The 50,333-nt window shown below is 62.9% G+C and carries 41 protein-coding genes and 7 pseudogenes (1 of these 48 only partly in view); 18 read left to right on the forward strand and 30 right to left on the reverse strand.

What is annotated here, in order from left to right; genetic code table 11:
* Together C8J45_RS07130 and C8J45_RS07135 are read left to right on the forward strand one after the other, a co-directional pair.
* On the forward strand, positions 1 to 365 hold the 3' portion of the coding sequence (locus tag C8J45_RS07130) for an 8-oxoguanine deaminase (RefSeq protein WP_107962566.1). 997 nt of this gene lie to the left of the window's left edge; 365 of the gene's 1,362 nt are visible here — the last part of the coding sequence; its start codon lies off the left edge, out of view; its stop codon occupies positions 363 to 365.
* 173 nt (positions 366 to 538) lie between these two features.
* Positions 539 to 1,876, forward strand: coding sequence for a nucleobase:cation symporter-2 family protein (locus tag C8J45_RS07135; RefSeq protein ID WP_107962567.1), 1,338 nt, complete (start codon positions 539 to 541; stop codon positions 1,874 to 1,876).
* 4 nt (positions 1,877 to 1,880) lie between these two features.
* On the opposite strand, the gene C8J45_RS07140 is transcribed toward C8J45_RS07135, so the two are convergent.
* Both C8J45_RS07140 and C8J45_RS19540 read right to left on the reverse strand, forming a co-directional pair.
* The gene (locus C8J45_RS07140; RefSeq protein WP_258191342.1) at positions 1,881 to 3,386 is read right to left on the reverse strand and encodes an adenosine deaminase; all 1,506 of its coding nucleotides are present in this window, start codon (positions 3,384 to 3,386) and stop codon (positions 1,881 to 1,883) included.
* A 562-nt stretch (positions 3,387 to 3,948) separates the two neighbouring features.
* The gene (locus C8J45_RS19540; protein ID WP_258191353.1) at positions 3,949 to 4,074 is read right to left on the reverse strand and encodes a hypothetical protein; all 126 of its coding nucleotides are present in this window, start codon (positions 4,072 to 4,074) and stop codon (positions 3,949 to 3,951) included.
* A gap of 412 nt (positions 4,075 to 4,486) precedes the next feature.
* Here C8J45_RS19540 and C8J45_RS19110 point away from each other — a divergent pair, with 412 nt between their 5' ends.
* Positions 4,487 to 4,651 carry a hypothetical protein gene (locus C8J45_RS19110; protein WP_181321138.1) on the forward strand — a complete coding sequence of 55 codons (165 nt, stop codon included), beginning with the start codon at positions 4,487 to 4,489 and terminating at the stop codon, positions 4,649 to 4,651.
* Here C8J45_RS19110 and C8J45_RS07155 read toward each other — a convergent pair.
* From C8J45_RS07155 to C8J45_RS07185, 7 genes are all read right to left on the reverse strand, one after another.
* Positions 4,648 to 4,998 (reverse strand): alpha/beta fold hydrolase, encoded by a 351-nt coding sequence (locus tag C8J45_RS07155; protein ID WP_107962571.1) that lies wholly within the window; start codon positions 4,996 to 4,998, stop codon positions 4,648 to 4,650. The genes C8J45_RS19110 and C8J45_RS07155 overlap by 4 nt on opposite strands.
* 203 nt (positions 4,999 to 5,201) lie before the next feature.
* On the reverse strand, positions 5,202 to 7,715 hold the full coding sequence (locus tag C8J45_RS07160; protein ID WP_258191343.1) for a TonB-dependent receptor domain-containing protein: 2,514 nt from the start codon (positions 7,713 to 7,715) through the stop codon (positions 5,202 to 5,204).
* Between the two features lie 230 nt (positions 7,716 to 7,945).
* Positions 7,946 to 8,380 (reverse strand): hypothetical protein, encoded by a 435-nt coding sequence (locus C8J45_RS07165; RefSeq protein WP_107962572.1) that lies wholly within the window; start codon positions 8,378 to 8,380, stop codon positions 7,946 to 7,948.
* Positions 8,381 to 8,634: 254 nt separating this feature from the next.
* Positions 8,635 to 11,022: an FtsX-like permease family protein gene (locus C8J45_RS07170; RefSeq protein ID WP_107962643.1), complete on the reverse strand. Its 2,388-nt coding sequence runs from the start codon at positions 11,020 to 11,022 to the stop codon at positions 8,635 to 8,637.
* Positions 11,023 to 11,032: 10 nt separating this feature from the next.
* Positions 11,033 to 13,450 (reverse strand): ABC transporter permease, encoded by a 2,418-nt coding sequence (locus C8J45_RS07175; protein WP_107962573.1) that lies wholly within the window; start codon positions 13,448 to 13,450, stop codon positions 11,033 to 11,035.
* Positions 13,451 to 13,576: 126 nt separating this feature from the next.
* Positions 13,577 to 14,257, reverse strand: a complete 681-nt coding sequence (locus tag C8J45_RS07180) for an ABC transporter ATP-binding protein (RefSeq protein WP_107962574.1) — start codon at positions 14,255 to 14,257, stop codon at positions 13,577 to 13,579.
* Positions 14,258 to 14,266: 9 nt separating this feature from the next.
* The gene (locus C8J45_RS07185) at positions 14,267 to 15,550 is read right to left on the reverse strand and encodes an efflux RND transporter periplasmic adaptor subunit (protein ID WP_258191344.1); all 1,284 of its coding nucleotides are present in this window, start codon (positions 15,548 to 15,550) and stop codon (positions 14,267 to 14,269) included.
* Positions 15,551 to 15,676: 126 nt separating this feature from the next.
* Here C8J45_RS07185 and C8J45_RS07190 point away from each other — a divergent pair, with 126 nt between their 5' ends.
* From C8J45_RS07190 to C8J45_RS19550, 3 genes are read left to right on the forward strand one after another with little or no spacing between them, the layout of a single operon-like run.
* Positions 15,677 to 16,891, forward strand: a complete 1,215-nt coding sequence (locus tag C8J45_RS07190; protein ID WP_107962645.1) for a sigma-54 dependent transcriptional regulator — start codon at positions 15,677 to 15,679, stop codon at positions 16,889 to 16,891.
* The gene (locus C8J45_RS19545) at positions 16,881 to 17,378 is read left to right on the forward strand and encodes a PAS domain-containing protein (RefSeq protein ID WP_258191345.1); all 498 of its coding nucleotides are present in this window, start codon (positions 16,881 to 16,883) and stop codon (positions 17,376 to 17,378) included. The genes C8J45_RS07190 and C8J45_RS19545 overlap by 11 nt, the downstream gene beginning before the upstream one ends.
* Positions 17,353 to 18,090, forward strand: a complete 738-nt coding sequence (locus tag C8J45_RS19550) for a PAS domain-containing sensor histidine kinase (RefSeq protein WP_258191346.1) — start codon at positions 17,353 to 17,355, stop codon at positions 18,088 to 18,090. Before C8J45_RS19545 ends, C8J45_RS19550 begins: the two co-directional genes overlap by 26 nt.
* A 48-nt stretch (positions 18,091 to 18,138) precedes the next feature.
* On the opposite strand, the gene C8J45_RS07200 is transcribed toward C8J45_RS19550, so the two are convergent.
* On the reverse strand, positions 18,139 to 18,633 hold the full coding sequence (locus C8J45_RS07200; RefSeq protein WP_107962575.1) for a hypothetical protein: 495 nt from the start codon (positions 18,631 to 18,633) through the stop codon (positions 18,139 to 18,141).
* A 142-nt stretch (positions 18,634 to 18,775) separates the two neighbouring features.
* Between C8J45_RS07200 and C8J45_RS07205 the strand changes: the two genes are divergently transcribed.
* Positions 18,776 to 19,867, forward strand: coding sequence for a hypothetical protein (locus C8J45_RS07205; RefSeq protein WP_146168574.1), 1,092 nt, complete (start codon positions 18,776 to 18,778; stop codon positions 19,865 to 19,867).
* A 97-nt stretch (positions 19,868 to 19,964) separates the two neighbouring features.
* On the opposite strand, the gene C8J45_RS07210 is transcribed toward C8J45_RS07205, so the two are convergent.
* The 3 genes from C8J45_RS07210 to C8J45_RS18855 form a co-directional block, all read right to left on the reverse strand.
* Entirely contained in the window at positions 19,965 to 21,536 is a 1,572-nt protein-coding gene (locus tag C8J45_RS07210) for a PQQ-binding-like beta-propeller repeat protein (RefSeq protein ID WP_107962577.1), read from the reverse strand.
* A gap of 185 nt (positions 21,537 to 21,721) precedes the next feature.
* Complete coding sequence (locus tag C8J45_RS18850) at positions 21,722 to 22,099, reverse strand: hypothetical protein (protein ID WP_146168575.1); 378 nt, start codon at positions 22,097 to 22,099, stop codon at positions 21,722 to 21,724.
* 129 nt (positions 22,100 to 22,228) lie between these two features.
* Positions 22,229 to 22,504, reverse strand: a complete 276-nt coding sequence (locus C8J45_RS18855) for a hypothetical protein (RefSeq protein ID WP_146168576.1) — start codon at positions 22,502 to 22,504, stop codon at positions 22,229 to 22,231.
* 1,106 nt (positions 22,505 to 23,610) lie between these two features.
* On the opposite strand from C8J45_RS18855, the gene C8J45_RS07225 reads away from it, so the two are divergent.
* Positions 23,611 to 24,420, forward strand: coding sequence for a SirB1 family protein (locus tag C8J45_RS07225; RefSeq protein ID WP_107962579.1), 810 nt, complete (start codon positions 23,611 to 23,613; stop codon positions 24,418 to 24,420).
* Between the two features lie 33 nt (positions 24,421 to 24,453).
* Here the strand turns inward: C8J45_RS07225 and C8J45_RS07230 are convergent, their stop codons facing one another.
* From C8J45_RS07230 to C8J45_RS07240, 3 genes and pseudogenes are all read right to left on the reverse strand, one after another.
* Entirely contained in the window at positions 24,454 to 24,900 is a 447-nt protein-coding gene (locus C8J45_RS07230; RefSeq protein ID WP_146168577.1) for a hypothetical protein, read from the reverse strand.
* A complete protein-coding gene (locus tag C8J45_RS07235; protein WP_107962581.1) occupies positions 24,897 to 25,184 on the reverse strand; it encodes a hypothetical protein in 288 nt (95 codons plus the stop codon). Before C8J45_RS07235 ends, C8J45_RS07230 begins: the two co-directional genes overlap by 4 nt.
* Positions 25,184 to 26,365, reverse strand: a pseudogene (locus C8J45_RS07240) (OB-fold nucleic acid binding domain-containing protein); the annotation flags it as partial. The pseudogene C8J45_RS07240 and the gene C8J45_RS07235, both read right to left, overlap by 1 nt.
* A gap of 109 nt (positions 26,366 to 26,474) precedes the next feature.
* Here C8J45_RS07240 and C8J45_RS19555 point away from each other — a divergent pair.
* Positions 26,475 to 26,678, forward strand: a pseudogene (locus tag C8J45_RS19555) (transposase); the annotation flags it as partial.
* 8 nt (positions 26,679 to 26,686) lie between these two features.
* Here the strand turns inward: C8J45_RS19555 and C8J45_RS07250 are convergent.
* The 6 genes from C8J45_RS07250 to C8J45_RS19120 all read right to left on the reverse strand — a co-directional run bounded on the left by C8J45_RS07250 (position 26,687) and on the right by C8J45_RS19120 (position 36,024).
* A complete protein-coding gene (locus tag C8J45_RS07250; RefSeq protein WP_107962583.1) occupies positions 26,687 to 27,541 on the reverse strand; it encodes a hypothetical protein in 855 nt (284 codons plus the stop codon).
* Positions 27,538 to 27,861, reverse strand: a complete 324-nt coding sequence (locus C8J45_RS07255; protein WP_146168578.1) for a co-chaperone YbbN — start codon at positions 27,859 to 27,861, stop codon at positions 27,538 to 27,540. Before C8J45_RS07255 ends, C8J45_RS07250 begins: the two co-directional genes overlap by 4 nt.
* 86 nt (positions 27,862 to 27,947) lie before the next feature.
* Entirely contained in the window at positions 27,948 to 29,738 is a 1,791-nt protein-coding gene (locus C8J45_RS07260) for an ABC transporter ATP-binding protein/permease (RefSeq protein WP_258191347.1), read from the reverse strand.
* Positions 29,739 to 29,757: 19 nt separating this feature from the next.
* The gene (locus C8J45_RS07265; RefSeq protein ID WP_181321140.1) at positions 29,758 to 32,061 is read right to left on the reverse strand and encodes a TonB-dependent siderophore receptor; all 2,304 of its coding nucleotides are present in this window, start codon (positions 32,059 to 32,061) and stop codon (positions 29,758 to 29,760) included.
* Between the two features lie 222 nt (positions 32,062 to 32,283).
* Complete coding sequence (locus C8J45_RS07270; RefSeq protein ID WP_107962586.1) at positions 32,284 to 33,216, reverse strand: LysR family transcriptional regulator; 933 nt, start codon at positions 33,214 to 33,216, stop codon at positions 32,284 to 32,286.
* Between the two features lie 72 nt (positions 33,217 to 33,288).
* Complete coding sequence (locus tag C8J45_RS19120) at positions 33,289 to 36,024, reverse strand: pitrilysin family protein (RefSeq protein WP_258191352.1); 2,736 nt, start codon at positions 36,022 to 36,024, stop codon at positions 33,289 to 33,291.
* 677 nt (positions 36,025 to 36,701) lie between these two features.
* On the opposite strand from C8J45_RS19120, the pseudogene C8J45_RS19565 reads away from it, so the two are divergent.
* A pseudogene (locus C8J45_RS19565) lies at positions 36,702 to 37,510 on the forward strand (IS3 family transposase); the annotation flags it as partial.
* Positions 37,511 to 37,756: 246 nt separating this feature from the next.
* Here the strand turns inward: C8J45_RS19565 and C8J45_RS07300 are convergent.
* Positions 37,757 to 39,017: pseudogene (locus C8J45_RS07300) on the reverse strand (IS110 family transposase).
* A 154-nt stretch (positions 39,018 to 39,171) separates the two neighbouring features.
* Here C8J45_RS07300 and C8J45_RS19125 point away from each other — a divergent pair.
* Positions 39,172 to 39,483, forward strand: a pseudogene (locus C8J45_RS19125) (transposase); the annotation flags it as partial.
* A gap of 287 nt (positions 39,484 to 39,770) precedes the next feature.
* Here the strand turns inward: C8J45_RS19125 and C8J45_RS07310 are convergent.
* The 4 genes and pseudogenes from C8J45_RS07310 to C8J45_RS07325 form a co-directional block, all read right to left on the reverse strand.
* Positions 39,771 to 40,271: a hypothetical protein gene (locus tag C8J45_RS07310; protein WP_107962589.1), complete on the reverse strand. Its 501-nt coding sequence runs from the start codon at positions 40,269 to 40,271 to the stop codon at positions 39,771 to 39,773.
* A 100-nt stretch (positions 40,272 to 40,371) separates the two neighbouring features.
* Positions 40,372 to 41,016 (reverse strand): annotated as a pseudogene (locus C8J45_RS07315) (tyrosine-type recombinase/integrase); the annotation flags it as partial.
* A 186-nt stretch (positions 41,017 to 41,202) separates the two neighbouring features.
* Positions 41,203 to 41,589, reverse strand: a complete 387-nt coding sequence (locus C8J45_RS07320; RefSeq protein ID WP_107962590.1) for a type II toxin-antitoxin system VapC family toxin — start codon at positions 41,587 to 41,589, stop codon at positions 41,203 to 41,205.
* Positions 41,586 to 41,831 (reverse strand): AbrB/MazE/SpoVT family DNA-binding domain-containing protein, encoded by a 246-nt coding sequence (locus C8J45_RS07325; protein WP_107962591.1) that lies wholly within the window; start codon positions 41,829 to 41,831, stop codon positions 41,586 to 41,588. Before C8J45_RS07325 ends, C8J45_RS07320 begins: the two co-directional genes overlap by 4 nt.
* A gap of 268 nt (positions 41,832 to 42,099) precedes the next feature.
* Here C8J45_RS07325 and C8J45_RS07330 point away from each other — a divergent pair, with 268 nt between their 5' ends.
* From C8J45_RS07330 to C8J45_RS18865, 6 genes are all read left to right on the forward strand, one after another.
* Complete coding sequence (locus C8J45_RS07330; RefSeq protein ID WP_107962592.1) at positions 42,100 to 42,762, forward strand: recombinase family protein; 663 nt, start codon at positions 42,100 to 42,102, stop codon at positions 42,760 to 42,762.
* Positions 42,763 to 42,981: 219 nt separating this feature from the next.
* On the forward strand, positions 42,982 to 43,275 hold the full coding sequence (locus C8J45_RS07335; protein WP_093396655.1) for an AbrB/MazE/SpoVT family DNA-binding domain-containing protein: 294 nt from the start codon (positions 42,982 to 42,984) through the stop codon (positions 43,273 to 43,275).
* Entirely contained in the window at positions 43,272 to 43,658 is a 387-nt protein-coding gene (locus C8J45_RS07340; protein ID WP_107962593.1) for a type II toxin-antitoxin system VapC family toxin, read from the forward strand. Before C8J45_RS07335 ends, C8J45_RS07340 begins: the two co-directional genes overlap by 4 nt.
* Before the next feature lie 253 nt (positions 43,659 to 43,911).
* Entirely contained in the window at positions 43,912 to 44,400 is a 489-nt protein-coding gene (locus C8J45_RS07345; RefSeq protein WP_107962594.1) for a MarR family winged helix-turn-helix transcriptional regulator, read from the forward strand.
* 3 nt (positions 44,401 to 44,403) lie between these two features.
* Entirely contained in the window at positions 44,404 to 45,459 is a 1,056-nt protein-coding gene (locus tag C8J45_RS07350) for a S41 family peptidase (RefSeq protein WP_107962595.1), read from the forward strand.
* A gap of 134 nt (positions 45,460 to 45,593) precedes the next feature.
* Positions 45,594 to 45,935, forward strand: coding sequence for a hypothetical protein (locus C8J45_RS18865; RefSeq protein ID WP_146168581.1), 342 nt, complete (start codon positions 45,594 to 45,596; stop codon positions 45,933 to 45,935).
* A gap of 502 nt (positions 45,936 to 46,437) precedes the next feature.
* Here C8J45_RS18865 and C8J45_RS18870 read toward each other — a convergent pair.
* A complete protein-coding gene (locus tag C8J45_RS18870; protein WP_146168582.1) occupies positions 46,438 to 46,824 on the reverse strand; it encodes a hypothetical protein in 387 nt (128 codons plus the stop codon).
* Between the two features lie 240 nt (positions 46,825 to 47,064).
* Here C8J45_RS18870 and C8J45_RS19130 point away from each other — a divergent pair, with 240 nt between their 5' ends.
* Positions 47,065 to 47,214, forward strand: a complete 150-nt coding sequence (locus C8J45_RS19130) for a hypothetical protein (RefSeq protein ID WP_181321146.1) — start codon at positions 47,065 to 47,067, stop codon at positions 47,212 to 47,214.
* A 907-nt stretch (positions 47,215 to 48,121) separates the two neighbouring features.
* Here the strand turns inward: C8J45_RS19130 and C8J45_RS18875 are convergent.
* Together C8J45_RS18875 and C8J45_RS07360 are read right to left on the reverse strand one after the other, a co-directional pair.
* Positions 48,122 to 48,850, reverse strand: a complete 729-nt coding sequence (locus C8J45_RS18875; protein ID WP_146168583.1) for a hypothetical protein — start codon at positions 48,848 to 48,850, stop codon at positions 48,122 to 48,124.
* A 569-nt stretch (positions 48,851 to 49,419) separates the two neighbouring features.
* Positions 49,420 to 49,812: pseudogene (locus C8J45_RS07360) on the reverse strand (type VI secretion protein ImpB); the annotation flags it as partial.
* Positions 49,813 to 50,333 lie beyond the last annotated feature (521 nt).

The following is a 50,333-nucleotide window of genomic DNA, read 5'->3' on the forward strand; positions in this document are numbered from 1 at the left end:
TGCTGCTCGAAGCACGCCAGGCCCTCCTGCTGCAACGCGCCATCGGCGGTGCAGCGGCGTTCGACCCACGCGACGCGCTCTTTCTCGCAACACGCGGCGGTGCCGGGATCCTTGGCCGCGACGATTGCGGCAGTCTCGAACCCGGCAAGCGCGCCGACATCGCGGTGTGGGATATGAGCGAGATTCATTCGCTCGGCAGCTGGGATCCGGTCGCAGCCCTGATCCTCAGTCCACCCCCAGGCGCCCGCGACGTCTTCGTCGAAGGTCGCGCCGTCGTCCGCGACCATGATCTCGTCCAAGCCAGCCGCCGGGAGATTCTTCGCGCGGCGGACCGCTCGCTCGTTCGGCTGAAAGGCTTGGCATGATCAAGCTAAACGTAAATCCTCCCCCGCCAGGGGGAGGTGGCGCCGAAGGCGACGGAGGGGGAGGACACGGAGCAGAGGTTTCTCTTACCGCCCCCTCCGTCAGGCTGACGCCTGCCACCTCCCCCTGGCGGGGGAGGATTGCTCGGATCAGGACACGCCCCCGCCGCCCCAAGATGACCCCGGACCAAGCCCGCGACCCCGATCATTTCCCCGGCCTGGCCGTCGCGATCCCGCTCGGCATCCAGCACGTCCTCGCGATGTTCGTCAGCAATCTCACCCCCGCGATCATCGTGGCGGGCGCAGCCGGGTTCGGGTTCGGCTCGGCCGACCCGCGCGAGCTGATTTACCTGATCCAGATGTCGATGCTGTTCGCCGGCATCGCCACGTTGCTCCAGACGATCGGCTTCGGCCCGATCGGTGCGCGCCTGCCGATCGTCCAGGGCACCAGCTTCGCGTTCCTCCCGGTGATGATCCCGATCGTCACCGGTCACGGCGTCGCGGCGATGGCCGAACTCACCACGGCCGCGCTCGTCGGCGGCCTCTTTCACACCTGCCTCAGCTTCTTCGTCGGCCGCATCCGCTTCGCACTGCCACCGATGGTCACCGGCCTGGTCGTGCTGATGATCGGCGTGTCGCTGATGCGGATCGGCGTACAATATGCCGCCGGCGGCGTGCCCGCGATCGGCACGCCGGCCTATGGCGCGGGCGCGAGCTGGCTGCTTGCCGGCACCGTCGTGCTGACCACGCTCGGTCTCAGCTTCTTCGCACGCGGTATCTGGTCGAGCGCCGCGGTGCTGCTCGGCCTGATCGCCGGTTACGCGCTCGCGGTCGCGATGGGCCGCGTGTCGATGGCGCCTGTGACGCAGGCCGGCTGGGTGATGCTACCCTCGCCGTTCCACTTCGGCTTCGCACTGTCGGCGTCGGCGATCATCGGCTTCTGCCTGATGGGGTTCATCTCCGCGATCGAGTCGATCGGCGCAGTCTCGGCGATCTGCGAGGGCACCGCGCTGCGGCCCGCCACCGACCGCGAGCTGATCGGTGCGACCTCCGCGGACGGCGTCGGCACCGCGCTCGCCGGATTGTTCGGCGCGATGCCGAACACCTCGTTCAGCCAGAATGTCGGCCTCATCGCGATCACCGGCGTGATGAGCCGCCACGTCGTCACAGTCGGCGCGGTGTTCCTCATCCTGTGCGGCCTCGCGCCGAAGATCGGCGCGCTCGTCACCACCATCCCGATCGAGGTGCTGGGCGGCGGCGTCATCGTGATGTTCGGCATGGTCGCCTCCGCTGCGATCTCGATCCTCTCCGCGGTAGCCTGGACGCAGCGTACGATGATGATCTTCGGCGTCGCGCTGTCGCTCGGGATAGGCCTGGAACTGGAACCCGGCGCGGTCTCGCACTTGCCGGAGACGTTGCGGATATTGCTGACCTCGGGTGTGCTTCCGGCGGCGGTGATCGCGGTGGTGCTGAACCTGGCGGTACCCGGCCGCACCGCTACGCCGACCGACTAATCCCTCAGCGAGCCTCTGCCTCGAACGCCGCCAGATCCCGCTCCAACGCAACCTGACGCGCCGCCTTCACACTACCGGCAACGAACGCCTCGCAAGCCGCAGCCTCGACCACCCGACACACCACGACCTTTGCTCCACCAGCGCGGTCAACCCAAAGACTAGCCCCCGGCAGGAAGCTATACTGCAACCCATCGCGCACGATCTGCTTCAGATCCGCATAGCGCAGCCCCTGCTCGGTCACCGCGCGGACATACTCGTTAGTCATGTCACTCCGCGACACACCCTCGTCGTCGGTCGACAGCACCACGGGCACCCCGGCCTCGCGGTACAGCGACAACGGATGCGCCGCGCCCTTCACGCCGAGGATGACCGCGTTGCTGGTGAGATTGATCTCCACCGCCACCCGGTCCCGCGCCATCCGCTTCAGCAACCCGGCCGCGTCCGTCTCGTAGGAAATGTCGATGCCGTGTCCGATCCGCCGAGCCCCCGCGACCTCCACCGCATCGCGGATATGGAATGCCAGCTCGCGTGGCGGGACCAGCCCAAGCGTCAGTTCCCCCGCGTGCAGCGATAGCGCAACCTTCGGATACCGCGCCTTCAGGAACGCGATCATCCGCATGTGCAGCGCATAGTCGCGCACCGCCACCGGATCATGCTCGGGCGCCGCGATGTTCACGCCCACAAAGCGCGCATCCGCCGAGACAAGCGCAAACCCGAACGCGAGTTGCGCAAACACTTGTGCCGCCGGCACCGTCCGGATCGCCGTATAGAGATAGCGCATCTCCACCGCGCACCCGGGCTTCGGCGTCGCGGTCGCACACCCGTCGATCCGCGCCAGCTCGGTATCGAACCCGTCATATTCCGCGCGCGCCTGCGCCACCGCGGCGGGCAGCAACGGCGTCAACCGCGCGAGCATCCCCGCAAAGTCGTTCGCATCTACGTCGCGCGTGTCCCCCAGCCGCGCGGCGAGCGTCGCCATCGCGCCCGATCCGCTGCCAAGCTCGACATAGCTCACCCGGTCCGCCGCCGCCTGCGCGCGCGTCAGCGACAGCGACTTCGCTTCGTTGCCCATCGCCGCCGGCCAGAACGCCCCGAACGTCGCGAAGAACCGGTCGTACCCGGACGTCTCCGGATCGCCGACCCCGCTCTCGAACCCGCGCGTCGACAGCGCGTCGATCATCTGGCTGTACCGCGGATACTCCCGTTCCAGCCCAGCCGCGGGTATCCGGTTCGGCGCGTCGCACGCCTTCTGGTCCGCCGGCTTGGCCACGATCCGGTGCGTATCGGTCGCGATGCACAGCCCATCGTCACCCGCCCAACGCAGGAAATCCTCCGCATAGATCGCGCCCCCGCTGTGGTTGTGCAGGTCGCCCCCCTTCGGCATCCGCTGCAGGAACATCCGCAACCGTGGCGGGCTCCCCGCGATCGTATCGAGATACGCCGCGGTCCGCGCCTCGTCCGACACCGCGCGCTTTGGAGCAGCCTCTGCCGCCGACGCGCACAATGCCAAGCCAATGCAACTCGCAGTCCACAATGAACGCATGACCAAATCTCGCGATATCAGAGCAATAGGATGCGAACCGGACACGCTGTCTTACGTCGCGATATCACTATCCGACGAAGCCGCCCCCCGCAGGCTCAGCGATAACCGGGCAACTCCGCCGCGTTCAACAGCAAACAAAGCCACGATCCATTGCCGAAATGAGCGCATCCGGACCGTTCGACGATCCTTCCTCGCCAAGGGCAGGTGATGACGCAGGCGACGGAAGCGGCGGACACACAACGGAGATTATCCCAGCGTCCTCGTCCGTCGGGCGACGCCTGCCGCCTCCCCCCTCGCGAGGGGGATTTCCAGAGCCCAATCACGTGGGCGGCAACTCCAGCCAGGTCTCGGCGCTCGCTCCGATATCGAAGTCGGGACGGACGAATAACCGGGCCTCGAAAGGCGGCTCAACCCACTCTTCTTCGTGACCAAGAGCGGCGCTCCTGCTACGATCGAACCAAGATGCACCTTTGCCGTCGCGTTACCGGCTTATTGCGGAAATCCCCGACTGCAGCATCGAGTGGCCGGATCAGGATGAAGGCCGTCCGCCGACGGTCTCGCCCAGCGTGGTCGCGAGGATCTTGATGACCCAGAAGCCGAGCGTCACCGCCGGCACCTTGATAAGGGCAGCACGGGCGGGGTCTGACAGGAGCATCGCGCGATCTCCAACGAACGGCGCGACGTCTAGACCTCCGCTCGGACCGCGAAAATAGGCGCCCGCGAACATTGGGAAATGGTATCGTCGCGAGCGCAACGCGATTGGGGCCCCGGAGGTCGGGGCGAGTATGCGGCGACTGTTTAGACGCTTTGTGCAACCTGCCGCCTGCATTCAACCGACAGGCGGACGGGCGCGTCTTTTGGGTGCACCGACGCGACCCCCGACTTGATTCAGTTCGGTGCGTCTGGCCCGTGCACCCTAATACCACGCACGGACGCATTGTTTCCACGCGGCGACCAACGTGCGTACCGACGGCATCGTTGCATGGGTACGGATGCCGGGAGTGCCCGGCATGAAACTCGTCAGGACTGCGTGCCAGCGTTCCTGCCATGATCTGGAAAGACACACCATGCCCCTCCCCTCGAAATTGAGCGTCGCCCAGGCGATGATCGTCACCGCAGCGACTGCCTTCAGCACGACGTTGTGCCTGCTGGCGGTCGTCGGTCCCGTCTACGAACGATCTGCGCACATGGCCTTGAGCAGCCCGCACATGCGCCCCAGCGCGCTTGCCTAGCCCACCGTCAACGGTGCCGAAAGGAATTGCCGGACATGCGCCACGAACGCCAGCGATGCGGGCTCTCGTCCGAGCAAGAGGTGGTTGTCGCTGTCGAGCGTGACGAACTCGGCGCCCGGTATCTCCGCGGCCAGCTCGCCACCAGTCGCCAGCGGAATACGACGATCGCCCCGCGCGTGCATCACGAGCGTCGGCGCCTGCACGTTCTTCAGGATCGGGCGCACGTCTATGTCGGCGAACACTTCGAGGTAGCGCGCGGCGTTCTCGGCGGAGACCGTCTGGCGCTGAAAAAGGTTGAACCAGTCGAGTTCCTCGGTGGTCGCGCTCGGCATGAAGGTCGCCGTCACGACCTGTCGATAAGCGGCATCCGTACGGCCCCAACCCTGTCGGACGCGACAAACGGATCGAGCCACAGCACTTCCATTACGAAAAGTTCGCGCCGAGCTGAGCATACCGCCAACACCGTCCCCCTGATGCCTCAGGAACCGATCCGGTAAGTAAGCGCCGTTTCAAACACCCGCGGTTGTGCATCACTCCGCAGACCGCACGTCTAGAAGAGCTTGCGCAGACCGAGCCGGACGGAGCGACCTAACGGATCGATGTACGCGGCCTGGAAACGGTTTGGGACCCGCCCGAGCCGGTCGCGCACATCGATCCGATCGTTCAACAGGTTCTCGACCGTGAACTGCAGCATCATGGTTTTCGCCCAAGGACGTTTGACGATCTGGTCGACCTTGAGCGATGCGTAGGGCACGAGCCACGTCCGCCCCGAAAAGCGAAGGTCCGACGCCGCCAGGTCGCTGCGAATTCGGGTCGGCCCCTGCAACCGGCCGTACAGCCCGATGTTCGCGGCCCCGAGCGATCCGCTGAGGTTCAGTTCGGTTTCCCAGCGGGGCCGCCCGCCGGTGCCGGTCAGCGTGTCGCCATCCAGCAGGTCCAGCGCCGGTAGATCGCTCCGCAACGACAGGCGATCGTCGAGCCGCCAGGTCGTGGTCATCGACACATAGATTTGCGGCCTGGGCTTGGGCGCGGCTGGCGGCGGGCTGTCCTTCGCGGCGGTGCCGACGGGCGGCGTCGGCGGCCGGGGGGTACGACCGATCGGCGTCGACACGCTGAGCGTGACCTGCATCTTCTTTTCGCGTTCGCGCGCGATGTTGACCGGCCTCAGGTCGGCACTGACAAGTTGGCCTGCGGCATTGCGCTGAAACGCGTCGGCGAACGCGGTCTGGAATGCCGCGGTGGCGCTGCCCAACGTCGCCGTCTGATTGCCGATGCGCGTTTCGAGATAATTGGCGGTAAGCCGCAGATCCTTTGCCTTGATCGGCGATACGGCCACGCCCAGCGTGACGATCCGTCGGCGTTCCGGGGCCAAGGCAGGGTTGCCGCCGGCGATCGTCGTGACGAGCACGCTGGTGCCGGTGGTGAAGTCGAAAAAGGGCGTGTTCGGCGTGGTGACCGTCGAATTGGTCAACAGCGCGATCGCCGGTGGGGTCTGCGCGTCGTTGACCGATGCGATCAGCTGGATCGGTTGCACCGGGGACCATGTCAGGCCATAGTTGGAACTGACCAGCCGACCATAATCGGACACGTCCGAGACACCGATCATCCCGTTGACCGACAACTGCCCGAGGAACGCGAGGACGTTCTGGTTGGCGGAGGCGATCGGAATATCCGCGTTGACGCTTGCCCCCTTCGTCGTGCGCGTGAGATCCAGCGTCGATTGCTGCAAACCCGGCAGGCTGCCCGAGCTGCTCGATCGTGCGTAATCGCCCGACAGCGTGATCTGCGCGTCGCCGGCCGGCAGCTTGACCAGCGGACCGTTCGCGACCGCCTTCGTCAGCAATGTGCCCGTCACGGTGCGGCTTCGATAGTCCTGACGCAGCGCGGCCGCCGCGGGGCTAAGCATCGCCAGCGGATCGCCGCCCGCATCGACAGAGGCCTGCAAGTCGTCGATCGGGACGCCTTGTTGCGACCGTGCCAGCCCGCGCACCCGGTCGTAGCTGGTCGTGACGTTCCACCCCCAGCGCCGGATACTGCCCTGCACCAGGCCAGAACCGTGCAGGGTCAGGCTCGCATTCCGCTGCCGGAGCACCGCGTCCGGCAGATAGCGGTAGAGCAAGACATCGCTGGCAAAGGGCAGCGCGCCGCTCCCTCCCGGTACGGTCAGCAGGGCGGGCGCCAGGCCGTTCAAACCAGTGCTCCGCTGCGCTTCCATCGACAGGTTGAGCGACCCACTCATCGACTTGCCGATCGGCGCGGCGACGGTGCCGTCGACAGAGATCCTGTCGCTACGCTGCTGGAGCGAGCGATACCGCCCGATATCGGTAACCGCAGGCGCCCCTGCGCCGGCGACGTATCCCGCCAGCGTCCGCTGACCTGCCGGGTCGTTCGGCACTGCGGCGATCGTAACCGGATTACCGACCAGCGCATCCAGCGCGGGATCGATACTCCCCCCGCCTACCCCCGTAACGTTGCCGCCAAGCGCATACAGCATGTCCGGATCGGGGACGATCGCACGTTCGCTTTGCAGGACCGGATTGAGCCGCAGATGCGACATGGTCAGCGTTGCGCGGCGCGGGCCGTCGATACGGGCGGCGGTTACCTCGACATAGTTCGTCTCGCCTCCGCCTTCCGTCGTGGTGCCGGTGGCCTGCTGATACGTGACCGCGCGAAACGTCTTTTTGGTGATGAAGTTCATCACACGAACGGTGGCGGGGAAACCGAAGCGTGCAGCCTCGGACTCCGGCAAGACCTCGATCTTCTCCATCGCCTCCTGCGGCAGGCTGTAGAGTTCGTTCATGCTCGACATCCGTCGGCCGTTGAGCAGATAGACCGGATCCCCGCCGCTTGCCGACGTCGTGAGCGTTTTCAGGCGTTCGAGCAAAGTCTTCAGATCGGTCGCGCCCAGCGCCTGGATCGCCGCCTGATCCAGGGTCGCGGTCGGATCTACAACACCAACCGCGCTGCCGGCAGTCCGCTGACCCGTGATGACGATCTCGTCCTGGCTGGAAGACGGTGCCTCCAGAGGTATATCCTGAGCCGATCCAGCGCCTGGTAATGCCACGCCCCCCGCAAGGCAGGCGAGCATTGTTCGAAAGGGGCGAACCTCTAACCCATAACTCACGAGACGCAGATCACGGTGGCAGGGGTGTCGATCATCGTCACGGTCTCGCGAGTGGGTCGATCAGGAGTGGAGCGAGCTATCGTGTCCGGAATGCGGCGCTTTCTGGCAACAGGAGAGGCATGAGCCTAGTTTGGTTCGTTCTCGATGCATTCCCCGCGCAAAAAGCGACCTTAGAAACGCCATTTGAACGTCACGGCCGCAGCGGGGGTCGTAGCGACGGGGCTCTGGTGTTGAATGACGTGGATGGCGGTCTCGGCGTTCAGCGGCCCTTTGAAATCCGCATCCAAGGGCTTGGCGGCAAATCCGCGTACGTCACCCAACCAGATGTCCATGCCTTTTGGCGCGCACACGATGATCTCGTCCGACTGTCCTCGGTCCAGGCACGTCAATACTTTTGGTCGCACCTTCGCCAGATCGAAATTCACGACGTCGGGGACGACCGTCAACGGGCCGGTCTGTGACGCCAGGGCTGCGACGATTAGAACAACTTCCATCCGAATCTCCCTGTTCTGGAACGCCTGTCGCCAGAGGGGCCGCAGAGTAGACAGTCCGCACGTAGTACATCTCGAAACGAAGTAGGCTGATCGTACCAGAGCGCGGATCATGCGAGGTGTTTAGGGCGATAAGGTGGCAGTTCGGGTGAAGCTTCAGAACAAGACCTCGTGTCGACGGAAGACGCATCAACAGCTATCCGCTGAGTCCTTCGCGCCGGCCGAGTTCAAAAACTCATTCACGGTCACGCGCCGGTCATCTCGGCTCTACCGCCCCGCGCCGCGCCTAGGATCGGTCGATCCTAATCCGGGTTTCGCAATTCGGCACGCCATCGCGTTCCCGGCCTGAAACACACCTGCTTCATCTCCTAGAGCTGGCGCAGAGCGCACGCAGGTTCGGCCCGTGCGACCCGCCATGCCTGGGTCGCAACCGTCGCCACAGCGATGACGAGCCCGAGCGCGCTGGCGCAGACGAAATAGATCGGCGAGAGGGCGATCCTGTCGTCGAACCCGCCCAGCCAGCGCGACATCGCGAGCCACGCGATTGGCCAGGCGATCGCGTTCGCAAGGAGGACCGGCTTGAGGAACTGGACCAGCAACAGCCGCATCACGTCGCGGGTCGAGGCCCCCAGCACCTTGCGGATACCGATTTCCTGGAACCTCCGCATGGTATCGAACGCCGCCAGGCCGTAAAGCCCCAGGCATCCGATCGCGACCGTCAGCACCGCGCCGGTCGTGAACAGCCGCGACTGCTGGACGTCCTGGCGATAATAGGATTCGTACAGTTTCTGATCGACCGTGATTGCGCCCGACAGCACATTCGGAGCCAGGCGACGCCATACCGATTCGACCTGCGCAAGCACTCCTGCGACGTCGCTATTGGTGCGAATGACGAGGACCGGGGCTGCGCCGCCATCTGTTCGATAGCTGTACGAGACAGCGTTGAGCGGCTCGCGCGGCGTGGCGAAACGCATGTCGCCGACGACGCCGATGATCCGCGCCGTCCGGTCGCCTTGTGCAATGACCTGTCCGACGGCGGCGGCGGGAGTTGCAAAGCCCAGACGCTGGATCGCCGTGCGGTTGAGGATGACATTGTGATCGCGCGTCTCCTTGCCCTCATCGTCCTGCTCCTCGTCGATCGCGAAGCGGCCTGGGTCAAATCGGCGACCGGCGAGCAGCGCGACGCCGTAAGTTTCGAAAAAACGCTCGCCGACCGTCGCCTGGAGGATCATCGGCGGTTCGTCGGTGGCGCCGGCACGGTGCATGGCGCTGATCGAATAGCTACCTCCAGTGGGTGCGATGCCGCTGGTTGTGGTTGCGGCGACCCCCGGAGTGGCGCGGATCGCGGTTACAAGCGCCGTGCGTTGCGCGCGATCGACCGCCGCAGCACCATATCCCGGTACCATGATCAAACCGTGGCGTGCGAAACCGATATCGGCGTTCTGGACGTGCCGCGTCTGCGCGACGAGTATTCCGGTGCCGATCATCAGTGCGATTGCGATCCCGAACTGAAAAACGACCAGCGTCTTGCGTAACCGCGCGCCCGGACGATCGCCGCCTGGCGTCCGCGCCGCCGCCAGCACGGCCGCGGGTTGAAAGCGTGAAATCACGAAGGCAGGATGGAACCCGGCGAGAACCGACACCGTCATGATCACCAGCGCCAGCGGGACCAAGATCGAGTCCGATCCCCAATAGACGATCGTTAGGTCGGTGCCGCCGGTGGCGTTGACGAAGGGCAGCGCGATCTCGGCAAGCGCCAACCCGATCAGCGTCGCCAGCGTCACCGCGATCAACGCCTCGCCGAGCAACTGCACGACGAGTGCGCCACGGGTCGCGCCGACGACCTTGCGAAGCGCAATCTCACGCGCGCGAAGCCCGGCACACGCGGTTGCGAGATTGATGTAGTTGATCACCGCCAGCAGCAGCGTGACGGTGCCTACCGTGCCGAGTACGGTCACGACCGTCCCGACGGTGCCCGCAGCAAGATGCACGCTGGCGAGCGGCACGATGCCGGTCTTGGCTATATCGACCATGCCGGCCGGAAAATCGGGATCGGGGTGGCGTTTGACGAACGCCGCCAGTCCGCGCTTTACGCGTGCGGCGGCGGCATCGTCGGGAAATGCCAAGAAAGTCCGGAAGCCCTTGCCACGCTGTGCCGTCGCATCGGGTGGAACGGCCGTGAACAGGTCGCTGGCGTAGGATATGTTGCCCGGCAGCGGCTGCAACACGGCCCCGACCCGGTACAGATGGGGCGCACCATCGAACAGGACGGTCAGCGTTCGCCCGATCGAGGAGCCGTCGCCGAAATATGTCCGTGCGGCAGCGGTGGTGATGACGATGCCATCGGGCCGCGCGAGCGCGGCGACCGGATCGCCTTCGGCCGACGGAAACGGGAAGAGCTGGAAGTAGGCCGGGTCGACCTGTCCCATCGTTTGCGCAATGCTTACCGTACCGTTCTGCACCGCGACGTCGTACTGGAGCAATCGCGCACCGCTCGTGCCGGGATAGTCGGCCTTCATCTGCGCCAACATCGGCGGCAGCGAAGGGATGTCGACCTTCGGATTGCCGGGAAACTGGAGTGTCCGCTCGACCATCCAGACCCGCTCCCATCCCGGCAACACGCGATCGTACCCCGTCTCGAACCGGACGTAGAGGAACAGCACCAGGAACACCGCGATGCCGAGCGCAAGCCCGCCGATGTTGAGGATAGCGTACAGTCGATGCCGGGTCAGCGAGCGGTACAAGGCGAGCAACATCGACCGGCCCCTATTCGTGGCGCAGCGCGCGGGCTGGCTCGGCGCGCGCAACGCGCCATGCCTGGCCGAAGACGGTTGCGGCGGCGATCAGCACCGCGGCGAGCGAGGCGCCGACGAAGAACAGCGGCGACAGCGCGATCCGGTCGTCGAACCCACCGAGCCAGCGCTGCATCGCGACATAGGCTAGCGGCCACGCGACCAGGTTCGCGAGGATCACCGGCCGCATGAACTGACCGATCAACAGCCGCAGCACCTCCGCCGTCGACGCGCCGAGCGTCTTGCGGATGCCGATCTCCTTCACGCGCCGCGACGTGTCAAACGCCGCGAGCCCGTACAGCCCGATACACCCGATCAGGATCGCCAGCACCGCGCCGATCGTGAACAGCCGCGATCGCTGGGCATCCGCCTTGTAATAGCGCGCGAACAGGTTGTCTTCGACCGAGCGCGCCTGGAACGGAACACCGGGCACGACGCGCTTCCACGCCGCATCGAGCGCCGCCATCATCGTCTTCGCGTCGGCACCGGCATAGCGGACCGCTGCGAACGGCGAGAGAATGTCGACCGTGTTGTAGGTATAGGCGACCGGGTCGACCCGGTCGCGCGGACTCCTGAATCGCAGGTCGTCGACCACGCCGATGATCGTCGAGTCCCGCTCGCCGTCATTGATCGCCTGCCCCAGTGCCGCCGTCGGCGACGCGAAGCCCAGCGCGGTTACCGCCGTCCGGTTTATCACGACGTTGGGCCCCGCCCGCTTGCGTTCGGCGGCCGTCAGCAGACCGCGGTCATCGGCATGCGCGGCATCGAACAGGCGCCCCGCGACGAGGCGCGCACCGTACACGCGGAAATAGTCGCGGCCGGTACCGACGTCCATCAGCGATATCTTGCCGCCGGACGATCCTGCCCGGCTGTATCCTGAGAAATTGGTCGTACTCTGGTCACCCGGAGCGTTGTTGGCGACGGTGACTCCGGAGACGCCCGGTACCAACGCAAGACTGCGCAGGATCGCCGCGCGCTGCGGCACGTCGATCCCACCGGTCATCAGCGAGCGGACGATCATCAGTCCGTCGCGGCGGAAGCCAAGATCGGCGTCGCGCATATGCGCGGTCTGCCGGAGCATGATGCCGGTCGCGATGGCGAAGGCGATCGCGATCGCGAACTGCACGATCACCAGCGCGCTCCGCAGCCGCGTTCCACTACGCCCGCCACCGGGCGCACGGGTGGATGCGAGCACCGAGGCCGGGCGAAACCCGGACAGCACGAACGCCGGATAGATCCCAGCGACCAGCGCGATGCCCAATACGAGCGCGACCAGCGGCAGGACCACGCCATTCCATCCGACATAATGGATCGCCAGCGCCGTCCCGCCGAGCGCGTTGACGAACGGCAGCGCGACCTCGGCAAGTGCGAGCCCAATCAGCGCCGCCACCGCGACGGTCGCCAGCGCCTCGCCGAGGAACTGGCGCACCAGCGATCGTCGCGTGCCCCCCAGTACCTTGCGCATCGCCACTTCGCGCGCGCGCAGCCCTGCCCGTGCGGTCGCCAGATTGACGTAGTTCACGATCGCGATCAGCAGCGTCAACAGCCCGACCGCACCCAGCGTGGTGACGATCGCACGGTCGCCTGGACTGTACAGGTGCATCGCGGTCAGCGGCCGCAACGACTGGAAATACTCGCCTTTCTTCAGGTTCCCACCAGCATAGGCGTGACGATCGAGGAACGCGGGCAACTGCGCCTCAAACGTGCGTGCCGCAGCCGTATCGGGAAAGCGCAGCAGCGTGGCGAGCGAGGCGCTGCCCCAGTGATCCCACCATTCGTTGCCGAACCGCGCAGGCGCCAGTTGCGCGAACATCTCGTCCTTGAACGTGACGTCGTCAGGCATGTCGCGCAGCACCGCACCCACGCGGTAAGGATAGGTCTTGCCGTCGATCGCCAGCTGCAAGGTCTGGCCGATCGCCGGCTGGCTGCCGAAATACTTCCGCGCGGCGCGTTGCGTGACGACCAGCCCGTTAGGATCGGCGAGCGTCGCGGTGGGATCGCCCGCGATCGCGGGAAACCGCATCAGCTCGAAGAAGTTCGGATCGACCGTGCCGAGCTCCTCGGCGGTCGCCTGCCCGCCCTGTTGCACGGTCGCCGCCGTGCCGACGTAGCGCGTCCCGACGAGTTGCCGATAATCGGCGCGCAACTGCTTGAGCTCGTTGCCCATCGTGTTCGGACTGGTGTCCGCCGGATAGCCCGGCATCACATAGCGCTCCTCGATCACCCACAGCCTGTCCTGCTGCGGCAGCACCCGGTCGTACCCGGTCTCGAACCGCACGAAGAGGAACAGGACGAAGAACGTCGCGATCCCCAGCGCCAGCCCGCCGATGTTGAGGACCGCGAACAGCCGGTGATGCGCGAGCGAACGATAGAGACTGGTGAGCGCGGACATGGCGGTTCCTTCAGGCGTCGCTTGCGGGATTGGGGCCGGGCTTGAAGCCAGGTTTAGTCGCCGCGAGATGGCGGACGAGCACCATCACGAGCAGCAGCAGGACGAGCGTCTGGAGCGAGCGGCGCATCATGCCGCGCGCCTTGCGGACGAGAGGATCCTGCCGTCGAGCATGTGCACCGTCCGCTTGGCGATGTCGGCGTGTGACGGGCTGTGCGTGACCATCACGATCGTCGCGCCCTCCGCGTTCAGCCGGCCCAGGATGTCCATCACCTGCGCGCCGTTTTCGGTATCCAGATTGCCGGTCGGCTCGTCGGCGAGGATCAGGCGAGGCTCGCCGACAATCGCGCGGGCGATCGCCGCACGCTGTTGCTGGCCGCCCGACAATTGGTGCGGGTGGTGCCGCTGGCGGTGCGCGATGCCGACCCGGTCCATCGCCGCCGCCACGCGATCCTTCTTCTCGCGCGCGGGCATCGTCCGATAGGCCAGCCCGAGCGCGACGTTCTCGGCGATCGTCAGTTCGTCGATCAGGTTGAAACTCTGGAACACGAAGCCCAGCCGGTCTCGGCGCAGCTTGGCGAGCTCGGCTTCCGGCGCGCGCGCGATGTCCGCGCCCTCGAACAGATACCGTCCGCCCGTAGGCCGGTCGATCGTGCCGATGATGTTGAGCAAGGTCGATTTGCCACAACCCGACGGCCCCATGATCGCGACGAATTCGCCCGCCTCGACCGCGAGGTCGATGCCGCCGAGTGCGGTCGTCTCGATCTCGTCGGAGGCATAGGTGCGGCTGAGGTCCTGTAGCTGGATCATGATGGAATCCTATCGGATGAGGAGGGTCTGGAAGGGGGCGTAGGTGCCGAGCGCGGTCGTCACGATCCGCTCGCCGGGTGCGAGGCCCAAGACGATCTCGACCTGATCGGGATTGCGCCGGCCGGTGACGATCGCGCGCCTGACGGCCTTCTTGTCGCCATCGAGCACGAAGGCGGTGGTGCCGCCCGCGTCGAGCCAGCCGCCCGACGGTGCGACCACCGCAGGCCGGTCCGCGCCAAGCACGAGCCGCACGTCGAGCGTCTGGCCGCGGTTCAGTCCGGCCGGCACGGCTCCGCGAAAACCGAGCTCGACGCGGAACCGGCCTTCGGTAACCTGCGGCAGGATCTTGATGACCGACATCGGATAGCTGCGTCCGTCGATATCGGCGACTGCGGCGAGCCCCGCGCGGACGCGCCCGAGATAGAACTGGTCGACGTCCGCCGTGAGCTTCCACTGTCCCTCGGAGTCGATCTGCCCGACCGGATCGCCGCTCTTGAGCGTCTGGCCTGGTTGCAGCGCGAAGGCGGTCAGACGCCCCGCGACGGGCGCGCGCAGCACCAGCGCGGACAGGCTCGCACGCACCATCGCGAGGCTCTCGCGCAACTGCCGCGCGGTCGCGGCGATCCCCGAGGACTGGTCCGCCAGCGTCGCGCCGGCCTCCGCGGTCCCGCGATCGAGCGCCCCGACGCGCGCCTGCTGATACCCGACATCCTCGCGCACCGGATCGATCGCTGCGCGCGTGATGATCCCCTTGTCGAACAGCACCTGTTTCTGCGCGAGCAGCGTCCGCGCCTTGGACAGCGCGTTGCGTGCCTCCGCCAGGTCGCGCGCGCCGTCCTGCCGGGTGTTCTGCACCGACAGCCGCTGCCCGCTGATCGCGCTCAACTGTCCGACGATATCGGCGGACCGGCTTGCCACGTCCAGTTCGAGCGAAGGGTTGGAGAGACGCGCGAGCGGGGTACCGGCGGCGACCATCGCGCCGTCGCTCGCGGCGAGTTCGGCGACCTGCCCGCCAGAGATCGCGGTCACGAACACGGTCCTCAACGGCGCGACCTCGGCGCGCAGCGGCACGAAGTCGCGGAACGGCGCGCGCGTGACGTCGCCTGTTCGGACCGCGGCCGCATCGACGGTCAGCGCATTGGCACCCGGCATGAGCAGCCACAACAGCACCGCGGCCGCGACCAGCACGAATGCGATCGCACCGCGCACGATCCGCTTGCGGCGTTTCGCATGCGGGCGCTCGATACGCCGATCCATCGCGGCGCCGTTTCCGGCCAGGGTCGTCTCCGTCATGCGAACAGTGTACGGGATCGACTCCAGAGAACCTAAGCCACGGTAATATCGCGATAGTTATCCGCGCCAAGGTCGTGGCGAACACCTGACTGTACCGACTGTCCGTTTCCGGACACTATGCCGAGCATGTCAACCGAATCGCACATCCTGGTCATCGACGACGATCCCGACATCGCAAAGGCCGCGCGGCTGTTGCTCGAGCGGCACGAGATGCGCGTGTCGACCGCGGCAGATCCGGAGGCGGCCTGGGTGCTGCTCGCGGGCGACCCGATCGACGTCATCCTGCTCGACCTGAATTTCGCACGCGGGCGGACCACCGGCGAGGAGGGCTTCGCGATGCTCGACCGGCTGATCGCAGCGGACGCGCGTGCGGTCGTCATCGTCGTCACGGGGCATAGCGGGATCGCGGTGGCGGTCCGCGCGATGCGCAGCGGCGCGACCGATTTCGTGATCAAGCCGTGGAACAACGAACGCCTGCTGACCACGGTCGAGCGCGGGCTGGCGCTGCGCCGCGCGAAGCTGGAGACCGCCGCGACACCGCCGGTCGCGGGCGGCGTCCTGCTCGGCGAGAGCGCTGGGATGGCGCGCGCCCGCGATCTGGTCGCGCGCGTCGCGCCGACCACCGCCTCGATCCTGATCCACGGCGCGCCCGGCACCGGCAAGACGCTGATCGCGCAGCTGATCCATCAGGCATCGCCCCATGCGCATCTACCGCTCGTCACGCTCGACGCCGAAGCCGCAGATGCCGCCGTCATCGCCGCGCAGACCGCCGCAGCCGCGGGCGGCACGCTGGTCATCGACCATATCGACCGCCTGCCCCGCGCGCTCCATGCGACGCTCCTGAACGCAATTGCCAGCACCCGCGTCGTCGCGACGACGCGGGTCGACCGCGCCGGTATCCGGGCGGCGATCGGCGAAGACCTGCTCGACCGGGTCGGCACGATCGACATTGCGCTATCCCCGCTCACCGACCGCGCCGACGACGTACTGCTGCTCGCAAGGCATTTCCTCGCGCTGTTCGCCTATCGCCACGCAAAGCCGACCATGGCACTCGACCCTGCCACCGCCACCGCGATCGCGGCGGATCGCTGGCCCGACAACGTCCGCGGCCTGCGCCAGGCGATCGAGCGCGCGGTGTTGCTCGGCAGCGACGACGTCATGCTTTCGCCCGATACCGCCGAGCCGACGCCGCTCGCCCCCGACCTGTCGCTGGCGCGCAACGAGCAGGCGCTGATCACCGCCGCGCTCGAACGCCAAGCCTTCAACGTCAGCCGCGCCGCCGCACAGCTCGGACTGACCCGCGCAGCCCTCTATCGCCGGATGGCACGCTATGGCCTCTGATCGCCTCCGTGCCACGCTACGCGCGCTGGTGGTCGCCGCAGCCGGTGCCGCCGGCGCAGTAGCGGCTACACGCGGCCTGTATGCGACCGCGTTACTCGCCGCGCTGATCGCGGTCTGGATCGCCGCGCTCAACCTGATCGACACCGGCCAGCCGCAGGCACAATCGCCGTCCCCGCCCGCCCCCATCACCGCCGGCGAAGAGGAACGCCGCCGCCTGACCGCCTATCTCGATCTCTCGCCGGCACCACTGGTGGCGCTCGACGACGGCCGCCTGCGCGTCGTCAACCGCGCCGCGCGGCGTCTGCTCGGCGCGAGCGACCTCGTCGCCGATCCGCCGCCCGCGCTCGTCGCCGCGCTGTCGGACACCCGCCCCGGCCGCACCGTCACGATCGATATTGGAGACGAGAGCGACCTCCGAAGCTTTCGCGCTGGCCACCGGCGATCTTGCGCTCGCAGGCCGGATGACGCGGATCGGCGCGCTGATTGACATCGACGCCGAACTGAAAGCCGCCGAAGCCGCCGCGCTCCGCGATCTCGTTCAGGTATTGAGCCACGAGATCGTCAACGCGCTCACCCCGATCGCCTCGCTCGCCGAGACCGCGGTGGCGATGCTCGACGATCCCCAGCCGGCACTGCCCGAGATTCGCGACGCGATCGAGACCGTCGCGCGCCGCGCTGCAAGCCTGCACCGGTTCGGCGAGAGCTACCGAGCGCTCGCGAGGCTGCCCGCGCCCGTACCGAAGCGGATCGCTTTGACCACGTTCGTGAACGATTTGAGAGCGTTGTTCACGACAAGATGGCCGGCGATAACCTTTACGGCAGACCTCGATGAGGCACAGGCCTATCTGATGGCCGATCCGGATCAATTGACCGCGGCGCTTTGGGCCGTGCTGCAGAACGCCGCCGAGGCGCTGCACGACACGCCTGACGCGCGGGTCACGCTTGCCGTCTCGTCGATGGTCGGCAGAACGCAATTTACGATGACCGACACCGGCCCCGGCATTCCCGCTGGAAACCAGGCCGACATCTTCCGCCCGTTCTTCACCACCAAGACGGAGGGCACGGGTGTGGGTCTGGCGCTCGCTCGGCAGATTCTCCGCGGCCACAACGGCGATCTCAGTCTCGCGCATTCTCTGCCCGGCAGAACGCGGTTCGAGGGCGCAATTCCTTCCATTGCAGCCAGCTGGATTACCCAATGACAGACACGGGAGCGTCCAACGCTCGATCCGGCGAGCGCCAGCACCGTCTTAGCCGCCAGGCCCCCCACTCAGATCTCCGACGCATTGCATCTCGGCATCGCCTGCCGCCATCTGTCTGAGCTTCCGCGCCTGCGCGGCCACTCCAGGGAACAGCAAGTCGGGATCGATCTTGTAGGTGATTATCAGGTGAACCGCCCAAGCATAATGACTCGCACCTGCGCCGCAGCTTTTGCTGCTGGCGTCACCCTCGCCCCATACCTCGCGCCACGGTATCCGCGCCTCCCGGGTAAGGATGCTTCGAAATGCGCCGACTTCGCCCTCGCCCTGAACGTAGGCGATAGCTCGCGGCCCGTTCCGGACCATACGAAAGTCGCGGATGCGGAAGCGCGCCTCCGACCGTGCATCACCGTGGTGCAGCACCTTCAGGATAGCCGCACGTTCGGGGCTGCCCGGCGCGGGCGTGAAGACGGCGGGCCCGCTTGCAGGTGCCAGGACGAGGGCAAGAAGCAGCGTCGCTGTGCTGACCAGAAAAGAGGGGATCATAGGCTGCTCGTATCAGGGTCCAGGCGGCGGTGGACTGGCTTAATATGCGATTGTTCCGCGGCTTCGGCCCCTGCGATTGGAATCGCTCTGATTGTGGCGATACCGTACAGCCAACGCCCCAACTCCTTTTGATGGACATGCGTTGATGCTCGGCTTCCCCGTCCTGGCCGTGATACTTACCCTCTCAGTGCTGCCCGCGAGCGCTGCTGCCGCACGCGAGACGGTGTACGAAGGGGTGGTCGGCACCGCCCGCGTCGTCGTGAATGTCGGGGTAACCGAGGGGGAGTTGTCCGGACAGTATTTCTACCGAACATCGCGGCTCGACATCGATCTTTCCGGCAAGATGGTCGGTACCACCCTGCGCCTGAAATCCCGAACGACGGGCGACCAACTGGCCCTGACTCGACAGGGTGCGAACCTCACCGGTACGCTGACGACGTCCAAGGCGCGGCGCCTTGCGGTGAGCCTGCATCCGGCAGGCGTTCCGGTCGGGCTCCCCGACGATCTGCCGCCCAAGCTGACCGCCTACGAACGTTGGCATTTCGCCGGGCTCCGCTTCACGCCCGCGCAAAGCGAGACGATCGGCGGCAAGACCATTCGCTGGTACCGCGAGCCGCTGTCCGGCATCCGACTGTTCCGGCTCGAACGCGGCTATCCGGTGCCGGCAATGGCTGCGGTCAACCATGCGCTGGCCCGAAGCCAGTGGCAGAACGTGGCAGCGTGGTTTGCCTGTACCGACCTGGGCGGGAAGCCCGGCATCGAGGTGACGCAGGCGGACAAGCCTTGGCTCGGTGTGAATCATATGAGCTATGTGTGGATCTCGAGCTGGAGTTGTGCTGGCGCCGCGCATCCGGATTTCGGAAGCCAGGGCTACAGCTATGACATGCGCACCGGGCGCGCGCTGAAGCTGGACGAGTTACTGCACTTCGGATCGGGTCCCATTCCTGCTGAAGACAGCGACGGCTGGTACAAGTATCGCGGCAAAAACTTCGCTCCAGGCGTGGTCGCATTGCTCAAGCGCTATCAGCCCGACGAGATGGCGCCGCCGGGGACGAGCGATGACGAGTGCAATTATGCGGACCCGGAGGTGTGGCAATTCCCAGCCTGGGCTCTGTCGGACAAGGGACTGTGGCTAGGCGCGTACTTCGCACGAGCGCAACGGCCTTGCGACGCCCCGGATTGGGCGATCATACCCTGGCCTGCGCTAGGCTTCCCTTCCGGCAAGCGACCCTAGCTAACACAGTTGGCTGCGCTGCTTGGGGGCTGGAGCTCTGATAACCGGCCGTACAGCCCCCCTGCGAGCGGGCCGCGTATCCTTGTGATCGGCCCCGTTATCGCAGCCGATACGCGGTGAGCGCGCGGGGATAGCTATACTCCGCCGCCTGACCGGTGACGATCAGCGTGCCGTCGGGCGTCAGCGCCATGTCGCCACCTCCGGCTGCCCTCCAGACCGGGGTGTGGGTGCTGCCCTGGGTGGGGATCGCGTAGATCGCCTTGTCCGTGCTGACGAACACCAGGGTATCGGTCAGGATCGTGTTGTCGATCATCTGCTCTCCCAAGGCAGGTGCCCAGCCCCACAAGACGCGGCCCGTCGCTTCATCGAGCGCGTTGAGTTCGCCGGGATTGGCACGCGACAGGTAGATGCGCCCGCCACCCACGGCGGGGGCGGTGGAATAGGTGGTCGCACTGCGCCAGACGAAGGCCTTGGTTCCTGTCGACCAGTTGACCAGAACCGATGGCGTCGAAGCGCCACGCTGGCTCGAATAGGCCATGACGTTGCCCATCGTGCCGAGGATGGGGGCGCCGTAATAGCTGTAGAAGCTGTTCTGGAAGAAGGGATCGGCAAGGCTTGCTTTCAGCTCGCCAGTCCGCCGATCGATCATCTCGAGCGCGTTGCCCGAATAGTAATAGACCGTGTCGTCGTCGACCGCCGGCGTTTCACCGTCCCAGATGCTGCCCTTGACCTGCGCCTCCCACCCAGTCCGCGATGTGTAGTCGAAGCCGTAGACGACGCTCCCGTAATAGCCGGCCGACATGTACAGGCCGTCCTTGTACGGCGTCGGCTGCAGGAAGGTCGACCATTGCGACGAAAAGATCGCGCGTGGCGGCGCATAGTCGCCGGTGACGGCATCGACCGAGATCACGGGATTCTCACTGGATGACGTCGTCATGGTGGTGACGAATACCCGACCGTTACCGACCGCGGGCGTGCTGAAATAGCGGGTTCCGCCAATCGCATACGCCCAGCGCTGGTTGCCGCTGCCCGTCGCCAGCGCATGGAGCACAGCGGTACCGTCACTCTCCTGCGTCGTGACATAGGCCAGGCCATTCGCCGCGGCGATCCCGCTCATGCGGGTGGTCGTGGCCGGTGCATATTCCCACGCCTTGACGAATGCGGCAGGATCGAAGGTCGCATGGACGTAGCCGGTGTGTGCGGCATTGCGCTGATAGGTGGTCCAGTCGCCGATCTGCAGCGTCAAGTTATACCCGAACGTCTGCGTCGATCCCGGATAGACCGTGGCGCAGGCCGTGTCGCGGCACAGACGAAAAGTCACGGTGCCGCTATAGTTTCCCAGCGCCAGCGTGCCGACCGGCTTGAACTGTACCTTGTAGCTGCCGTCGCTCGCGCGGACGACATCGCCGTCGAGCGCCAGGCGTGCGCGATCATATTGCAGGTCAGCGATCACGGTATCGCCCGTAATACCCGCAACGCTCGCGGTGAAGGCCAAGGGAGTGCCAGCACCATCGTCGCCGATCGTCGTCGTCTGCGACGTGGCGGAGAGCGTAACACCCAGCGTTGGGGTGGCAGGAGTCGGAGGGGGCGCGGCCGAGCCGCCATCGTCGCCTCCACAGCCAGCCAGCATCATCGCCAACAACGCGGGCGCGGTCTTCCTTGCAGTCATGATCTTCCCCCGGAGCCCCTCCCCACAAAGGGCTATTTTCCCATGTTGCCTGCAACAGCCGCTGCTGTCACGCAATGTCTGGTAAATGGAGGAGAGTGCCCAGTAGCGCGGGACTGGCGTGATTTGCGAACCGACATCAAGCGGTTCTCAGCAACTCCCTATAAGTGGGCATCCATTCAGCGCGCTCAACCGCTGCTTTCGCACTCTGCACGTGCTTGAGAACGTCGTGAGCCGAAGGAAATTCGTCGGTTCGCAGAAAGTATCCCGAATGGTGTCATAGCCAGACGACCGTCACGCATCTTCGGGCAGTGACTGGCCTGTACGCCATACGACTCCAAGAGGGGCATCGATAGCGTCACCACGGTGTGCGGTGCTTCTTCCGATACGCGCGCCCGCAATTCGCGGCGCCGCGCAGCAAGCATCAGCGGCGACGCGGAGAAGCTGCTCTTCCACCGCGCCATCGCACCCGCAAAGCCGAACGTGGGCATGGTCAATTTGCTCTTCACCCGTTCGCGATCGGCGGCGATGTCGATAGCGCGATAGTATTCGAAGCTCGTCCGCACCGCTCGGCGGTCATCCTTTATGAGGTCGATGTAGAAGACCCGGACCTTTGCCGGGATTGAATTGGACGCAAAGAATATTAGTGAACCGATAGCCGAAGAAAATTTCCTCTAGATCGGACCACCAGCTTCTCACTGATCCCGCATACCGGGGAAAAAGTTATTGTGCCACGGGGAGTCGCTTAGCTGCCCGTCGTCAGAGATCAACGGCGGAGGAACGGCAACGCCTGGGACGATCGCTTCGCCGAACGCGATACGTTCGGGGTGATCCGCCTCCATCGCGTAGCCGACCCACATACCGCAGCCACGGCCGACCCTTGCAAACCGTTCGTCGCCAATTGTCGTCATCAGCCCGAAGAAGTCCCGTCCCGACGTTTCCTTATCAGAGCAACCCTCTGGCTTGTCCAAGATCCCCGTCCCTGCGAATCCGGTACTAAGACCACCAAGTACTTGCCAGTGACAACATTAAGTCGCGCCGGATGTACCAGTTCTGCGGCCAACCGCCGAGCACGGCAAGGCGTGTCGGTGCAGGCACGAGATCGCGCCGCGGCCGCAGACTTACCACGCATCGCCGACAGAACTATCGCCGGCATCGTTGCCAGGAGGTTGACGTACGCTTCATGAAGCCAAAGCCAACCTTGTCCAAATATGCGAATGCCGGAACGGCCAAGCGCGTCGACCATGCCAGGCTGGGAGACATCTCTCAACGATACTCGACTGCCTCATGTGACGCTCAATCATGTAGCGGGGCGCGCCGAGTGCCTTGCGGAAGATAGTGACGAAGCTCGGCACGCTATTTATAACCGAGGTTAGCCGCGACCTGCTGAATTGACGCCCCGCCCGCGAGCCACTCCACCGCTGGCATGACTATGAGGCGCTGACGCCAGCGACCGAAAGCTTATCTCGCTCAAGCGGTTTGAGAAACCACGAAGCGTGGCTGGCATCGACTGACGCCAGCCAGTTGGCACGCCAAGTCGCGTTTGGTGGCGTGGCGCGCTTCGACGTCTTTGAGAAGCATAGTGATATTTCCTGCCGAGACCCGCATCATACCTCCAGAAGTGCCCACGATTTGCCAATCAACCTCGTGGAATCCGGCAACACTCGCTCACACGCAGCCGACAGCGACTATGATTGCGTAGAACGCGGAAGAACGCGAAAATCCGCCACAGGCTATTCTGGACGGCTGTGGCATATTGGAGATTGGTTGCGGGGACAGGATTTGAACCTGTGACCTTCAGGTTATGAGTACGTACCACCAATGGTTATATTCTTGATTTTCATCAGCATTTTATTTTTGCACGAAGCAATGTGTTAGCGCTTGTGCTAACTGTCCGGCCCCTCGTCGTCACGCCCGATTAACCGGGATCTGCAATTTGCTGATCCACTTCGCAAAGGGCGAGGCAGCTTCCCCCTGTGCCAGAAGATGAAGCGGCTGTATTGTAGAAGGGGGGGGCAGCTACCCCGTAGCCTGCACCGTCATAGGAACCATTGGAACAGCCCCCATCTAGTCTCTTATGATCAATACCATTCTTCATCTCGGCCTGATGGAAGACGGGGAGATCGAACTCGATTTGGCCGCCCTCGAACTCGCAGCGCTCGATCACCCCGGCATCGATCTCGATGAATATCTCGACGAGCTAACGGACATAGAAATAGCCCTCCGCGCCGCTGACGGCGACGCAGTGAGCAGCGCCGCGCAGGCCCAGGCCCTGAGCAGCGTGATGGTGGAAGAATTCGGGTTCTCCGGTGACCGCGTACATTATGACGATCCGCAGAATGCGGACCTGATCGCGGTTGTCGATCGTCGGCTTGGCCTGCCGATCAGTCTCTCGATTATCTATGTGGCGATGGCTCGCCGCCTGGGATGGTCGGCAATGCCGCTCAATACCCCCGGTCACGTCCTGGTGCGCCTTGGCGACGCATCGGATCCGCTGATCATCGATCCCTTCAACGATGGTCGCATCGTCGCCCCTGAACAGGTGGAAGCCTTGTTGGAGCAGATGACGGGCCAGACCCGGTTCTCCGACGGGATGCTTCCCCTGTCGAACCGGTCGGCGCTCGTCCGCCTGCTGCTCAACCAGGCGACCCGTGCCGAGCAGGCCGGGGATCCCGCACGCGCGCTGGTCCTGTACGACCGTATGACGATCGTGGCGCCTACGCATGCCCATGGCTGGTGGGAGCGCGCCAGACTTCAACTGGTCGCAGGTAATGTGGCCGGCGCCCGCGGCAGCCTTAGTGCGATGCTGGAGATCACCCGGGACGACGATCTGCGCCTTCAGGTATCGGCAGCGCTCGATGCCCTTCCCCGGCCAACGCCGTCTTGAACGTCGCGGTGGACTGGCTCTCGCCGTAACGCCTTATCCGAAGCGCATCCACCGTCGCTCATGCCAGGCCCGGGACTGAACGATGTCTCCGAACCGCCAGAACCGGGTTTCCCGCGTGTGGGGACCGGCGCGGACGAGCGTCCAGCACTCGCCGGTTGGCAGCTCGACGATGCGGTGAATGTGCGCGGCGTCGACATGGTAGGTTTCGCCCCGGATGCGGTGGACGAGCTCGCTGTGCCAACCGCCGTTTGGATCCAGGTGGAACACCTCTTCGACATATCCGCCATCAAGGATCTCGGTCTCGAAGCTCCAGGGGTGGTCATGCGGCGTCGCGTTCGGCTCTTCCATCCTGAACCGGTGCAGCGCGCGTCCGTCATCCAGATGATATTTGGTAAAGGCTCGCGACATGCGCTCGACGCTGACGATCCGCGTACCGTCGGGAACGCGAGCAATGGCTGCTCGCGGTAGTCGCATACTCACGGTTCGGTCACCTCTTCATAACAGCCCGCGCGGCGCAGCTGGCGGACGATCCCGTTGAACGCCGCAGTCACACCCTGTGCCCTGCCGATCTCGTTCTCCTGCCTCGCGGTGTCCCAGTAGAGTTCGAGTGGCCAGCGTTCCGTGCAGTGCGGCAGCAGGCAGCGCAGTGCCGACCGGATTTCGACGACGTCAACGCAAGCGTCCGAACAGCGGGCGACACCGCTGCGCAAGATATGCACCGATAGCGCGATGACAACGCGCTGATGACGGACGAGCTTGGCCATCAATGGAAATCGTGAGATTTGAATTTCACGACGGCTTCCGGATCCATGCCGTCCGCATGGGGCGGCCAGTAAGAGTTGCGAGGGGCAGGGCTCCAGCCCTTGTCCCCGCGGTCGGGGGAGCCGGCATGCTTCGCGCCGTCACCGCGGCCGGTCCGGTGCGGGAACGACATCTCACCGACCCGGTGCAGCAGATCGCCATGGTCGATGATCCGGTCGCAGATGACGTGGATGACCTCACCTTCCTTCTGCACCCTGCCCTTCATGCCGATCATCGACGCGGACATGACGGTGCGGCGTTGGCGCTCGAACCGATCGGGCCACAGGATGCCGTTGGCGATGCCGGTCTCATCTTCGATCGTGATGAACAGCACGCCCTTGGCAGACCCCGGCTTCTGGCGAACTAGGATGATGCCGGCGACTTCGACATGCCGTCCGTCGCGAATGGTCGCTAGGTCCGCGCATTTGGTCACGCCACGCCTGGCCAGCTCGTCACGGACGAAGGTCAGCGGATGCGCGCGCAGCGAGAGTTGCAGCGCGCGGTAGTCCTCAATCACCTCACGACCGTCGGTCAGTGGCCGCAGTTCGACATCCGGCTCGATCCCTTCCGCGCTGACGGCCTGGTCCGCGCGATCGGCCGCGGCGAACAGCGGTAGCGGCGCTTCGCCGAGCCCCCTCACCTTCCACAAACCCTGTCGACGATCGGCACCAAAGCTGTGAAAGGCATCGCCGTCGGCGAGCTTCTCGATCGCGGCGCGCTGGACACCCGACCGCCGCCATACGTCTTCGACGCTCTCGAACGCGGTCAGCTCGCGCGCGCCGACGATCTTGGCGCCGTCCGCATTCGACAGACCGCGGATCTGCCGGAGTCCCAGCCGTACGGCGAGGTAACGGCCGCCATATTGCTCCAGCGTGCAGTCCCAGCGGCTGGCATTGACGCAAGGCGGTCGCACCACGACGCCATGCTCACGCGCATCACGGACGATCTGGGCAGGTGCGTAGAACCCCATCGGCTGCGCGTTCATCAGGCTCGCGCAGAATACGTCTGGGTGATGATGCTTCATCCACGATGATGCGTAGGAGATCTTGGCGAACGAGGCAGCGTGGCTTTCGGGGAAGCCGTAAGACCCGAAGCCCTCGAGCTGACGGAAGGTGCGCTCGGCAAATTCACGCGGATAGCCGAGCAGCGCCGCAGCCGCGAACAGCTCCTCGGGACTCGATGCGCCGCGCAGCAGCGAGAAATGCGTGAGGACCTGGAGTTCGACATAGTCGGTCACACACATCGATCGGCTGACGATCGAAATCATCAGGCGTTCTGACCTGCCCGGCCTTATCGTTCTACCCCGGCGCTGGGTCGTTGAACGCGCCTTGGCATGGCTCGATCGGTGCCGACGCCTTGCCAAAGACTGGGAAGTCTCCAATGCATCGTCCGAAGCGTGGATGGTCGTCTCATCCATCAGGCGGACGACGCGCCGTATCGCCAAACTTGAATTATGAGTGGGGCTTTAGAATTCTGTTTCATCGGAACCGGCACCAGCAAGCTGGCGCAGTACGAGCGCCGGAACCGCCTCGCTGCGGCTCCGAAACAGCGCGTTGCTGCGATCCAGGTCCGCCTCGAACAGCGCGGCGACGCGTGGTTCGCGACCCCGGAACAATGTAGGGATGTGGATCGTCTCACCTGCGGCGCGTGCAGGCTCCGTCTCGGCCCACAACGCATTGAGCACAGTACTGGCCCGATCGCGATCCACGTCGTCGAAGTCCGGGTTCGGCAGCCTTGCCGCAGCGCGACGCCAGCGATCTACAAGCTCGACCAGCACGGACCGGCTCGTCTGCAGCGGCCAGCATGCTGCGGCGCAGGCGCTAATCGAAAACGCCGCCTCACCCTTGCTGCGACTTGCCGTGTCCTCGATCAACGCGCGCAAATTCGTCCATTCTTTGCGCGAGACGGGAGTATCCGTCGTATCGCGCGAATGCATGTCCCGCAGCAGCAGGAAATGCGGGTCCGCGAGTTGGTCGGCCTTTAGCAGGACCAGAAGACTTTTCGCGATCCGCCACGGCACCGGCGACAGATTTGCACCGGGTTCGACGATTTCGACCCATGCCAGCGTTTCGCGTACCGCGCGATCAGGCGCAGCACAGGCGGTCATCGTGTCGAGCAGCGCGGCGAGCGGCAGCGGATACCCAAAGCGCTGCGCATAGTCGGCGCTGTCCTCGCTCTCGACAGAGACCCCGATCGGCGTCCCCGACCGGCCGTCCCACCGGGTTGGGCCGAAGACGAGCGTACCCGCCGCTGCATGACGGCGCAGCCGGTCCAGCAACTCGGCTTTCACCACGGGATCGCCGTGAAACGCATTCGTCACAGATGCGCCTCGATCCACGTCGTCAACTGCGATCGCGTCCGCAGTCCGATCAGCCGGTCGATCTCCGAACCGTCGCGGTAGAGCACCAGCGTCGGCAACGAGCGCGCGCCCAGCCGGTCGCGCAGCAGAATTTCGGCTTCGACGTTAATTTTACAGAACGCTGCGTCATTCGCGAAATCTGCGGCCAAATCCTCGACGATCGGCATCAGCGTGTGGCACGGATGGCATCCCGGAGACCAGAGGTCGAACAGCGTCAATCCCTGCCTGTTCGCGAGAGAATCGAAACTCGCGTCATCGACCTTCATGACCTTTCCGTTCACGCGATACTCCCCCGTTAGGCACGCGCTTGACCGCTCGCCCGTCTGACGTTTCGCCGCGACTGCGGCACGTTGGTTGTTCGAAGCTGCTAGACCGGTTGCCCGTCCCCGATCGGCGTGATGCGGGCACGGCCTTCGTCGATCGTCAGCATATGAGTGTGATGACACAGCAACGATTCGTTGTGGACTACGCTGATGAGCGTCGTACCGGGCATTTCGCCGCGCACGCATGCGTAGAAATGTTGGGCGTTGTCGACGTCGAGCGCGCTCGTCGGCTCGTCGAGCACCAGCAGCGTCGGCCGATGGAGCAGGACGCGCGCCAACGCCACACGCTGCTGTTCGCCCGGCGACAACTCCTCCTGCCACATTCGCACGGCGTGCAGGTCGCAGGCCAGAGTATTCAGCCGCGTTCGGTCGAGCAGCGCAGCGACCGTGGTGTCGTCATGCGCTTCCGGCCGATCGGGAAAGCAGACCGCCGCCTTCAGCGTACCGAGTGGAAGATATAGGCGCTGGGGCACGAACATCACGTCAGTGTGGTCGGCGAGCGAGACGCTCCCCCTGCCGTCGGGCCACAACCCGGCCAGCGCACGCACCAGCGTCGACTTGCCCGTACCCGACGGACCGACGATTGCCCAGCGCTCGCCGTCGCCGACCTGCCAGTCGCCGATCTCGACCAGCGTGTCGCCGTGCGGCCGATGCAGCGCCAGTCCGCTCACCGCCACTGCGACCCCCGCCCCGGTCCCCGCAGCAAAGGCAATGCCACTCGGGCGAACTTGATCGATGACGTCGTCCAGGCCCTTCAAGCGGTTGAAGTAACTGATCTGAAGACCGATAAGCTCGTAGGACTGAACGAAATAGCCCAGCTGCAGTGCCAGCCGCTGAAACGCGTCGCGCGCTCCCATCAACTGACCGAACGTGATCGCACCCGAGAAATAGCGCGGCACCAGCAGGAACAGCGGTAGCACGGTGCCGATCCGCTCGTATATGCTGCGGGTCGCCGTCAGCCCCAGCGACGTGAGGATCACGGTGCGAAAATTCCGACGGATTTCGGCAAAGGCCTGCGACAGCGACACGCGCTCCACCGAGACGGCATTCGCCATACCGATCTGTGCGGCGTTACGCCGGACGTGGATCAGGTTCGCGCGGAAATCGGCCTCGCGGTGCTGTTGGCGCATCGAGGCGCGGATAAACGGCCGGCCGACCTTGATCGCGATGAGCGCGCTGACCAGCGCATAGGCGACCGCATACCAGACGGTGCTGCCCGGTATTGACACCGCAGTGCCGAACGCGGTGAAGCGCATCGGCTCCGCGGTCTCCAGCAGGATCATCGCGAAAGTGACTGCCGTCACCAGCGATCCAATCAGGCGGAACACGAAGTTGAGCACCCCCACGCCGTAATTGGTGATCCGTTCCAGATCGTCGGCGATCCGCTGGTCGGGATTGTCGATAATGCGCAGCCGCTCGATCTCGACATAGCGGTTGCGTGCCATCCAGCGATCGAGATAGCACTCGGTAAGATAGGTCCGCCAGCGGATCGACAGCAGACGATCGACCAGCCCCTCGGTCATGATCATCGCCACCTGCGCCACCAGGATCGTCAGAAACACGAAGATCAGCGCCGAAAACGCCGCGACGTTGCGCTGTTCGATACTGTCAAAGAAGCTCTGCTCCCACCGGTTCATCCGGACCAGGACGTAAGCGGTGCCGAACTGGAACAACAGCAGCGCGACCAGCGCGAACCACGCGAACTTCCAGTCCTTCGACGTCCAGTAGCCGCTGAACATCGACCAGGCATGGCGCCACCGATCCCCGGCGGGCTGGGGATCGGTAAGACCCGTCTCGCGACGGGCCTCTCCACTCTGGCTCGGCTGTGGCATCATGGTCGTCGCTCCCTCGGCATCAGCGGAACCGATAGCCGACGGACAGCCGCCAGTTACGTGGTTCGCCGAGCGGCACATAGGTCGGTGTGATGGTCGGGAAGTAGTTCTGCCGGCCCGTCAGGTTGCGTACGCCGACGTTAATGTCGAACTTGCCGATTGCGACGAATGCATTGAGATCGGCCTGGAAGGTGCCGTCGAGATAATAGACGCCCAGGTTGTCGACGGCCGAACGCGAACGCCCGCTGATCCCCCCCCCCAATCCCGCCGTCACCGTGTCAGCAAGCGTGTGGCGATAGGACGAATACAGGCTGTAGACGTCGCGCGGTTGTGCATTGACGACACCGCCGATCCGCGGATCGAAGCTCAGGAACCTGTAGTTGGTGCGCGTGTATGCCGCCACGATCGACAAGCCGGGGATTGGCTCGCCGCTGAGATTGAAATCGACACCGCGACCTTGGATGCCTGGTGTCGCCGTATCGAAACCGGCGATGCGGCGAATACGGTTGCTCTCACGGATTTCGAAGTAGGACGCGTTCAGGATCATGCGATCGCCGAACAGGTCCCATTTGACACCGGCCTCCGCATTGCGCGTCCGCACGTCGGGCAGTCGGATGCCGCCAACGCCGGTGCTGAACGTCGGAAGAAATCCATAGGCCAGCGTGCCGAATGCCGACAGCTTGCCGGTCACGTCGAGCACCGCGCCGTAATTGGGCGTGGTGATATCGGTCTTGATGCGCAAGGTCGGGAACCGGGCGACCGTAGACGAGACGTCGGTTTTGTTGTGACGAACGCCCGCAAGCAGATGCAGCCTCCAGAAACCAAGAAGATACTGACCGTAGAAACCGTCCTGCTTGCTTACCGAACTGTTCGAAAAGCTGAAACTGGTCGCCAGCGCCCGCGGAGGTGCCGTCGCGGTCAGGAAGTTGTACGCGAACATGCCGCCGTTGTTCGCAGCGTCGGCAACGACCCGTGAATCGACATGGGTATATCCCGCGACGATGTTATGACTGAACGGCCCGGTTTCGAACACCGCGCGCGCATAGCTATCGATCACGTCCAGATTGGATGTCTGGCGCACGCCGCTGGCGCTCAGCAGCAGCAGGCCGTTGGGCGCCAGTAGCGCGAACGGCGAATACTGCGCCAGCTCGAAACTGGAAGCCACATGCTGGCCGCGCGCCACCACAGTCAGCCAGTCCGTCAGTTTTTGCGTCACGTCCAGATTGATCTGGGTGGTGCCGATGCGCGTGAACTGTTCGCGGCCACCGACGATCGGCCGGTCGAAGGCGGAGTTGAACGGCTGCCTAGTCGCGGGATCGAGCACCGTGTACGGGATGGCGCCAAAGATCTGGGTCGACGTCGAGACCGACGCGATGATGTCGGTCACGCCGTTCTTGAAGCGCAGGGACGGCGCGAGCAGGTAATCCTCGTTCCCGCGATAGCCGCCGAAATTGCGGTCCGCCGTGGCCGCCGTGGCGATGATCCGGGCCGAAAAGCGGTCGTCACTCGAAATCGAACGATTGGCGTCGATCGTGCCGCGGGTCAGGCCGAACGATCCGGTATCGAACGACGCGTAAAGCCGTTCCTCGGTGCTGGGCTTCTTGGTGACGATGTTGATCGTTCCGCCCAGGCTGTCGCCGCCCAGCAGGATCGCGTCCGGGCCTTTCAGGACCTCGATGCGCTCGATATTGGCGAGCGGCTGGCTTGCGCCGGCAGCAAAGCTGCTGCCCGCCGGGCTGGGCAGGCCATTGACCGATCCGTTCGAACTGAACCCGCGCACGCTGAAGCTGACCCCTCCCTGCACCGTCGCCTGATTGACGACCACGCCGCCCGCATTGGCCAGCGCTTCCGTCAGGGTCAGCGCCTGCTGGTCCTTCAGCAGCTTCGACGAGATGACCTGCGTATTCCGGGGCTGGTCGCGCAGCGACTGGCCGAGCCGGGACGATGTGGTCGCGCTACGCACGAGGACGCTCGTTTCCGCCTCGTCGCGCCGCGCGGTCACGACAATGTCGTTGGCGACGGTCGTCGATCCATCATCGGCCTGCTGGCGTGCGATCGGCAACCCGCGCGTAGCCTGGCGCACCGCATCCGCCGCCGTGCGCGCGTTGCGCACCGGCTTCGACGTCAGCCCGCGTACCGCGTCGGGATCGATATTGACCTGCTCGCCCGTTTCCGCGGCAATCCGCTGAAGCGCCTGATCGAGTGGCATCGCGGGCAGCGAAATCGATCGCGCCTGCGCCGCTGCGGCTGGCGATATGGAAACGATTGCGCTTGCGACGGCAAGCCCGGTCGCGGCGACATAGTGAGTAAATGGCAAACGCTTCATGATTCCCCCCTTATACTGCCCACGCATTTCGCACCGGCACGGTCACACGACCGTCCCGCTTCCCCGCGCGACAGGCGGATTGCTTGTTCCTACAAATGCCCCCGCGGGCCCGGGTTCGTCCATCTGATCGACGACGTTGTCGACCGGGACGATGTCACCGAACCGAAACAAAAGCTGCGCTCGGTGATCGCACAGTTCAAATCAACAATACTGATACGCGCATCAGCGCCACTTATCGCCCCGCGGCCAATCGAGCGCCGCGACCAGCGTGTCGACGATCCAGTGGATCAACGGCTCGTCGCGGCGGTGCGGCTGCCACTGCGCCACCAGCGTCGACGGACGGGGCTCGTGCGGCAGCGACATCGTTCGCACCGGCAGCACGGTGACGTAATATTGCGCCAGCCAGCTGCTGGTCGTCGCGATCAGGTCGGTGCCGATGATCAGGTGCGGCAGCATCGCGTGATGCCCCGTCCGCGCGACGATCCGGCGCGACGCGAGCAGCGGATCGTCCATCCGCTCGGCGAACAGCGACCGTTCCATCGCCTCGAACACCGCAACATGCCGGCCTTGTTCGTACAGCTCGCGCCGAATGTTGCCCTCCTGCACGGGATGCTCCGCCCACACTAGCGCACACAAATCGTGGCTGAAAAGCGTGCGGGCGCTGAGCAACGGATCGACCATCGTCTCCGGGACCACGGCGACATCCAGACCGCGCTCGAACATTTGTTCGGTCGGGCCGTAGCTGAACGGCAACAGTCGTACCTCCACGCCCGGCGCGTCCTGCAGCAACCGCGGCACGACCCGGCTGAGATACATCAGCTCGATCGGCTCCGGCGCGGTCAGCGAGACGGTGCCACGCGCGGTCGCCGGATCGAAATTAAGCGACAGGTTGAACGTGTCGTCGATCTCACGCAGCAATCGCCCCACCCGCGGCCGCAGCGCCTCGCCCATCGCGGTCAGCCGGCGCGGATTGCCATAGAGAACCAGCTCGTCGCCGAAATGGTCACGCAGCCGGCGCAACGCCATGCTCATCGCCGGCTGGCTGCGCGCCATCATCAGCGAGGCCCCCGTCAACGTCGGCGAGTTGAGGATAGCATGCAGCGCATAGAGCAGGTTGCTATTCAGCGGCCGGAGCGTGCGCAGCGTGTCATTCACCGCGTCATCATCCGCAGTCCGTTGCGCACGGTCAATGACCGAATGGGAATGGACCTCGACCGGCCGGGGGGCCTATTGCCTCCGCGCGGATATAACGGTCGGCGTACCGAGGCCGAGGCCCTCGATCTGCGGTCGAACCTTCGCCCAGTCGCCGACCACCACCCAGTGCATCCGGCTGGGGGCGAGCAGTTCGCCTGCGGCCCGGCGGACCTGATCCACCGTCAGTGCGCGCAGCTTGGCCGGATCGCCGACGACGGCATCGTAAGGATTGCCATATGTCTCGCTGTCGGCGATCAATTCAATTAGACTGTCGTTGCTCTCCAGCCGCGACGCCAGCTGGTTGATCCGCGCATTGGCAACACGGTCGAGTTCGGCCTGTCGCGGCGGATCGTCGCCGTTCATCGCATGCATTTCCCGGATCAGCTCGGCGAGCGTGTCGCCGGTATGAGCGCCGTCAACCGATCCTGCGATCGTGAACAGACGTGGTCCGCGCGCGTCGCTGAAACCGGAACCGATGCCGTAAGTCCAGCCCTTTTGATCGCGCAGCGTCGTCCGGATCCGCGCGCCGGTCGCAAAGCCATAAACCTCGTTCGCGCCGTCGATCGCCAGATCGTCGTTCGGGTGAGTCGGCGTGATCGCGCGACCCCCAGCGATGAACGACTGGTCCGCCCCGGGCTTGTCGATCACGATGATCTGCGGCGCGGGTGCGGGGGATGCCGCGGGGATCCCGGCGTCGGCCACTGCCGCCCCTTGGCCCGCCCAGCCGCCGAACGCCGCCGCCAGCACTGGTCGCAGCGCCGCCATCGTCGTATTGCCCGCAACATACAGCCTCGCGCGCTCCGGCCGGATATGGTTCCGCGACCATGCCGTGATCGCGTCCAGGTCGACTGCGTCGATCGCACGTAGGTCGGCGGCGGGATCGGGGTTCGCGCCGTAGGGATGCGCCACGCCAAACACGGCGCTATTCAGGATGCGCCGATAGGACGGCACACCGTTCACTTCGCGTTCCACCGGACCGCGTTCGGCCTTGCGAACCGCGGACAGGCGCGCCTCGGTCAGATCAGGTCGGACAACGACATCGCCCAGCAGCGCAAGGCCCGCCGGAATGTCCTTGGCATCGACCGACAGCGTTACGTCGGAGGTATCTGCGCTCGCGACGCTGCTCAGCCGTCCTCCAAGCTCCTCGGCCCTTGATTCCTTTTGTCCGGTTTCATCGACCAGCATCTCCACCGCCATCCGGTCGACCGGACCGCGGGCGCTCGCCGTTCCTGAATTGAACCGCATCCGCATGCTGATCCTCGCCGTGGCCGGCCGCGGCACCAGCACGACCTCAAGCCCGTTCGCCAGCTGCGTCCGCTCCACCGCCGGAAAGGTTATGGCGTCGACCGCGCCCATCGGCGGCGGCCCCTTCGCCAAAACATATCCGCCCGCCACCGCTTTCGTGCCGGGCATTGGGCGGACGATCAGGCGATAGCCGGGACGACCGTAGATCGCCTGCGCAGTCCGCCGCACACTCTCGGGCGTCGCATCGGTCAACTGGCGCGTATAAGTGGCGATATAGTCCGGATCCTCGGTCAGAGAGGCGCCGCGCATCAGCAGAAACGCCTTCCCGAACGTGCTTTCGTCCGAACTGCGGATATAGCGCAGACGCGCCGTGCGTGCGCGCTCTAGCTCGTCGGACGTCGGGCCTTCCGTGACGAACCGGCCGATCTCATCATCAAGCGCGATCTCGGCGCGGCGCACCTTGTCCGGCGACTCGACGATGACGACGAACCCCATCTCGCTCGACAGCAGACGTTCGTCGAATGTGACCATCGCCGTCGAGCCGGTGCCGAGTTCCGCCACCAGCCGGCGGTTGAGTCGTGCCGTCGCGCCGTTGGCCATGATCTGCGCGATAAGATCGAGGTTGGCGATATCCGGGGTGCCCGCCGGCGGTGCGGTGTAGGTGGCGTAGATCCGGGCCTGCGGCACCGCCTCGAACCGTTCGCGCCGAAACGTCCCCGGCACAGGTGAAACCCGGGTCGACAGGCGGTTCAGCGGCGCGCGAGGCGCCAGCGCGCCAAAATATTTCTCAACCAGTGCGCGTGCCTCGTCCGACGCGACGTCACCGGTCAGGATCAGCGTCGCATTGGCGGGGCCGTAATAGGTCTGGAACCAGTCAGTGGCGTCCTTCACCGTCATTGCGCGCAAGTCGGTCTCGTTGCCGATGACGCTGTGATGATAGGGATGGTCGGCCGGATACATATCCTCGGCGATGCCGATCCAGTCCTCGCCGTAAGGCGCTCCACCGCGCTGCCGTTTCTCGTTCAGGACGACGCTCACTTCGCGTGCGACCTTCGGAGGGGTCAGCGCTTCGGCCAGATAGCCCATTCGGTCCGCCTCCATGAACAATGTCCGTTCCAGCGCGGCGCGCGGAACCGTTTCATAGAAGATAGTCCGGTCCTGCGTCGTGGTGGCGTTGATCTGCGACGCCCCGAGGTCGTTGAGCACCTTCACCGAATTCTCCGGCCAATGCGCACTTCCGTCGAGCATCAGATGCTCGAACAGATGTGCATAGCCATATTGACCGGGCTTTTCGTCCTTCGATCCGACATTATAGACCACTACCGCAGTTACGATAGGCACCTGCCGTGACGGCTGAATAATGACCTTCAGTCCGTTGGCCAAGGTAAACCTGGTAGTTGGTGTTGGCTGCGGGCTGGACAATTGGGTCGGCAACTCAGTAGTTACAGAGGGTGTATTAGATAGTTTGGCTGGGGTCGCACCTAGGGCTGCAACGATCGCCAAAATGTTGGATACGGATGTCATGAACGGACTTTGCGCCTTGGCCACGGATCCTACGAGCAAAACCCTATAGATTGTGCTGATACCGCCATTAGCCGCGCTTATGCGAGGGTCTTCCGGTTTCACCCACCCTGAAGCGGACACGCGCGCGGCGACATTGCTCTTGGCTGCAAGCTTGCGCCCGTAGCGCAACGCGGTCGATGTTGAAGCCCAGCGCAGCGGCTGTGCAATGCCGACCCGTCCTCGCCGGGCGCAAACAGATCCTGCGGAGCCCTACGCACAGCGAATGGCTCGACAAAGCGCGCGCGGCGTCCTCGACCTTAACGATCGGCGTGTTGACCAGCCCCAGATCGAAGGCGCTCAGCGCCACACACCGGCAGATCCCGTTGACGCCTTGGCGACTAAGCGAGGCAGTCCCAACGGTGTAGACCGTCCTCGCAGGATTAGCCTTCTTGCCCTTGAGCTTCTCCTGCCAGCGCCGCGCGTGCTTTGGGATCGCCTCGTAAGCTATCGGAGGAACCGCGACGCGCAAACAACGCCAATCAAGGCATGCAGCCCCAAATAGCGGATGCGGACCGCGGCGTTGAAACGATCGAAAATCATAACGAGGCCAAGCTCACCCGGCCCCCTCCAGCGTGTTGGTGACCTGCTCCCCAGAAATCATGCCATTGGTAAGTTAGCTCGTCAGATGGAGACGAGTGATGCGGCGAGGCCGATTTACCGAGGATCAGATCATTGGCGTGCTGCGCGAGCATGAGGCCGGCGTGAAGACCGCCGACTTGTGCCGGAAGCATGGGATCAGTGACGCGACGTTCTACAACTGGAAGGCGAAGTACGGCGGGATGACCGTGTCGGAGGCGGCGCGGTTGCGGGCGCTCGAGGACGAGAACCGCCGGCTGAAGAAGCTGCTGGCGGAGTCGATGCTCGACGTGTCGGCGCTGAAGGATCTGCTGGGAAAAAACTGACCCGGTCTGGAGATCGCTACGCTGCGGTGGAGAAGCTGATGGCCGACCACAGCTTCTCCGAGCGTCGCGCCTGCAGACTGATCGGGGTCCACCGGTCGGCGTGGCAATATGAGCCGCTTCGCGGAAAGGACGATGCTGTCCGCGAGCGGATGCGCGAGATCGCGAACGAACGTCGTCGCTTCGGCTATCGACGGCTGGCGATCCTGCTCAAGCGGGAGGGCAAGGGCATGAACCTGAAGAAGGTGTATCGGCTGTATCGCGAGGAGCGACTGACGGTGCGCAAGCGTGGCGGTCGCAAGCGCGCGCTGGGCACGCGGGCGCCGATGGCGATCCCGCAAGAACCCAACCAGCGCTGGTCGCTCGACTTCGTATCGGACTCGTTGGCCTGCGGCCGGCGGTTCCGCATGCTCAACGTCATCGACGACTACAGCCGGGAATGCCTGGGATGCGTCGTCGACACCTCGCTGTCGGGTCGGCGGGTCGTTCGCGAGCTGAGCGCCATCGCCGAGCGTCGCGGGCTGCCGTGCATGGTGGTCAGCGACAACGTCCTATGTTGGGAAGCAGCGGCGGGTTTCAGCCAGCAGATATCCATGCGCCGACAACCATCGGCGCGGCATGCATTCTGAGCCAGATGGCTCCCACCGTCAACGGGATCGCTCTCTGCCATAGCAAACACAGGATCCAGCGGCGCCGAGGCGACCGTGGTCCTCACCATCCTTAAAACGAGATACGCACCCAGGTGGAAGGCCCGAACATTATCTACAGGGTCGCTCTCGCGCCCTCACGGCACATCAGAGAGGGGTCCTTCCACCTGGCATCCGACCGTTCGAGAAACGGCCGGTACTCTGTCCCCGTCTTGATGACGGCGTGAGCCACGCGCGCCATCTTGGCGGTGAGCGCCGTCATCGCCTTGCGGCGACGGTCGGCATCGTCCGCGTGCCCGGCAACATATCGTCCGAGCTTATCGCGGAAGCTATTGTCGCGCTGACGCGCGGCAACCTGAGCAGCCATCCAGAAAGTCCGGCGCAACCGTGCATTGCCGTACTTGGACAGCTTTGTGCGGCCTCGGAACGTGCCTGACTGACACGTCGCAAGATCGAGGCCGCAGAATTTCAGAAATTGGCGATGATGATTGAATCGGCGCAGATCGCCGGCTTCCGCCAGGATAGTCAGCGCGTTGATCGGGCCGATGCCAGGAATCTTGCGCAGCAGCTGGTAATCGACATGCTCGGCCAGCCTGTCATGGGCAAGCCGCTCTATCTCGTCACGTTGCTGAATGAGGCTGCGTCCCTGCGCGATGACCATGCGGAACATGGTAATTGCTGCCGAATCCTCCGGGACCGGCAGAGCCACCGAAGCGCAGGCCGTTTCGTATATGTCATTGATAAGACGGGCCTTGGAAACCTTGCGGCCGATGAGAGGCCAGGCCGCGGCCGAGAATGTTTCAGCGTCGAGCGCGGTGATGCTGGCAGGAGTGGGGAACCGCTCGATGAGCGCAAAGAACCAGTCGGATCTGCTGTTGCCGGCGAAGCGGGCGATCTCGGGGAAGTAGAGCGGCAAATAGTGGGTGAGGATTCGATGCCAGGTTTGCGTCTTGGCCTTGGAGATCGTCTCGTGGGTTTTCGACAGTTCCTGCAGGTCGTTGATCCCGGCCGCCAGCGGATCGACATAGCGCTGCGTCGCCCCGATCCTCAGCATGTGCAGGATGACCTGGGCGTCTTTGGAATCGTTTTTGTTTCAACCGTTGTGCAGTGCCTCGCGCGTGCGGGCCAGCGCGACCGACGAGATGAGGCGTAGCTCGAACCCCGCGGTCAGCAGTCTGTGCGCCAGCGTGCGATGGTAATTTCCGGTCGCCTCGAACCCGACGACGATGGGACGGCCGATGGCAGCGAGCTGTTCGGCAAAGTCGTCATAGTCCTTCTTGGTTGCCATGACGGTCATCCGCCGGCGCCGGCCGCCTTCCGGTCGCTCGATGAGGACTTCCTGCCGGTTCTTGGACATGTCGATGGCTACCAGCACGGCGCCAGCAGGCGTAGAGGTGAGCTTGGTCATGGTCGATCGGCCTCCAAAGTGTTGTCTCGACAGCTTCACTTTAGACACCCGCTGGCCGGCCATGGCTTGCTCTGATGAACCCTGCGGCCGCTTCGCGGCCTTGTCTCCATCAGAGCCACTGCGGCTCCCGAACCGGCGCTTCCCAATGTGCTACGGCACCGAGCTGACCAGTCATGCCGTCCTCGCCTGGTGTCAGGACACCGGGGTCGGGTGGCACTACATCGCCCCGGGGAAGCCGCAGCAGAATGGCTTTGTGGAATCGTTCAATGGTCGCTTGCGCGACGAGTGTCTGAACGAACACCTGTTCCCCTCGCTGGCTGCGGCGAGACGGATCATCGAGGCATGGCGGACGGACTACAACACCGTGCGTCCGCACAGCAGTCTTGGCGGGATGGCACCCGCCGAGTTTACGAACCGCCCCCGCCAGGGGCATATGGACACCGAAGCTAAGTTATCAGCGGCCTGAAAACGGGGAGCACGTCACCATCTAGCCGTAACTTGCGGCTAAATCGCGCCAAAGGAAAGTCCACACGGCGCGTGATCTTAACCTGGCCTTCCTAGTGATCCAAAGATTGGCTTTAGGCGCCAACAGTCAGATAGCTACCGTTCCCACCCGCAACTTCGTGGTTTTGACGGCACCACGGCGCCCCTCGGCGCAGACCCGGAAGCAGTCGTTGAAGCTCGAACAGGCGCTTCCCGAAATTGGCCTTTCGTTCATGCCCGAAGTCAGATGCCCGAAAGTCGAGTGCCCGATCACGAAGCCATCCAGCTCGAACGCATGAAAGGCAGACGCCCCTCCCAGGTGCGGTAGAGGAAGCAATAGCGGCTGTAGCTGTAGCCGGCCGGATGATCCTCGATATACTCGTCCCACAGCACCTGCAGGGTGACGTGCTTGCGCTTGAGCTCGCGATTGACCGCCGACCAGTCTGGCTCTGCCCGTTCCCGCTGTCCGCTCCGCGTTGCGGCTACTCCATAGAGCTCCCGTTCGGGCGCCGTGTCGGTCAGCACGTCCGGCAAAGGCCACGTTAACGCCGACGCCCGAAAGCGTTGCAGCATCACACGCACTCCCGTGCTCCCAACGCCCACTCGTCGCGCCACCTCCCGCGACGGCAATCCGCCGTCAAACGTCAGCCGCAAAATCTCACGCACCTTGCGCATCGCTATTCGCTCCGTCGGCATCGGCCACCCCCAAAAGGGAGCAGCCTGCGACGACCGGATCAGTCCGCAAAGCATCCTCGTTATGATCGCGATCACTCAGGAATCCTGATCGCGATCATCCAGGAATGCCGATCGCGATCACTCAGGAACCGTGATCGCCATCACTCAGGAATGGAGCGCGCGATCATCCAGGAATCCGCATGCTGAGAGGCTTGAGATAGTGCTGACCGGGAAACAGCCACCCATCGACGTGCAATACGCCCTCACGCCGACCCACTCGCCACCACTCCCGCAGCAACGCCAACAGCCCGACCGGGAGCATGGCGTTGCGATACCGCCCGCCCTTGCCGCGCTCGACCCGCAGCAGCATGCGCTCGCTGTCGACGTCGCGCACTTTGAGGGCGGAGACCTCGGCCGCACGCAGTCCGGCGCCATAGGCGACCGACAGCGCCGCCTGATGTTTGAGGCATGTGGTTGCCGCCAACAGCCGCGCCACCTCGTCCTGGCTCAGGACCACCGGCAACTTGCGCACGTGCCGCATGCGGACCAGCTTACGCGCCAGATCGGGCCGGTCGAGCGTCTGGGTAAAGAAGAACCGCAGTGCCGATACGATGGCATTCATGGTCGGCGCAGGCACGCCCAGGTCACACTGCTCGATCTGGAAGCGCCGAACCTCCTCCGCCGTTGCTGTGTCGGGCGAGCGCCCGAGAAACGTCGCGAACCGCCCGACGTCGCGAATGTAGTTCCGATGCGTCTCAGGACCGAAGCGGCGTATGTCCATCTCGTCAATGAGACGTTGGCGTAACGGGCTGACGGCAACAACGGGTATGAGGATGGTCATGGCAGGGCTCCTTTCGTGGAACCCCGATGCTCTGCCTGCTTCCCGTAGCGCTCAACCGATGCGCTACACCCGCGATGTCAATTCAACCGCGCCCCGCACGACCCTCCCGCGCAGCGGGTTCGTGCTTCCACAATGGCTGTCGAGCCGGACGTCCTGCCCCCTCCCCTACCCCGCAACCGTGTGAGGTTAGCGGATCGCGACAACCTTGACTTCAACGGCATCAGCGATCGTCTTCCAGTTCTGGTCGCTGGTCCACGCGGGCAAACCGTCGCGCTGTGCAAGTGCCAAGCAGAAACGATCGCCAAGGCTAAGCCCCGCCTCGGCGGTTGCCGCCCGCAGCCGCCCGGCGATCTGCGCAAGCGCCTTGTCGGCCGGCACGACGGTCAATGGCAGTGGATCGAGCATGGCATCGACTTCGCGCTCGGGCATGCCCGCATGGATGAAGTGGCTGACGACCTCGGCATAGTTGACGCTGCTCACCCGCGCCCCACCAACCTCGGCCGCGACCTTTGCCGCTCCGCGTTCGCCCTTGAGCATGGCGATGATCGCAGACGCATCCAGCACCACGCTCATTCGCCGCTCTCCTCCCGACGTCGGGCAAGAAAAGCGTCAACGGATGCCTCGGGGTTACCGCCGGTGTACTGCTTGGCCAGAGCCTGGGCGCGTGCCACCGCTTGGCTCGCCGTCCGCAACACCACGCCATCGTCGGTTTCATCTAGGTAGACCGCACCACCGCCACTCAGACCAAGACGCTTCCGGACGTCTGACGGCAGGCTCATTCGCCCGTTAGGCGTAATGTTGATTTGCACAGTCATATTGGCACATCTGCCTCTGTGGATTACACCAGCGTTGCATAGCCCAGGTGGTCACCTATGGCAACGATCTCACCCCTGTGCCACCATCTTATTCCCATGTCTCTGATGGTATCATGTGGTGCGCAGCCACGACCCTGACATATAACATATTCGACAGGTGCGTTTTGGGTATGCCTTTTGCAGACCCCCCAATCGCTGGTACTTTATTACCGTCCTGACAGCGTAAAAAGGACTGGACTAATAAGTACCACATATAGCAGACTGCGGCATGTTCATCCGAGCCTATCTTCGCGCATCTACCTCCGAACAGGATGCGTCGCGCGCCAAGAGTGCCCTCGACGTGTTTGCGACGGAGCACGGGCTTAGGATTGCGGCTCGCTATGTCGAAAACGAAAGTGGTGCCAAGCTTCACCGGCCCGAGCTGTTCCGCCTGCTATCGGATTGCGAGCAGGGAGACGTGCTCCTGGTCGAGCAGGTTGATCGGCTTTCTCGCCTGACCTCACCGGACTGGATCAAGCTGCGCAATCTGCTCGACACCAAGCAGGTCCGGATCGTCGCGCTCGACCTGCCGACGTCCTGGATTCTGACGGCACCGACCGATGAGTTCACCGGCCGAATGTTCGCAGCGGTCAATGCCATGATGCTGGACGTACTCGCCGCGGTTGCCCGCAAGGATTATGAGGATCGCCGTCGTCGACAGGCCGAAGGCACTGCGAAAGCCAAGGCAGCGGGCCTTTATAAGGGACGCCCCGAGAACAAGACTCGCAACGCGGCGATCTCGAGCCTTCTCCGCGATGGCCGAAGCTGGCGCGATATAATGGATGCGACTGGGTGCAGTCGAACGCTGCTCGCCAAGATTGCTCGTGATCGCCGTCTACAGGCAGAGGCTGACGCAGCGATCCGGGCGGCTGAGCCAGTAGCGCATCGCTAATGTGTTCAGGCAGACTCTAGACCCTCATAATGAGGTGTCCATTTTAGCTGCTACCGACCCTGATTGAACGGGTCTCGTGTACCAAAGCCCATGCCCACTCAGGGTATACCCGGACTGACATAGAGGCCTGATAGGTTAGGCCCGATGCCAGAGCTCGCATTGTGTCACATCTCTTAAAGTGGCATAGGCTATTTAGAAGCATTGAGGAGGAGCGCCGCGATGGCTACGCAGTCCATAGACGTTAAAGTTGCCAGTAACGGTCGGATGATTCTGCCAGCATCGGTTCGCAAGGCGATGGGGCTCCACGGAGATGCGAAGGTCATTTTGACGGTTGAGGACGATCAGGTCCGTCTGTCGCCGATCGGTCACGGGGTTTCTCGCGCTCAGGCGCTTTATCGAGAGCATGCCAAGCAGGCCCGAACAATCGACGACTTCCTATCTGATCGCAAGGCAGAGGCCGTCACCGAGGCAGGCGAGTCTTCGCATTCGGACCGGCAGGGAGATCCGGTATGACATCTGTTGTAATGGATGCATCCGCAGTGCTGGCGCTAGTTCGGGATGAACCAGGCGCCGACAAGGTCACACCTCACATCGGACGAGCAGCGATTTCCGCCGTCAACCTGCAGGAGGTTATCAAGGAACTTCTGCTTGGTGGTTTGGGCGCAGCCACCATCCGCGAGATCTTAGACGAGCTTCGTCTCGATGTACGTCCTCACGACGTGGAGGCCGCGTATGCGGCCGCTGAGCTGCACACTCAAACGAAGGAGTTTGGGCGCGGCCTTGGTGATCGCTCCTGTCTAGCGCTTGCGATCCTACTTGGCGTTCCTGCCCTCACTGCAGATCGCGAGTGGAAGAAGGTAAAGGCCAAAGGGCTCAAGATGGAGCATATCCGCTAGCAGCCGTCGCCAAAACCGGTCAGCTAAGGATTCCCGTTTTCCCGTGTCGTTTAGGCAATTTCGAGAAAATCGATTTGGGAACAGATTTCGAGAAAACGGCACCCAACACCAGTGCTTTTCAGGGCGTTAAGCTGGGGATTACCCACTCGACCTTCGTTTTTAGAAATTTGAAAGCGGAAGAACCGGCCCAGATAGGTCGGCTGCCCAATATCCGTAACTTGACACGTACCTTGTTACCGAACATCCTTTGACGATGGCCGACTATATCGAGTCTCACGGAAGCGCATTTCTAGCGCATCGACTGCGCCGCTCGTCGGACCGTATCGTCGATCAGATAAGCGGCGTTCTTCTCCAGCTAGGCCTCGACGTTCCACCGCGCGGCGCTTCGATGTTGTTGCTGATCGTCGAGCATCAACAGATCGGGGTGGTGGATATCTCGCGACGCCTGCGATTGTCGCACCCGCTCATCGTCCGCATGGCGCGGGAATTTGAAAGCCGCGGTTTGGTCGAGATCAACGCGGATCGGTCCGATGGTCGGCGACGAGTTCTAAGCCCGACCGACAAGGCGCGTTATGAGGCTGCCGCGCTTCGGACTTTCAATGCGAATCTGGAAGCGATGTTCGATGACCTGTTTGCAAACATTGATGCTTCTTTGATCTCGGTCCTCGATCGCTTCGACGCTCAACTTGATGCTTCACCGATCCCAACGCGCCTTGCCAACCGGAAATCGACCAAGGAGTAATCGATGTCCCGTCGTCGCGATGTTCTCATGATGCTCCTTCCTTTGATGGCTATACCCATGCCGCAGTCTGCCAATGCCCAAACGGCTCCGCCTTCACCGGCTCCGATCCTTGACGCAGCCACACGTCGTGAGATCGTGAACACGTTCGCCCGCGAGATGCGAGAGCGGTATATTTATTCGGAAAGAGTTGATCAGGTAGCGGCACAGGTGACTGCGGCGCTAGGCGCAGGCAAGTACGACGGCGCCAAAACGGCGACAGATCTTGCACGCAAATTGTTTATCGACGCGGTCGCTATCACGCACGACGCGCACTTGGAAATTTTTGGTCCGGAGGGGCCGCATGCACCCCCGGCACCACAGACCAAGCCCCCGGAAAGTGCTGAAGCAGGGCTCACGCGCGCGGACAAGTTGGCGGGCGGCGTCGGGTACATTGAAGTGGTTGGCTTTCCCCAATTGGACTCGTTCAAGCGGGTTATCAATGCTGCGATGTCTGGTCTTTCTGGCAGTCGCGCGCTCATCATCGACGTCCGGAGGAATCATGGCGGTGACCCGGAATCGGTCGCTTACCTCCTGAGCTTCTTGGTTCCGCCTGATCTGCCGATCAGCGACATCGTTTTTCGAACCGCAAAGACGAATGAGACAACGCGGCTGAGCTTCCGAAGCGTTCGCACGCCAGTGTCTTTCCTGAGAGTACCTGTCTACGTGCTCACGAGCAGAGATACCTTCTCGGGCGGAGAGGAGTTCGCCTACGACATTCAAGCGCTCAAGCGGGGAACCTTGATCGGCGAAACAACAGGAGGTGGGGCCAATCCGGCAGGGCTGAGCGACCTAGGCCATGGTCTCACTGCAGTTATCCCGATCGGCCGAGCGGAAAATCAGATAACCAAGACCAACTGGGACGGCGTTGGCGTTCGGCCAGACGTGGCCGTCATGAGGGTAAAATCGAAGAAGCGTCACCATTGTTGCCGCTTGATCCTGGTCAGTAAGCTATACTTGGGCCTTTCACGAAACCCGATCGTTGATCGGAATGGAGGCACGGCGACTGCGGACGAAGACTAACCAATGATTTTCCTCAAGCCAGAAATGTTATTGCCCCGAATGATGCCGAAGATGGATGCAACATGGCCGCCCTCAATCAACCCAGTAATCAACACCGTGTTGGGAGGTGAGGTCGTGCTAGTATGGAATGCTTCGTGGTCATTGACGTGATCGCTACGGTCGTGACTGCCTTTTTTGCAGCATCTAGTGGTCAGACTGTCATTACACCGAATATTACTGAATTCGATCTTGAAAAGGTTCGCCACAAAGACGCAACTTGCGTCGACCGCAGCCCGTCAGATGACATAATCGTTTGCGCTCCTAAAAACATGAACATTTGGATATCTCCAGCCGATGAGGCCAGATATGCACCGAAGCCACTTCGCGGAGAGTTCACCGGACCGCTCAATTCAGAAACAAAGGTCCATGTTATTCAGGGACCAAGCCCAATTGTCGTGACACCTGCCGCAGCAGTAACCTTTAAGTGGAGGTTTTAGTAAAAATCGTTAAACGAGTTATATAATATTAAAAGACCTGAGTTTCGAACGAGAAAATGTAAAGTCTGATGCTGGCTGGTATTCCTGAAAGTTACTTAGCACATGGTTCTTTGGATACTTGTCGCTCTACAAACAGCGCCGGCTCTATCCGATGCTCAAAATTTCGACCTTGCAAAGATACCGAACCGTCGCAGCGCCGCGCTGTCTGCCCTCACGGTCGAACGTTGCAACGATGACGTGTCGGGTGACGAAATTGTCGTCTGTGGAAGAAAAAAAAGGAATTATAGATCGCCGCTTCCAGACGAACGTGTAAGCGACCGAGGTCGATCCGTTGGTGAAGCAATGACAGGTTCAGATGCTTTAAGACCTGCTGGCCGATGTGGCATCTTCGAAGGCGAGAGGCGCTGCAACAGGCAGGAGGCGGCTCAGTACGGATATGGTAACGGTCGTGATCCAATTACGGTGCTAATCCGCATCGCCGGAAAGATATTTAATCCAGAAGCTAACTAGGCTTTGATCCACGAATACCTTGGCGCTGTTTTGCAAGCTCTCCTATAAAAACTACCCGCTTATCGACAAGACAGATAGAAAGATCGCGCTTAACGCTTTCCTTCATCGAAACGCGAACATCTTTTGGAAGAGATTTTTCGTCGGTTGCGGCAATTCGGGATGCCAACTGATCGGCACAGGCCTCAAACGCTCTGCAACCAAGAGTGTCGATATCCCGATCGCCACTCGAAGTTTTGGTAGAACAGCGTAGCTTGCTCCCCCGGATTGCATACCTACCTGTCCAATTTGACAACCGCTGCCCAATGACCACGATTTCCGTTTGTTCGGATCCGACTATGGCTTGTTGAGCCAGGAGCAAAGCGGCCGTTAGGATCAGCATGTACCCTCCAGGTTACCCGCCTGTTGGCTACAAGCGACGATGCGGCAAACGATATCAGGCGCGGCATCGAACGCCAGCTTTCTTGATATTCGATCCTATTTCGAGAACCGAAGCTAGTACGGGTCGCGTCGCAAAAGGGGACCCTTAAGCAACGCCAGAGACCCGCTCACAGCCAGGTCATTCATGCCCTCTACCGAATTTCTCGATTGCTGCCGTTCGTCAATGCGGTAGGCTTTGTCGATGGACATGTTCATGACATTCATCGCTGAAGATGTTGTCGGTTGGGTGGATGATCGGTTCGGTCGAGCAACCGCATGGATCGTCAGCATCCTTGCCGTTCTGGCGCTGACTGGCGGGGCAATTACCCTTGCCGTCTACCTGATGGGTTGATGTCGAGATCGCCCAGTTGCGGACATTGCTGCCAAGATGGACAAGGCTTCTATGTCCGAACCGCTCGACGCTATAGTTGACCGCATTGATACAGGCGCTTTTCTACGCCGCAGCCATTCCATCGTCCGCCCTTTAGTCGAAAAGCTGGTCACCCTATCGCCGCTTGCCTCTGAGGTAGTGGCAGCGTTCGACCAAGGGACGGGGGACAAACCGATCTTCTGACACGGCTGTGGACGGAAATCGAAAGCCTGCCGCTGGATCGGCAGGGTGGCCGTCGAGCATAGTCATCAATTTCTATGAGATCCGCGATCGTTCTGAACGCGCGCAGCGCGTTCCCCAAGCGTCGCGTATTCTGACGCCGAATTGAGGCGCTGTTTCTTCTGTACGGGATCGACAGTCAGTGCCGCCGCCTCCAATTGCTCCTGCGCTCGCCGAGCATAATAATTCGTATCGTTGTCCACCCGGCCCCCGGTCGATGCGTCGCACGCAAAAGGATGTCCTTTACATCAGGATGATCGAGTGTTTCGGCGAGATAGAACCATATTGGACTAGTTTCAGGCGCGACTTGACTGGTCTCGCCCCCCGCCGGCCGTAAGGTATTCATTATCTATCAAGCGCTTAGCTTATTATTTTTTGCGCTGGGCATTGCCGACCGCCTCGCACCCACTTCCTACATCATGAGGGCATGGTGGTAATGGATGAGGAGCGTCAGGAATAATACGAGGACCCATTGCATAACTCCGGATTATAGCAATGTCCTTCTTCGAAGCTGGCATCTGTACGGGACCAATACCTCTTATCTTTGTGCTAGGTTTAACAGTCTGCTTAGATTGTATCTGAGCAAAGGCTATCTGCGAAGTAGATATTGCCATGATCATAATGCCGAACTTCAAGTTTATTTCAGTTTTCATAGCGGTCGATATCCAAAAGGGGGCCAATTTGAATAAACATTCAGAGGGCTGATACTTATTCCGATTGCATCGGCAATATTTTTTGCAATAGTATTAGTGTATGCCTCTTGGCCTTCAAAAAATTCGTTACCCTTAGCATACGCGCCACTAGCCGTATTATTAGCTATTGTATCTTGATAGCTGTTCACCATCCAAGATCTTGTTAGTAAGCCAGTTTGCGTATTATGGCTAACTTTATGTAAAAGGAGATAATTTATCCCTTCTTGACCATACATCATGTAATGAGCTAGTTCTCTAAAATCTATATCGAATCTGTCACCGTAGTTCGCTCCCGCATATCCATTCCCATATGTACGTCCTGTAATGTACGCTCTCATTCCATCTAATTTAGATAGCAATTGGTTTCCGGTTATTTGTTCACCAAGGCCTCCAAAAATTGTTTGTAAGCTGCTTATTCCTGATATTAGATTTCTAAATTGAGTATAATATTCTGAGAACTGACTGACGACACTATCGATCAGCTGCCTGTTCAAATCTCTTGGAGAAGTATTATCTACGATCAGATTGGCGTATGGTCCAAATTGCCAAGTATCATCGCGCTCGGATGGGTCTAAGTTATTCCAATATTGGTTGAAACTCGATAGAGAATCATAACTAATTGCCCCGGGTAAGCGGTTTACAATTATGACAATTTCAATTGGAAGCGGTGTTGGATTACTTGCCATTGCGAATCATCCCAAATGACAAAATTTAACACTTCTGAAAATTACAAATAATATAAATCCGGTAATTGGCAATAGTCAATAGAATTTCGGTATGACCATAACTACAATCATAAGACTCGTGAAGTTCTCAAATATCCGTACAAGGTTGGCGTGTGAAACTGTTGAAAAATCTAGATCGTATACGATAGTTGGTCAATGTGACGTCAAAGGATACCAGTCAGATCCGGTCCGATCTGGTCCTAATCTGCATCTCAGGCTGCCCTTTACAGATGTAATATAATGCGAAAGCTGCATGCGGATTTGTTTTCGGGGACGCTGTGCATTCTTCGGGTCTAAGTTTCATCACCAAACCGCGTCGGGCAATTCCGCGCCGCCTTGCTCATCGCGGCCTGTATGTATGCAACCGCGACAACCGAAGGAAGGTGACGAGATAGATCCGCTTCTACTGGCGCGGTTTGGTTTCGCCCCCCCCTGCCCTACGGCTGATCTATTTGGCGATCGGTCTCAGCGATGTTCGTCGCCCAAGACGGGCTTTTGCTTTCCCGTTTGGTGTCATAGCTCTTAGCGCCCTACCCTTCCGCCGCGATCCGGACGGTGTTGCGGCCGAACCGACCGTTGAGGCCGTCGGTCGCTGCGAGCAGCGGAGCAGCCTTCGTGTCGATCGTGGCGAACAGATCGGTTTGCGCCTCCCCGGCCGCGTGGAGCCCTTCCAGCATCACCCCGCATTTCGTGTAGATCGAGCTCGGCACGAACATCGAGTCCATCATATTGCTGGCGACGCTGGCGATCGTGCGCGGGTCATGGGTTGCCGGCGACAGTCGGGCCGATAGCGAGGCAGAAGGCGCGTTCGGTTTGTACCGGCTCCCATGCGCGAACGCGATTATGCGTGACGCGACCAGCCCTTGCGCGCGGATCTCAGCGGCGCGGGCAGCACGCCGCACCATAGCTTCGCGCAGCGAGTCCGGATCGCGGACTAGAGCGTTGCGCGCCTTGCCCTTATTCAGCCCGGCCTGGGTTCGCCTGCGCAGATCGATGTCCTGCAGCTGCGAATTCCGACCGAAGCGGGCCGGGTAATCCAATGCGAAGCGGGCCGTCATTCCAACGTAAAGCGGGCCCCCGTTCCGATCTGAAGCGGGCCGCCATTCCGACGCGAAGCGGGCCACCATTCCAGTGGCAAGCGGGCCGGGTCGGTGGCGACATTTAGGAGACCTGTTCGGGTCAGCAACTGCGGCAGAAGTCTCGTCCTTTGAACAAGGATGGAGGGGCTGATGCCGGCCAAGAGAAAGCTGACTATGCGATACTTACGGCGGATTCTGCGCCTTCATCACGAAGGGACACCGACGCGCGATATCGTGCGCGTCGCCGAGCGTCCTCTTGGCATCTTCGAATGGCCAAGGTGGCGAACAAGGAGACCGCCAGCGTCGTCTCGGCCCTGATCAAGCAGGCGCGCAAACTGCCTCGCGAGCTCTATCAGTCGCTGACC

Origin of the sequence: Sphingomonas sp. PP-CE-3G-477 (assembly GCF_003050745.1) — a bacterium.
Taxonomy (GTDB): Bacteria; Pseudomonadota; Alphaproteobacteria; order Sphingomonadales; family Sphingomonadaceae; genus Sphingomonas.

What these genes read in the sequence shown, in the direction of transcription:
- C8J45_RS19540 (WP_258191353.1), bottom strand. Translation starts at nt 4,074, where the DNA reads ATGCTCCTGTCAGACCCCGCCCGTGCTGCCCTTATCAAGGTGCCGGCG.
- C8J45_RS07170 (WP_107962643.1), bottom strand. Translation starts at nt 11,022, where the DNA reads ATGTTGCTCGCCTTGTACCGCTCGCTGACCCGGCATCGACTGTACGCT.
- C8J45_RS07260 (WP_258191347.1), bottom strand. Translation starts at nt 29,738, where the DNA reads ATGATGCCACAGCCGAGCCAGAGTGGAGAGGCCCGTCGCGAGACGGGT.
- C8J45_RS18870 (WP_146168582.1), bottom strand. Translation starts at nt 46,824, where the DNA reads ATGCTGATCCTAACGGCCGCTTTGCTCCTGGCTCAACAAGCCATAGTC.
- C8J45_RS07180 (WP_107962574.1), bottom strand. Translation starts at nt 14,257, where the DNA reads ATGATCCAGCTACAGGACCTCAGCCGCACCTATGCCTCCGACGAGATC.
- C8J45_RS19545 (WP_258191345.1), top strand. Translation starts at nt 16,881, where the DNA reads ATGGCCTCTGATCGCCTCCGTGCCACGCTACGCGCGCTGGTGGTCGCC.
- C8J45_RS07165 (WP_107962572.1), bottom strand. Translation starts at nt 8,380, where the DNA reads ATGATCCGCGCTCTGGTACGATCAGCCTACTTCGTTTCGAGATGTACT.
- C8J45_RS07235 (WP_107962581.1), bottom strand. Translation starts at nt 25,184, where the DNA reads ATGGCCAAGCTCGTCCGTCATCAGCGCGTTGTCATCGCGCTATCGGTG.
- C8J45_RS07350 (WP_107962595.1), top strand. Translation starts at nt 44,404, where the DNA reads ATGTCCCGTCGTCGCGATGTTCTCATGATGCTCCTTCCTTTGATGGCT.
- C8J45_RS07185 (WP_258191344.1), bottom strand. Translation starts at nt 15,550, where the DNA reads ATGACGGAGACGACCCTGGCCGGAAACGGCGCCGCGATGGATCGGCGT.
- C8J45_RS07320 (WP_107962590.1), bottom strand. Translation starts at nt 41,589, where the DNA reads ATGAGCGTGGTGCTGGATGCGTCTGCGATCATCGCCATGCTCAAGGGC.
- C8J45_RS19110 (WP_181321138.1), top strand. Translation starts at nt 4,487, where the DNA reads ATGCCCCTCCCCTCGAAATTGAGCGTCGCCCAGGCGATGATCGTCACC.
- C8J45_RS07330 (WP_107962592.1), top strand. Translation starts at nt 42,100, where the DNA reads ATGTTCATCCGAGCCTATCTTCGCGCATCTACCTCCGAACAGGATGCG.
- C8J45_RS07175 (WP_107962573.1), bottom strand. Translation starts at nt 13,450, where the DNA reads ATGTCCGCGCTCACCAGTCTCTATCGTTCGCTCGCGCATCACCGGCTG.
- C8J45_RS07135 (WP_107962567.1), top strand. Translation starts at nt 539, where the DNA reads ATGACCCCGGACCAAGCCCGCGACCCCGATCATTTCCCCGGCCTGGCC.
- C8J45_RS07340 (WP_107962593.1), top strand. Translation starts at nt 43,272, where the DNA reads ATGACATCTGTTGTAATGGATGCATCCGCAGTGCTGGCGCTAGTTCGG.
- C8J45_RS07210 (WP_107962577.1), bottom strand. Translation starts at nt 21,536, where the DNA reads ATGACTGCAAGGAAGACCGCGCCCGCGTTGTTGGCGATGATGCTGGCT.
- C8J45_RS19120 (WP_258191352.1), bottom strand. Translation starts at nt 36,024, where the DNA reads ATGACATCCGTATCCAACATTTTGGCGATCGTTGCAGCCCTAGGTGCG.
- C8J45_RS07345 (WP_107962594.1), top strand. Translation starts at nt 43,912, where the DNA reads ATGGCCGACTATATCGAGTCTCACGGAAGCGCATTTCTAGCGCATCGA.
- C8J45_RS19550 (WP_258191346.1), top strand. Translation starts at nt 17,353, where the DNA reads ATGACGCGGATCGGCGCGCTGATTGACATCGACGCCGAACTGAAAGCC.
- C8J45_RS19130 (WP_181321146.1), top strand. Translation starts at nt 47,065, where the DNA reads ATGGACATGTTCATGACATTCATCGCTGAAGATGTTGTCGGTTGGGTG.
- C8J45_RS07335 (WP_093396655.1), top strand. Translation starts at nt 42,982, where the DNA reads ATGGCTACGCAGTCCATAGACGTTAAAGTTGCCAGTAACGGTCGGATG.
- C8J45_RS18875 (WP_146168583.1), bottom strand. Translation starts at nt 48,850, where the DNA reads ATGGCAAGTAATCCAACACCGCTTCCAATTGAAATTGTCATAATTGTA.
- C8J45_RS07325 (WP_107962591.1), bottom strand. Translation starts at nt 41,831, where the DNA reads ATGACTGTGCAAATCAACATTACGCCTAACGGGCGAATGAGCCTGCCG.
- C8J45_RS07200 (WP_107962575.1), bottom strand. Translation starts at nt 18,633, where the DNA reads ATGATCCCCTCTTTTCTGGTCAGCACAGCGACGCTGCTTCTTGCCCTC.
- C8J45_RS07225 (WP_107962579.1), top strand. Translation starts at nt 23,611, where the DNA reads ATGATCAATACCATTCTTCATCTCGGCCTGATGGAAGACGGGGAGATC.
- C8J45_RS07265 (WP_181321140.1), bottom strand. Translation starts at nt 32,061, where the DNA reads ATGAAGCGTTTGCCATTTACTCACTATGTCGCCGCGACCGGGCTTGCC.
- C8J45_RS07190 (WP_107962645.1), top strand. Translation starts at nt 15,677, where the DNA reads ATGTCAACCGAATCGCACATCCTGGTCATCGACGACGATCCCGACATC.